This is a genomic window from Mesorhizobium sp. Root554, from assembly GCF_001427025.1.
GTDB lineage: Bacteria > Pseudomonadota > Alphaproteobacteria > Rhizobiales > Rhizobiaceae > Mesorhizobium.
The window spans coordinates 2374722-2431265 of record NZ_LMGA01000001.1; the positions used below are offsets into that span (position 1 = coordinate 2374722).

General features: G+C 63.3%; 54 protein-coding genes, 1 tRNA gene and 1 pseudogene (1 of these 56 cut by a window edge). 17 read left to right on the plus strand and 39 right to left on the minus strand.

The window, feature by feature from the left end:
• Positions 1-43 precede the first annotated feature (43 nt).
• Positions 44-2002 (plus strand): M23 family metallopeptidase, encoded by a 1959-nt coding sequence (locus ASD44_RS11585; RefSeq protein WP_056111926.1) that lies wholly within the window; start codon positions 44-46, stop codon positions 2000-2002.
• 13 nt (positions 2003-2015) lie between these two features.
• Here the strand turns inward: ASD44_RS11585 and ASD44_RS11590 are convergent, their stop codons facing one another.
• From ASD44_RS11590 to ASD44_RS11630, 9 genes and pseudogenes are all read right to left on the minus strand, one after another.
• Positions 2016-3560, minus strand: coding sequence for an MFS transporter (locus ASD44_RS11590; RefSeq protein ID WP_056111929.1), 1545 nt, complete (start codon positions 3558-3560; stop codon positions 2016-2018).
• A 47-nt stretch (positions 3561-3607) separates the two neighbouring features.
• Positions 3608-3934, minus strand: a complete 327-nt coding sequence (locus tag ASD44_RS11595) for a hypothetical protein (RefSeq protein ID WP_056111932.1) — start codon at positions 3932-3934, stop codon at positions 3608-3610.
• A 3-nt stretch (positions 3935-3937) separates the two neighbouring features.
• A complete protein-coding gene (locus tag ASD44_RS11600; protein ID WP_056111936.1) occupies positions 3938-5410 on the minus strand; it encodes a L,D-transpeptidase in 1473 nt (490 codons plus the stop codon).
• Positions 5411-5697: 287 nt separating this feature from the next.
• Positions 5698-8304 (minus strand): ATP-dependent chaperone ClpB, encoded by a 2607-nt coding sequence (gene clpB / locus ASD44_RS11605; protein WP_056111939.1) that lies wholly within the window; start codon positions 8302-8304, stop codon positions 5698-5700.
• A 303-nt stretch (positions 8305-8607) separates the two neighbouring features.
• Positions 8608-9375, minus strand: a pseudogene (locus ASD44_RS11610) (DUF4167 domain-containing protein); the annotation flags it as partial.
• Between the two features lie 310 nt (positions 9376-9685).
• The gene (gene prmC, locus ASD44_RS11615) at positions 9686-10552 is read right to left on the minus strand and encodes a peptide chain release factor N(5)-glutamine methyltransferase (RefSeq protein WP_056111941.1); all 867 of its coding nucleotides are present in this window, start codon (positions 10550-10552) and stop codon (positions 9686-9688) included.
• 4 nt (positions 10553-10556) lie between these two features.
• A complete protein-coding gene (gene prfA / locus ASD44_RS11620; protein WP_056111944.1) occupies positions 10557-11633 on the minus strand; it encodes a peptide chain release factor 1 in 1077 nt (358 codons plus the stop codon).
• A gap of 43 nt (positions 11634-11676) precedes the next feature.
• Positions 11677-13947, minus strand: a complete 2271-nt coding sequence (gene ptsP, locus ASD44_RS11625) for a phosphoenolpyruvate--protein phosphotransferase (RefSeq protein ID WP_056115973.1) — start codon at positions 13945-13947, stop codon at positions 11677-11679.
• A gap of 78 nt (positions 13948-14025) precedes the next feature.
• Positions 14026-15279, minus strand: a complete 1254-nt coding sequence (locus ASD44_RS11630; RefSeq protein WP_056111947.1) for an aspartate kinase — start codon at positions 15277-15279, stop codon at positions 14026-14028.
• Positions 15280-15555: 276 nt separating this feature from the next.
• Here ASD44_RS11630 and ubiG point away from each other — a divergent pair, with 276 nt between their 5' ends.
• The gene (ubiG, locus tag ASD44_RS11635; protein ID WP_200946462.1) at positions 15556-16302 is read left to right on the plus strand and encodes a bifunctional 2-polyprenyl-6-hydroxyphenol methylase/3-demethylubiquinol 3-O-methyltransferase UbiG; all 747 of its coding nucleotides are present in this window, start codon (positions 15556-15558) and stop codon (positions 16300-16302) included.
• Positions 16303-16360: 58 nt separating this feature from the next.
• Here ubiG and ASD44_RS11640 read toward each other — a convergent pair whose 3' ends face one another.
• The 6 genes from ASD44_RS11640 to ASD44_RS11665 all read right to left on the minus strand — a co-directional run bounded on the left by ASD44_RS11640 (position 16361) and on the right by ASD44_RS11665 (position 20738).
• A complete protein-coding gene (locus tag ASD44_RS11640; RefSeq protein WP_056115975.1) occupies positions 16361-17299 on the minus strand; it encodes a DUF6454 family protein in 939 nt (312 codons plus the stop codon).
• A 97-nt stretch (positions 17300-17396) separates the two neighbouring features.
• Entirely contained in the window at positions 17397-18281 is an 885-nt protein-coding gene (locus ASD44_RS11645) for a DMT family transporter (RefSeq protein WP_056111955.1), read from the minus strand.
• An 80-nt stretch (positions 18282-18361) separates the two neighbouring features.
• Complete coding sequence (locus ASD44_RS11650) at positions 18362-18787, minus strand: DUF1178 family protein (RefSeq protein ID WP_056111958.1); 426 nt, start codon at positions 18785-18787, stop codon at positions 18362-18364.
• Positions 18784-19653 (minus strand): carbon-nitrogen hydrolase family protein, encoded by an 870-nt coding sequence (locus ASD44_RS11655; RefSeq protein WP_056111961.1) that lies wholly within the window; start codon positions 19651-19653, stop codon positions 18784-18786. Before ASD44_RS11655 ends, ASD44_RS11650 begins: the two co-directional genes overlap by 4 nt.
• Positions 19654-19664: 11 nt before the next feature.
• A complete protein-coding gene (gene grxC, locus ASD44_RS11660; protein WP_056111963.1) occupies positions 19665-19934 on the minus strand; it encodes a glutaredoxin 3 in 270 nt (89 codons plus the stop codon).
• Between the two features lie 30 nt (positions 19935-19964).
• Positions 19965-20738, minus strand: coding sequence for a ComF family protein (locus ASD44_RS11665; protein ID WP_244478765.1), 774 nt, complete (start codon positions 20736-20738; stop codon positions 19965-19967).
• Between the two features lie 77 nt (positions 20739-20815).
• Between ASD44_RS11665 and ASD44_RS11670 the strand changes: the two genes are divergently transcribed.
• Positions 20816-21691 carry a methyltransferase domain-containing protein gene (locus tag ASD44_RS11670; RefSeq protein ID WP_056111965.1) on the plus strand — a complete coding sequence of 292 codons (876 nt, stop codon included), beginning with the start codon at positions 20816-20818 and terminating at the stop codon, positions 21689-21691.
• A gap of 10 nt (positions 21692-21701) precedes the next feature.
• On the opposite strand, the gene ASD44_RS18185 is transcribed toward ASD44_RS11670, so the two are convergent.
• The 6 genes from ASD44_RS18185 to ASD44_RS11695 all read right to left on the minus strand — a co-directional run bounded on the left by ASD44_RS18185 (position 21702) and on the right by ASD44_RS11695 (position 25883).
• On the minus strand, positions 21702-21878 hold the full coding sequence (locus ASD44_RS18185) for a Flp family type IVb pilin (protein WP_082542457.1): 177 nt from the start codon (positions 21876-21878) through the stop codon (positions 21702-21704).
• 84 nt (positions 21879-21962) lie between these two features.
• Complete coding sequence (locus tag ASD44_RS11675; RefSeq protein ID WP_056111968.1) at positions 21963-22265, minus strand: hypothetical protein; 303 nt, start codon at positions 22263-22265, stop codon at positions 21963-21965.
• 95 nt (positions 22266-22360) lie between these two features.
• A complete protein-coding gene (mutT, locus tag ASD44_RS11680; RefSeq protein ID WP_156459835.1) occupies positions 22361-22783 on the minus strand; it encodes an 8-oxo-dGTP diphosphatase MutT in 423 nt (140 codons plus the stop codon).
• Entirely contained in the window at positions 22780-23559 is a 780-nt protein-coding gene (locus ASD44_RS11685) for a GNAT family N-acetyltransferase (RefSeq protein WP_056111970.1), read from the minus strand. Before ASD44_RS11685 ends, mutT begins: the two co-directional genes overlap by 4 nt.
• The gene (argJ, locus tag ASD44_RS11690; RefSeq protein WP_056111974.1) at positions 23559-24800 is read right to left on the minus strand and encodes a bifunctional glutamate N-acetyltransferase/amino-acid acetyltransferase ArgJ; all 1242 of its coding nucleotides are present in this window, start codon (positions 24798-24800) and stop codon (positions 23559-23561) included. Before argJ ends, ASD44_RS11685 begins: the two co-directional genes overlap by 1 nt.
• A gap of 165 nt (positions 24801-24965) precedes the next feature.
• Positions 24966-25883, minus strand: a complete 918-nt coding sequence (locus tag ASD44_RS11695) for a peptidylprolyl isomerase (protein ID WP_056111976.1) — start codon at positions 25881-25883, stop codon at positions 24966-24968.
• Positions 25884-26126: 243 nt separating this feature from the next.
• On the opposite strand from ASD44_RS11695, the gene secA reads away from it, so the two are divergent.
• From secA to ASD44_RS11710, 3 genes are all read left to right on the plus strand, one after another.
• The gene (secA, locus tag ASD44_RS11700; RefSeq protein ID WP_056111979.1) at positions 26127-28853 is read left to right on the plus strand and encodes a preprotein translocase subunit SecA; all 2727 of its coding nucleotides are present in this window, start codon (positions 26127-26129) and stop codon (positions 28851-28853) included.
• A 250-nt stretch (positions 28854-29103) separates the two neighbouring features.
• On the plus strand, positions 29104-30504 hold the full coding sequence (locus ASD44_RS11705; RefSeq protein WP_056111982.1) for a lipopolysaccharide biosynthesis protein: 1401 nt from the start codon (positions 29104-29106) through the stop codon (positions 30502-30504).
• Positions 30504-31784, plus strand: a complete 1281-nt coding sequence (locus tag ASD44_RS11710; protein WP_056111985.1) for a GNAT family N-acetyltransferase — start codon at positions 30504-30506, stop codon at positions 31782-31784. The genes ASD44_RS11705 and ASD44_RS11710 overlap by 1 nt, the downstream gene beginning before the upstream one ends.
• Before the next feature lie 30 nt (positions 31785-31814).
• Here the strand turns inward: ASD44_RS11710 and ASD44_RS11715 are convergent.
• Positions 31815-31899, minus strand: a tRNA-Leu gene (locus ASD44_RS11715).
• Between the two features lie 192 nt (positions 31900-32091).
• Here ASD44_RS11715 and ASD44_RS11720 point away from each other — a divergent pair.
• Together ASD44_RS11720 and ASD44_RS11725 are read left to right on the plus strand one after the other, a co-directional pair.
• On the plus strand, positions 32092-32679 hold the full coding sequence (locus ASD44_RS11720; protein ID WP_056111988.1) for a YqaA family protein: 588 nt from the start codon (positions 32092-32094) through the stop codon (positions 32677-32679).
• Between the two features lie 28 nt (positions 32680-32707).
• Positions 32708-33229, plus strand: coding sequence for a disulfide bond formation protein B (locus ASD44_RS11725; RefSeq protein ID WP_056111991.1), 522 nt, complete (start codon positions 32708-32710; stop codon positions 33227-33229).
• Positions 33230-33385: 156 nt separating this feature from the next.
• Here ASD44_RS11725 and ASD44_RS11730 read toward each other — a convergent pair whose 3' ends face one another.
• Together ASD44_RS11730 and ASD44_RS11735 are read right to left on the minus strand one after the other, a co-directional pair.
• Positions 33386-33943 carry an HNH endonuclease gene (locus ASD44_RS11730; protein ID WP_056111994.1) on the minus strand — a complete coding sequence of 186 codons (558 nt, stop codon included), beginning with the start codon at positions 33941-33943 and terminating at the stop codon, positions 33386-33388.
• A gap of 128 nt (positions 33944-34071) precedes the next feature.
• Positions 34072-34713 carry a DNA-3-methyladenine glycosylase gene (locus tag ASD44_RS11735; protein WP_056111996.1) on the minus strand — a complete coding sequence of 214 codons (642 nt, stop codon included), beginning with the start codon at positions 34711-34713 and terminating at the stop codon, positions 34072-34074.
• A gap of 73 nt (positions 34714-34786) precedes the next feature.
• On the opposite strand from ASD44_RS11735, the gene gluQRS reads away from it, so the two are divergent.
• Together gluQRS and ASD44_RS11745 are read left to right on the plus strand one after the other, a co-directional pair.
• Positions 34787-35668: a tRNA glutamyl-Q(34) synthetase GluQRS gene (gluQRS, locus tag ASD44_RS11740; RefSeq protein WP_056112000.1), complete on the plus strand. Its 882-nt coding sequence runs from the start codon at positions 34787-34789 to the stop codon at positions 35666-35668.
• Between the two features lie 87 nt (positions 35669-35755).
• A complete protein-coding gene (locus ASD44_RS11745; RefSeq protein WP_056115985.1) occupies positions 35756-36646 on the plus strand; it encodes a DMT family transporter in 891 nt (296 codons plus the stop codon).
• Here the strand turns inward: ASD44_RS11745 and ASD44_RS11750 are convergent.
• Positions 36613-37467, minus strand: a complete 855-nt coding sequence (locus ASD44_RS11750) for a YihY/virulence factor BrkB family protein (RefSeq protein WP_056112003.1) — start codon at positions 37465-37467, stop codon at positions 36613-36615. The genes ASD44_RS11745 and ASD44_RS11750 overlap by 34 nt on opposite strands.
• Before the next feature lie 54 nt (positions 37468-37521).
• Here ASD44_RS11750 and ASD44_RS11755 point away from each other — a divergent pair, with 54 nt between their 5' ends.
• The 7 genes from ASD44_RS11755 to ASD44_RS11785 all read left to right on the plus strand — a co-directional run bounded on the left by ASD44_RS11755 (position 37522) and on the right by ASD44_RS11785 (position 42892).
• Positions 37522-38388, plus strand: coding sequence for an SDR family oxidoreductase (locus ASD44_RS11755; protein WP_082542458.1), 867 nt, complete (start codon positions 37522-37524; stop codon positions 38386-38388).
• Between the two features lie 23 nt (positions 38389-38411).
• The gene (locus ASD44_RS11760) at positions 38412-38603 is read left to right on the plus strand and encodes a twin transmembrane helix small protein (protein WP_056112008.1); all 192 of its coding nucleotides are present in this window, start codon (positions 38412-38414) and stop codon (positions 38601-38603) included.
• 12 nt (positions 38604-38615) lie between these two features.
• Positions 38616-39197, plus strand: coding sequence for a cob(I)yrinic acid a,c-diamide adenosyltransferase (locus tag ASD44_RS11765; protein WP_056112012.1), 582 nt, complete (start codon positions 38616-38618; stop codon positions 39195-39197).
• Positions 39198-39235: 38 nt separating this feature from the next.
• On the plus strand, positions 39236-40006 hold the full coding sequence (locus ASD44_RS11770) for a rhomboid family intramembrane serine protease (protein ID WP_056112016.1): 771 nt from the start codon (positions 39236-39238) through the stop codon (positions 40004-40006).
• Between the two features lie 197 nt (positions 40007-40203).
• Complete coding sequence (locus tag ASD44_RS11775) at positions 40204-40950, plus strand: electron transfer flavoprotein subunit beta/FixA family protein (protein ID WP_056112019.1); 747 nt, start codon at positions 40204-40206, stop codon at positions 40948-40950.
• Positions 40951-40972: 22 nt separating this feature from the next.
• Positions 40973-41902 (plus strand): electron transfer flavoprotein subunit alpha/FixB family protein, encoded by a 930-nt coding sequence (locus tag ASD44_RS11780; RefSeq protein ID WP_056112023.1) that lies wholly within the window; start codon positions 40973-40975, stop codon positions 41900-41902.
• Positions 41903-42013: 111 nt separating this feature from the next.
• A complete protein-coding gene (locus tag ASD44_RS11785; RefSeq protein ID WP_056112027.1) occupies positions 42014-42892 on the plus strand; it encodes a 3-hydroxybutyryl-CoA dehydrogenase in 879 nt (292 codons plus the stop codon).
• Between the two features lie 29 nt (positions 42893-42921).
• Here ASD44_RS11785 and ASD44_RS11790 read toward each other — a convergent pair whose 3' ends face one another.
• The 14 genes from ASD44_RS11790 to ASD44_RS11855 all read right to left on the minus strand — a co-directional run.
• Entirely contained in the window at positions 42922-43560 is a 639-nt protein-coding gene (locus ASD44_RS11790; protein WP_056112029.1) for an NrsF family protein, read from the minus strand.
• Positions 43557-44099: a sigma-70 family RNA polymerase sigma factor gene (locus ASD44_RS11795; protein WP_056115988.1), complete on the minus strand. Its 543-nt coding sequence runs from the start codon at positions 44097-44099 to the stop codon at positions 43557-43559. Before ASD44_RS11795 ends, ASD44_RS11790 begins: the two co-directional genes overlap by 4 nt.
• Before the next feature lie 123 nt (positions 44100-44222).
• Positions 44223-46160 (minus strand): ATP-dependent zinc metalloprotease FtsH, encoded by a 1938-nt coding sequence (gene ftsH / locus ASD44_RS11800; RefSeq protein WP_056112032.1) that lies wholly within the window; start codon positions 46158-46160, stop codon positions 44223-44225.
• Between the two features lie 113 nt (positions 46161-46273).
• Complete coding sequence (tilS, locus tag ASD44_RS11805; protein ID WP_056112035.1) at positions 46274-47668, minus strand: tRNA lysidine(34) synthetase TilS; 1395 nt, start codon at positions 47666-47668, stop codon at positions 46274-46276.
• A gap of 25 nt (positions 47669-47693) precedes the next feature.
• The gene (gene ybgF / locus ASD44_RS11810) at positions 47694-48776 is read right to left on the minus strand and encodes a tol-pal system protein YbgF (protein WP_056112037.1); all 1083 of its coding nucleotides are present in this window, start codon (positions 48774-48776) and stop codon (positions 47694-47696) included.
• A gap of 198 nt (positions 48777-48974) precedes the next feature.
• Positions 48975-49484, minus strand: a complete 510-nt coding sequence (gene pal, locus ASD44_RS11815; protein ID WP_056112041.1) for a peptidoglycan-associated lipoprotein Pal — start codon at positions 49482-49484, stop codon at positions 48975-48977.
• Positions 49485-49718: 234 nt separating this feature from the next.
• Positions 49719-51035: a Tol-Pal system beta propeller repeat protein TolB gene (gene tolB, locus ASD44_RS11820; RefSeq protein WP_056112044.1), complete on the minus strand. Its 1317-nt coding sequence runs from the start codon at positions 51033-51035 to the stop codon at positions 49719-49721.
• Positions 51036-51083: 48 nt separating this feature from the next.
• Positions 51084-52247 (minus strand): cell envelope integrity protein TolA, encoded by a 1164-nt coding sequence (locus tag ASD44_RS11825; RefSeq protein WP_056112047.1) that lies wholly within the window; start codon positions 52245-52247, stop codon positions 51084-51086.
• 4 nt (positions 52248-52251) lie between these two features.
• On the minus strand, positions 52252-52710 hold the full coding sequence (gene tolR, locus ASD44_RS11830; RefSeq protein WP_056112050.1) for a protein TolR: 459 nt from the start codon (positions 52708-52710) through the stop codon (positions 52252-52254).
• A 22-nt stretch (positions 52711-52732) separates the two neighbouring features.
• Positions 52733-53443 carry a protein TolQ gene (gene tolQ, locus ASD44_RS11835; protein ID WP_056112052.1) on the minus strand — a complete coding sequence of 237 codons (711 nt, stop codon included), beginning with the start codon at positions 53441-53443 and terminating at the stop codon, positions 52733-52735.
• A gap of 266 nt (positions 53444-53709) precedes the next feature.
• Positions 53710-54180, minus strand: a complete 471-nt coding sequence (ybgC, locus tag ASD44_RS11840) for a tol-pal system-associated acyl-CoA thioesterase (RefSeq protein WP_056115992.1) — start codon at positions 54178-54180, stop codon at positions 53710-53712.
• Positions 54181-54353: 173 nt separating this feature from the next.
• Positions 54354-55364: a tripartite tricarboxylate transporter substrate-binding protein gene (locus tag ASD44_RS11845; protein WP_056112054.1), complete on the minus strand. Its 1011-nt coding sequence runs from the start codon at positions 55362-55364 to the stop codon at positions 54354-54356.
• Between the two features lie 23 nt (positions 55365-55387).
• Positions 55388-56242 carry an amidohydrolase family protein gene (locus ASD44_RS11850; protein WP_056112057.1) on the minus strand — a complete coding sequence of 285 codons (855 nt, stop codon included), beginning with the start codon at positions 56240-56242 and terminating at the stop codon, positions 55388-55390.
• Positions 56239-56544: the final stretch of a TetR/AcrR family transcriptional regulator gene (locus tag ASD44_RS11855; protein ID WP_056112060.1), read on the minus strand. It continues 372 nt past the right edge of the window; only the last 306 of its 678 coding nucleotides appear in the window; the start codon falls outside the window, past its right edge; the stop codon is at positions 56239-56241. Before ASD44_RS11855 ends, ASD44_RS11850 begins: the two co-directional genes overlap by 4 nt.

Sequence of the window (56544 nt, forward strand, 5' to 3'; positions counted from 1 at the left end):
TATAGAGTAGAAGAGCCCGCCGAGGGAAAAGCAGCCGCTCTGGATGCACGATACCGAAGAGCTCATAGCCGAACTCGGCAACGAGCCGCCGCTGATCGCGGACGGCCGCAGTGGACCGCCGGATCGCCGTGAGGTTTCTGCACGCTGGCTTTCCGGCACCTTTCTCACCGGCATCACCTCCTCCGTCCTGATGGGCGTGGCTTTGTTCGTCGCGCTCGACGGACGCCAGCAATTGGCGACGCCGCCGGAGATCGCCGAACTCGCCAGCCTCGCAGGCAGCGGGGAATCGGGCGAAAAGGCCAAGACCACCCGACTGATCCCGCCCCGTCAGATCGCCAAGGCGAAGGATCGCCGACGCATGGAAGTGTCGATGGTCACCAAGGTTGGTGATCGCGACGTTATCCACACCATGCCGTTCGTGCAGATCAAGATGGCGTTGGCGGCAGGCCACACCACGACGCGGGCCTATCCGGCATTCGACCCGATGAAGGTCTTCGGCGACGACAATGCCGACGAGGCGAAGCCGCCGCAGGCGGCAGGCCAGATCTACGGCGCCAAGGTGGAGAGCGAGATGTCGCTCAAGACCATCGATTTCCCGATCGGGACCGCCGCCTTCGACGAAAAGAGCGACCTCTCCGCCGACGAAGTCGAAAAGGTGGTGCGGGAAGCCGGCGCCGGCCTGAGCGAAGGCGCCATCCAGGTCGCAGCCCTTCACTATGTCGACCCCCAACGCTTCGGTGATCAGCTGGCGCAGTCGCTGGCGGGGTCCTACGGCGTCAAGATCGTTCCTGAAAACGTTTCCGTTGCGTCGCGCCAGGAACCTGACGGCGACGATGCTCCCTCCTTCGCCGAAGAGATCATTCCCTTCATGAAGGACCGCGTCATCACCGACGCCTATGCCGATTCCGGCTATACGGGTGAAGATGCTGTCGGCATGGCCGATGCGATCGGGCGGCTTCTCAACGCTTCGGCGCTGAAGGCCGGCACTGTGCTGCGCGTCGGACTGGAAGTGCGCGGCGATACGGCCAGGGTCGTGCGCACCAGCGTCTACAACAAGGCCCAGCACATTGTGACCATCGCGCTGGACGACCGCGGCCAATATGTCCCGGCACAGGAGCCGGAACCCAATCCGGAACTGCTCACCGCCTTCGACGATTCGCCCCGACCACAAGTCCGCGGCAATCTGCCGAACATATATGACGGCATCTACCGGGCCGCCTATTCCTACGGCATGTCGAAGAAGATGACGCAGCAGCTGGTGAAGCTTCTGGCCTCCGATGTCGACTTCCAGTCCCGTCTCAACCCGTCCGACCGCCTGGAAGTGCTCTTCTCGCAGCCTGACGGCGACGACGAGGCGTCCGACGATTCGGAACTGCTTTACGTGTCGTCCACCTTCGGCGGCAACATGCGCACGCTCTATCGGTTCCAGATGCAGGACGGCACCACTGACTACTTCGATCAGGATGGCCGCAGCGCCGAACAGTTCCTGCTGCGCAATCCGCTTCCGGCCGGCAAGTTCCGCTCCGGATTCGGCGCCCGCAGGCATCCGATCCTCGGCTATGTTCGCATGCACACTGGCGTCGACTGGGCCGCCCCGATCGGCACGCCGATCATCGCAGCCGGCAACGGCACCATAGAAAAGGCCGGCTGGGCCGGCGGCTATGGCAAGCAGATCATGATCCGCCACGCCAATGGCTATGAAACGTCCTACAATCACCAGAGTGCCTTCGCCCAAGGCATCAAGGCCGGCATGAAGGTGCGGCAGGGGCAGGTGATCGGCTTCCTCGGCCAGACCGGCCTCGCGACCGGACCGCATCTTCATTACGAGCTGATCGTCAACGGCACCAAGGTCGACCCCATGCGCGTGCGCCTGCCGACCGGCAAGGTTTTGAAGGGCGACGATCTTGTCGCGTTTCAGCGCGAACGCGAGCGCATCGACGATCTGCTCAAGCAGGAAGACGCCGATCCGCTGAAAGTCGCCAGCGCCAAGATCGACGACTAGGACCAATCCCTCTCTAGGATTGTTCCGGCCGCCTGTTTAGCAAACCGGAAAGACCATCTCCCGGCACCGTTGTCCAAGCCGTTACTGCCGAAGCCGCGCATAAAGCCGCCGTTATCCAGGCAACTGCCGCGAAAGCAGCATCGCTGGCCGCCTTGCGCAGCATTTCGACATTGTCGGCAAGCGCGACGGTAGGCAACTCGCCGAATCCCGGAAGCGCACCCTCCCCGCCCAGCGTCCTGGAATAGACCACGGCGGCAACCGCGCCCATGGCAGCGACGGCGATCAGGCCGGCAATGCGCGAAACCGCGTTGTTGATGCCGGATGCCGCGCCAGTGTCCTCGTCTTCCACGGTTGTCATGATCGCGGTCGATAGGGGCGACACCACAAGCGCCATGCCAAGTCCCATCAGGACCGACAAAGCAAAAGCCCCTGACCAGAACGCATGAATGCCAGCCCCGGTCATCGCCGCCAGTCCGGCGAAGGAGATCGCCACAAGCAGGCTGCCGGCAGCAATAGGCAGGCGGGGACCGATCCTATCCGAAAGATTGCCGACCGGGCCGGACAGCAGAGCGATCGCTCCGGACAGCGGCAGAAAGATGAACCCGACCTCCGCCGTGCTCAGCCCCCAGCCCGCCACCATTAGCATCGGCAGGTAGAAGAGATTCGCCGACAGGGCGAAATAGAGGAAGAAGGTCGCGATGTTGGCGCCCGCGAAGGCGCCGCTGCGAAACAGCGCCAAGTCGATCATCGGCTGGCGCTGCCGCCATTCCCACGCCAGGAATCCCGCCAGAAGCAGTACCCCGGCGATCATGGCGGCATAACTCCTGGCCGCGTTGGAGCCGGCGTTCTCAGCGCTCATCAATGTCAGGCCGTAGGCGAGTGCACCGAAGGAAAGCGTCGCCAGCGCAGCGCCGCCAAGATCGAGCGCTCGCGGCTCGGAAGGTGTATCCGCTGGTACTTTTGTCAGCAGCAGGTAAAGCGCGATGGCGCCGAGCGGCAGATTGATGGCGAAGATGGCGCGCCAGATGGAAGCGTCGAAGCTGGATAGCGCGAAGCCGCCGAGCACCGGTCCCAACGCCGTCGTCAGAGCCGAGGCGGCGGCCCAGATGCCGATGGCCTTGCCCCGTTCCTTCTTGGGATAGGCCTTGGCGATGATGGCCAGACTGCCGGGTATCATGATCGCCGCGCCAATGCCCTGGATGGCGCGGAAGGCGATCAGCCATGTCGGATCCGGGGCCAGCGCACAGGCAAGCGACGCCGCCAGGAAAAGCGCGATGCCGGCAATGAAGGTGCGGCGCAGGCCGAATCGGTCACCGGCGGCGCCGCCGGCAAGGATCAGCGCCGAAAGCATCAGCGCGTAGGAATTGGATATCCATTGCGCCTCGACGAAACTTGCACCGAGATCGAGGCGAATGACCGGCATGGCTATTGCGAGAATGGAGCCGTCGATGAAACCCAGCGCCGATGCCAGGATCGCTGCGATCAGCACATAGCGCCGCCGTGTCTGCGGGCAAAAGGTGGTGGATTTTTCAGGAGCAGCTTCGGCGGTGTTCGTCATCGCCACACCGTAACGCCATTTTCTCGCCTATGGGAGACAGCGCTTGATCAGCCGGTGACGCCGTCGCTGGTCAGCAGATGCAAAATCTGAACGTGCTCCGGCAATTCGATCAGGAATTCGGCATCGCGAGGCAGATGATGGATCCGGTCTGGATCGCCGCCGGTAAAGCGCGCCATCGCCTCGAAATTCTCCCAGTAGGAGATGGTCATGAATTCGCTTTCGCCGTCGCGATCTTCGCGGAAGGTCTGCACGCCAAGCGCTTTCTCGATCAGCGGCTTTATCCCGACCTCATAATTGTAGGCCTGATAGGAATCGGCCACTTCGGGTCGGGTGCGGCCCCGCCATATCCGGGCAATCGTCGGGCGCTTCTTCATCGCCTATTCCGAGAACTCGACCATCACGCCCGGTTTCACCAGCTTGGCGAGTTCGCGCGCATCCCAGTTGGTCAGGCGCACGCAGCCATGGCTTTCCGTCTTGCCGATCTTCGACGGTTCGGGCGTTCCGTGAATGCCATAGGTCGGCTTGTCGAGAGCGATCCAGACCGACCCCACCGGCCCGTTCGGGCCGGGCGGAATGGTCAGCACCTTGTCATTGTTGCCCTGCTTGAAATTCAGATTCGGATTGTAGGTGTAGTTCGGATCGAGCGCGACGCGCGACACGGCGTGCGATCCGGTCGGCGACGGCGTATCGGTCGAGCCGATGGTCGCCGGGTAGGCCGCGACCAGTTTGCCTGATGCATCGTAGGCGCGCACCTGCTTCAGGCGCTTGTCGGCAATGATCCGCTCCACCGGTGTGCTTGCCAGCCTGCCGAAATTGGCCACCTTGATGATCGTACCGGGCCGGTTGAAATTCGCCTCCGGATTCAGCGCCTTCAGATAGGCCTCGTCCATGTGGAACCGCTCGGCCAGCGCCTCCGGCACCGAGGTATAGGCCATGCGGTCGAGCTTGGCCTTCTCGCTATAGTCTTCGGGCACCGACGCCACATAGGGACCAGCCGCATCCTCGGACGTGATCGTGTAGGACGCAAAGGCATCACCGCCCGATTTCGCCAGCGCTTCCTTTATGGAGGCCGTATCGGTTGACCGCAGATGCACGCCGGTCAGCTCGCGATAAGCCTCCAGCGCTTTGTCGACATTCGAGCCGAAGCGACCGTCGATGACGCCGGGCGAAGCACCGCCCCGGTCGAGCAGGATTTGCAGCGCGGCGATGTCGTCACGCGCGCCGAGCGACAGTCGCGGATTCACCGCAGTATTGTTGTCGATCCGCGGCGCTTGCGGAACCGATTCCTGATCCGAAGGAATCGCGGGATCAAGAGGCTCGGTCGGCGCAATCGACGCTTCGTCCTGCGATCCGTCCAGCGGACGCCGCTCGATCGGTTGGTTGGTGACTACATCGGGCTGATCCGGAACCGGATAGGTTTCGACCCCACCCGGCGCAGGAGGAAACGCATCCGTTGAACCGTCGTCAGGTCCGAGAAGGCGGCCCTCCTCTTCTGCCTGCCGGCGCCTGAACCGCGCCATGTCCTCGGGGTCGTCAAGATAGTAACGATCGTCGCCCGCGGGCGGGCTGTCGAATTGCCGCGCACGTTCGGCGCGACGGAGGGCGCGGCGGTCGAAACGCGTTTGCGGCGGCTGCACCGCTATGACCTTGCCGGTATAGGCGTCGATGATGACGCGGTTGCCGCGCCCGTCATAGAAGATTTCATAGTCGCCGTTCTGGGCAACCAGTATCTCCTCGGACATCGGCTTTTGCCGATTGTCACGCGCCAAATCAGGTCCCGACGCGGCCCATGCGCTCGAAGACATCAACGCCGCGGACAGCGCCGAAAAAACAAAAACGGTGCGCAACATCGTGCGAGAATCTCCGGTCGTCCCTGCCGCCACCCACCTGGTCCCGAAGGCAGACACCTTGCCCCGCAAACCGGTTAACCTTCTAAAGGTTCCAATATGAACCCGGCATGAAGATGGCGAAATGCCGGCCCAAAGCCGCCAAGCATCAATAAAAGCGAGGTTTTCAGGCTGATCGCAGCCGACAGCCGATTGTCGAAATAGACCCGATCAAAGGATAATGCAGGCCGTATTGCCTGGTTTTTGTGTGTCGAAAAGCCCTCTCCCTGAGCGGGAGAGGGCAATCCTGTTCAGGCAGCCGCCTCGGCGGCGACCACCGTCGGCTTCGAGCGAAAATTCAGCCTGTCCGAGCCGGATGTGACCTTGACGGTCGAGCCGTCCAGTATGTCGCCCGTCAGGATTTTTTCCGCCAAGGGGTCCTGCAGTTCCTTCTGCATGACCCGCTTCAGCGGCCGAGCGCCATAGGCAGGATCGTAGCCCTTCGCCGCCAGCCATTCGACGGCGTCGGCATCGAGGTCGAGCGTGATCTTGCGGTCGGCAAGCAGCTTCTCCAGCCGGTTGAGCTGGATTTCGACGATCTGGCCCATGTCCTGCCGCCGGAGGCGGTGGAACAGGATCACCTCGTCGATGCGGTTCAGGAACTCTGGCCGGAACGACGCTCGCACCACATTCATAACGTCCTCGCGCACCAGATCGACATCCTGGTCCTCTGTGAGATTGACGAGGTATTCCGAGCCGAGGTTCGAGGTCATGATGATCAACGTATTGCGGAAGTCGACCGTACGGCCCTGTCCGTCCGTCAGGCGTCCGTCGTCCAGCACCTGGAGAAGGACATTGAAGACATCCGGGTGCGCTTTCTCGATCTCGTCGAACAGAACGACCTGGTAAGGCCGGCGCCGAACCGCTTCCGTCAGCGCGCCGCCTTCCTCGTAGCCGACATAGCCGGGAGGTGCGCCGATCAGCCGCGCCACGGAATGTTTCTCCATGAATTCCGACATGTCGATGCGCACCATCGCGCTCTCGTCGTCGAACAGGAAGCTGGCCAGCGCCTTGGTCAGCTCAGTCTTGCCGACACCGGTCGGGCCGAGGAACATGAACGAGCCGATCGGCCGGTTCGGGTCCTGCAGACCAGCTCGGGCGCGCCGCACCGCTTTCGAAACGGCCTGCACCGCTTCGCCCTGGCCGACGACGCGTTTGGCGATCTCGTCCTCCATGCGAAGCAGCTTGTCACGCTCGCCTTCCAGCATCTTGTCGACCGGAATGCCGGTCCAGCGGGATACGATGTGGGCGACGTGGTCGGGCGTCACCACCTCTTCGACCATGCCGGCCTTGCCATCCTGCGCCTCGGCGTCCTTCAGTTTTCTTTCAAGTTCCGGGATGCTGCCATAGGCAAGCTCCCCGGCGCGCTGGAACTCGCCCTTGCGCTGGGCGATCGCCAGTTCGTTACGGGCCTCGTCCAGCTGCTTCTTAAGATCCGCCGCCAGGCCCAGCTTCTGCTTTTCGGCCTGCCATTTCGACGTAAGTTCGGTCGATTCCTCGTCGAGGCCGGCTAGTTCCTTCTCGAGCCGCACCAACCTGTCCCTGGAAGCCTCGTCCTTTTCGACCTTCAAGGCCTCACGCTCGATCTTGAGCTGCATGATGCGCCGGTCAATCTCATCCAGCGCTTCAGGCTTCGAATCGACCTGCATGCGCAGCCGCGACGCCGCCTCGTCGACAAGGTCAATGGCCTTGTCAGGCAGGAAGCGGTCAGCGATGTAGCGGTTCGACAGCGTCGCAGCCGACACCAGCGCCGAGTCGGAAATGCGCACCTTGTGGTGCTGTTCGTATTTCTCCTTCAGCCCGCGCAGGATCGAAACGGTGTCTTCCACCGTTGGCTCATCCACAAACACCGGCTGGAACCGGCGAGCGAGCGCGGCGTCTTTCTCGACATGCTTGCGGTATTCGTCGAGCGTGGTCGCGCCGACGCAATGCAGCTCGCCGCGCGCCAGCGCGGGCTTCAACAGGTTGGACGCATCCATCGCGCCCTCCCCCTTGCCGGCGCCGACCAGCGTGTGCATCTCGTCGATGAACAGGATGATGCCGCCGGCTGCCGAAGTGACTTCGTTGAGCACGGCCTTCAGTCGCTCCTCGAACTCACCGCGATATTTCGCGCCAGCGATCAACGCGCCCATGTCGAGCGCCATCAATTGCTTGTCCTTGAGCGATTCCGGCACATCGCCATTGACGATGCGCAACGCCAGGCCCTCGGCGATTGCCGTCTTGCCGACGCCCGGTTCGCCGATCAGGACCGGATTGTTCTTGGTGCGCCGAGACAACACCTGGATGGTGCGGCGGATTTCATCGTCACGGCCGATCACCGGGTCGAGCTTGCCGGCGCGGGCATCGGCGGTCAGGTCGCGCGCATATTTCTTCAGCGCATCATAGCCCTGCTCGGCACTTGCCGAATCCGCCGTGCGTCCCTTGCGGACATCGTTGATGACCTGGTTGAGCGCCTGCGGCTTCACCCCGGCCTTGGCAAGGATGTCGGCGGTTTTGGCTGAGGTTTCCATGGCGAGCGCCTGCAACAGCCGCTCGACTGTAACGAACGAATCGCCGGCCTTCTTCGCCAGTTCCTCGGCGGTTGAAAACACCTTGGCCAGCGGCTGCGCCAGATAAAGCTGCCCGTTGCCGCCCTCTACTTTCGGCATCGCCTCGAGCGCTGTTTCAACGCCAAGCTTCACGTCGCGCACATTGCCACCGGCGCGTTCGATCAGCGACGCGGCCAGGCCCTCGTCGTCATCGACAAGCACTTTCAGCATGTGTTCGGGGGTAAACTGCTGATGGTTTCTCGACAGCGCCATCGTCTGCGCGGACTGGATGAAGCCGCGCACGCGCTCGGAATATTTTTCAAGATTCATATGTCGTCTCCTTGCCGGTCCGGCCCGCTTTGCGGCACCGGAACAGATTGCGGTGACAGACCCGCCAGGAAGGCCGGGTCCCGATTCGGAAATGATATGGTGCCGACGGTGCCCTGCCTCAAGGCTGTGCAGCGCACAGTACCGCAACAATTTTCAGACGCCAGCGTCCAGGCGGAAACGAAAACGGCGGAGATTTCTCTCCGCCGTTTTAAACCGATCCCTGTTGCCTCAGCTTTCGGCCGAAGCGACCTCCGCGCCGCTTTCGCCCGGCGCGGCCGCTTCCGCGGCCGGCTCGGTTTCCTGCCGCGGCCGGCGCGGACGCCGTGCCCGGCGAGGCGCGCCGTTCTCGGCGGCATTTTCATTGGCCTCGGCCTGCGCCGCGAGACCGGCGGGGCTCAAAATTTCCATCCGCGGCTGCGCTTCTTTTTCGACGGCCGGCTGGGCGTTGTTGTTCTGCGAAGACCTCTCATCGCCGGCGTCGGCATCATTGCGGTCGGCCTGATCGCCGCGCGCGCCATAGTCATTGCGCTGGCCATTCTGATAGTTGCCATTCTGGCGGCGATCGCGATCGCGATTACGGCCATTACCGTTGCGATTGTCGGAATTCAGCGCGACTTCGGCCGGCAGTTCGTCGATCATCGGCTGCGGCCCGCCACCATGCGGGACGGAAGAACCCTGGCCTTCGCCCCCGGCGGCGCCATTGTCGAAATCGTCCCGGTCTTCCTCGCCGTCATCGTCGAAGTCGTCACGGTTTTGCTGGACGTTCTGGATCGGGATCTGCGCCTGGGCTGCCGCGATGATACGGTTATAGTGCTCGGCATGCTGCAAGTAGTTTTCGGCCATCACACGATCGCCTGAACTCGTCGCATCGCGGGCGAGCGTGGCGTATTTCTCGGCGATCTGTTGAGCGGAACCGCGAATTTTCACGTCCGGGCCGTTGCTCTCATAATTGCGGTTCAGGGGATTTGGTCCCTTGCGGTTGTTGTTGTTATTGTTGTTGTTGTTATTACCGCTGCCGCTTCCGCCATTGTTGCGACCGCGCATGCGCCTGTTCTGCTGTTGTGGCCTCATCAGACTCTCTTCAGTTCAAAGCTTGAAAAATCGTTCGCGAACGGCGGCGATCATGCGCTCTGCCGTCTAGCTGTTTCACCAGTGCTCGCCCGCATGGATTGCGTTGGCGTCACGTGCCATCCTGTTCCGGTTACATCACTTGCCGGACGATTCCCGCACGAAGCTTGGGCATCGTTTGCGCAAGAAGGCAGCTATTTTTAAGGAAACCGAATCGCTTAAGAGCACTGCCTGCTTCGTTCATCCGGTTGCGAGGGACCCTAGCTGCATTCCCAAGCCTTGCCAAGCGGTTTTTTGCCCTCTGTTGCGGCTATCAGCCGGCTATGAAAACCAGCACCCGGTCGTTGCCGGACAGGTCTTTTTCTGCCTTTGAAAGCTGCCACCCTTCCTTGCTAAACAGCTGAGCAACATCCGCATTTTGCGTGCTGCCTATCTCGACTGCGACGATTCCGCCATGGTTGAGAAAAGCGTCGGCGCCGTCTGCAATGATTCGATAGGGGTCCAGACCATCCTCGCCGCCATCCAGGGCCCGGCGCGGGTCAAAATCCCTGACTTCTCGTTGCAGGAATTCGATGTCTCTGGACGGTATATAAGGCGGATTGGAGACGATTACATCGTATCGCCCTGAAATTTCCGCGAACCAGCTGGATTCGCTGGCGGAAAAACGCGATTCCAGCCCGAGCGAAACGGCATTTTTTTTCGCCGTCGCCAAGGCGGCCGCGGAAATATCCGTCCCGTTGGCCGTCGCTTCCGGCACTTCGGCGAGCAGCGCCAGCGCAATCGCGCCGGTGCCGGTGCCCAGATCGAGAATGCGGCAGCTTCCCTGCCGCGAAACCACCGCTCTGGCGAAGGGCAGCACCGCGTCAACCAGCGTCTCCGTGTCGGGCCGCGGCTCCAGCGTATCGGGCGACAGTGCAAGCTTGAGCCCGTAGAATTCGCGGCAGCCGAGGATGCGATGCACCGGTTCGCCCGCCAGCCTTCGGTCGAGCGCGGCCTCGACGGCGGCTGATATGTCCCGCGCAATCGGGAGATCAGGCCGGACGATGGCGTCGGTACGCGACGTTCGCGAAAAATGCTCGACGATGAGGCGCGCATCAAGCGCGGCGCTGTCCATGCCGGCGTCATCCAGTTGCTTGCGGGCGATCTGCAGCAAGCTGGCTAGCGTAAATGCCGCCTGCACCGCATCATCCTTCCGCCATGTCCGCCAGCAGCTTCGACTGATGGTCGGCAATCAGCGCATCGACGATTTCGTCCAGCTCGCCCATCATCACGCGGTCGAGCTTGTAGAGTGTAAGGTTGATCCGGTGGTCGGTCACGCGCCCCTGGGGAAAATTGTAGGTGCGGATGCGTTCCGATCGGTCGCCCGATCCAACCTGCGATTTACGCGACGAGGAGCGCTCCTCGTCGGCGCGGCTACGCTCCAGATCGTAGAGACGAGCCCGCAGGATCTGCATGGCGCGCGCCCTGTTCTGGTGCTGCGATTTTTCCGCCTGCACCACCATGATGCCGGTCGGCAGATGGGTGATGCGTACCGCCGAATCCGTCGTGTTGACGTGCTGGCCGCCCGAGCCGGAAGCACGCATCGTGTCGATGCGGATGTCCTCGGAGCGGATTTCGATGTCGACCTCCTCCGCCTCGGGCAAAACCGCGACGGTGGCGGCGGACGTGTGGATGCGCCCTTGCGCCTCGGTCGCCGGCACGCGTTGCACCCGGTGCACGCCGGACTCGAACTTGAGATGCGCGAACACGCCCCTGCCTGACACGGTAGCGATGACTTCCTTGAAACCGCCGGCATCGCCATCGCTGGCTGAAGCAGCTTCGAAACGCCAGCCACGAGCGGCGGCATAGCGCTCATACATGCGGAACAGATCGCCGGCGAAAAGCGCCGCCTCGTCGCCGCCTGTGCCGGCCCGGATTTCCAGGATGGCGTTGCGTTCGTCGGCGGCATCCTTCGGCAGCAGAAGTATCTGGATGTCGCGCCGCAGCGACTCGATGCGCTCTTCGACTTCCGGCAGCTCGGCCTCGGCCAATGCGCGCATTTCGGCATCGATGCCGCGGTCTTGCAGCATCATCTCCAGATCCGCCTGTTCCGCTTCAGCGGCGCGCAGAGCCCTGATCTTGCCGACCAGATCCTGAATGTCAGCGTACTCCGACGACATTTTTACATAAGCGTCCGGCGCCGGCCCGGCCGCCATCTGCGCCTCGAGCATGTCGAAGCGCTTGACGACCTGGTCCATTCGATCGCGGGGAAGAGAAATCATATTTCCTGATCCGGGAGCCGATTCGCCCCGCCCTCACGTGAATTCAAAGCGGAATGCCACGATCGTCGGCGAATGCCTGCAGCAGCGCCCGCATCGGCATGCCAGTGGCGGGAGCGTTCAGATTGTCGTCGAAGAACGCCTTCAGGTCCTCCACCGGCAGTTCGGTCAGCATCGCCTTCACCGGTCCGATCGAGGCCGGCGACATGGAAATGGAGCGGTAGCCGAGACCGATCAAGGCCATGGCCGAGATCGGCTTGCCCGCCAGTTCCCCGCACAGCGTCACCGGCGTATTGTTGCGGTGGCCGGCATCCGCCACCTGCTTGAGCACCCGCAGGAACGGTACGGAAAGCGGATCGAACCGATCGGAAAGCTGGGTGTTGCCGCGATCGACCGCCATGACGAACTGGAACAGATCGTTCGATCCGACCGAAACGAAATCCACCGCCTTCATCAACTCGTCGAGCTGGAAAAGCAGCGACGGAACCTCCAGCATCGCGCCGACTTTCAGGCTGTTCGGCAAATGATGGGCGAACCGTGACAGATGCCGGACTTCGCGTTCGATGATCTCGCGAGCCTGCGCCACTTCTCCCAGTTCCGTTACCATCGGCAGCATCAGCTTGAGGTCACGGCCACCGGCAGCCTTGAGCAGCGCGCGGATCTGGGTGCGCAGCAGGCCCGGCCTGTCCAGCGTCAGTCTTATCGCGCGCCAGCCGAGCGCCGGGTTTTCCTCTTGCGTCGAGTTCTTGAAGTAAGGCAGCACCTTGTCGCCGCCGATGTCGATGGTGCGGAAGGTCACCGGCTTGCCGTTCGCCGCGTCCAGCACGTCGCGGTAAAGCCGCTCCTGCGCCTCCGCGCGCGGGAACGTCGAGGCGACCATGAACTGAAGCTCGGTGCGAAACAGGCCGATGCCGGCTGCCCCCGCCTCGGCCAGCTGCGGCAGGTCGACGGCAAGGCCGGCATTCATCAGAAGATCGACCTGCACGCCGTCCCTGGTCAGCGACGGCTTCTTGCGCAACTCGCGGTAGAGTTCCTGACGCCGCGCCCGGAAACGGACCTTTTCGGCATAGGCGGCCTCGAGATCGGGCTGCGGCCGCAGATGGATCGTGCCTTCTTCGCCATCGACGATAACCGGATCGCCATTTTCCGCCATCGAGACGGCGCCCTTCACCTGGCCGGCGACCGGGATGCCCATGGCGCGGGCGACGATGACGACGTGGCTCGTCGCGGCGCCGTCTTCCAGCACCAGGCCACGCAGCTTGTCACGCGGATAGTCGAGCAGTTCGGCCGCGCCCATCGAACGGGCGACGATGATCGCATCCTTGGGCAGCGAAGCCGCGACGTCTTCCGGACCACGCCCAAGAAGTTGCCGCAACAGCCGGTTGGCGAGATCGTCGAAATCGCTCATCCGCTCGCGCAGGTAAGGATCGGTCATGTGGATCATGCGCGCGCGCATGTCGCTCTGGACCTTCTCAACGGCGGCTTCGGCGGTAAGGCCATTGCGAACGGCTTCTTCCAGCCGCCTTACCCAACCTCGGTCGTTGGCGAACATGCGGTAGGCTTCCAGCACCTCGCGGTGCTCGCCCTCGAAATTGACGTCGCGACGCGAGAGCATATCGTCGATCGAAAGCCTGAGTGAACCCAGCGACGTCTCCAGCCGCCGGATTTCCTCCTCGCTGTCCTCGTTGAACAGATTGGTGACGACGATACGCGGCTCGTGCAGCACGACATGGCCGAGCCCGACGCCGTCGTTGAACGACAGGCCGGTGAAGCTCGCCGGACGCTTCAGATCCAGTTCCAGGCCTGGCCGGGTGAGCCGCGCCAGGTCGCCCGAAGCGATCATCTCGGCGATCACCATGGCGGTGGTTTCGAGCGCTTCGACCTCGTCGTCGCGGTAGTGGCGCATGGTCTTGTTCTGCACCACGAGAACGCCCAGCGTGCGCCCTGCCCGCAGCACCGGCACACCGAGAAAGGAATTGTAGATCTCTTCGCCTGTCTCCGGCAGGTAGGCGAAAGCCGGATGCTCCTGCGCGTTCGACAGATTGAGCGGCCGGGCGCTGGCCGCGATGGTGCCGACCAGGCCCTGGCCGAGCCGCAGCTGCGCCAGGTGGACGGCGTTCTTGTTCAGGCCCTCGGTGGCGTAGAGCTCCAGCACCGAATCGGCGCGCAGCACATAGAGCGAGCACACCTCGGCCACCATGTTGGAGGCGATGTCGTGGACGATGCGGTCGAGCCTGTCCTGCGGCTCCAGCGGCTCCTGCATGAGCTCGCGTAGCCGTCTCAGCAGAACGCGCGGGCCGCTGGCCATGTCACGCATCGCGGACTTCTTCTCCAATGGCGATTTCCCCGGCCCAGTCTCCTGCGGCCGGCGTCAACGCAAAAAACCGACTCTATGCTACTGCTTATCCAGACCGTAGACGGAATGCAAAGTGCGAACGGCAAGTTCCGTATAGGGACCGTCGATCAGGATCGAAATCTTGATTTCCGACGTGGTGATGGCGCGAATGTTGATCGAACGGTCGGCCAGCGCCTGGAACGCCGTGGCGGCGACGCCGGCATGGCTTCTCATGCCGATGCCGATCACCGACACTTTCGACATGCCCTCGTCATGCTGGACGACGTCGAAGCCGACCGTCTCCTTGACCTTGTTCAGCACCGCCAGCGTCTTGTCCACGTCGCCCTGCGGCACGGTGAAGGTCATGTCGGTCGACTTGCCGTCTTCCGAGATGTTCTGGACGATCATGTCGACATTGATGTTGGCCTCGGCCAGCGGCGCGAAGATGCCGGCGGCGACGCCCGGCCTGTCGGCGACCCGGCGCAGCGAAACCTGCGCTTCGTCCTTGGCGTAGGCAATTCCGGTGACGACCTGCTGTTCCACGATTTCTTCCTCGTCGCAAATAAGCGTTCCGGGCGGGTTCAGAAGATCGCCCATGCCCGGTGCATCCGGATCATCGAAGGACGACCGCACGAAGGTGCGCACCCGATGCACCATGGCAAGCTCGACCGACCGGACCTGCAATACCTTTGCCCCAAGAGACGCCATTTCAAGCATTTCTTCGAACGAAATCTTGGCCAGCCGCCGCGCCTTGGGCTCGACGCGGGGGTCGGTGGTGTAGACGCCATCGACGTCCGTATAGATATCGCAGCGGTCGGCCTTCACCGCCGCCGCGATCGCCACCGCGCTGGTGTCCGAGCCGCCACGGCCAAGCGTCGCGATGCGGTTGTCCGGGCCGATGCCCTGGAAGCCGGCGATCACCGCCACCTGGCCTTCGCCGAAGCGTTTGATCAGGAAAGCGCCGTCAATGTCGAGAATGCGCGCCGCGCCATGCGCGTTGTCGGTCTTGATGGGAATTTGCCAGCCCTGCCAGGACCGCGCATGGACGCCCATGTTCTGCAGCGTGATGGCAAGCAGCCCGGCGGTCACCTGTTCGCCCGAGGCGACGACGGCGTCGTATTCACGCGCGTCATGCATGGGCGAGGCTTCCCGTGTCCAACCGACCAGTTCGTTGGTCTTGCCGGCCATGGCCGAGACCACGACGGCGACCTCGTGGCCAGCGTCCACCTCGCGTTTGACATGCCGCGCCACGTTGCGGATGCGGGCGATGTCGGCGACCGAAGTCCCGCCGAATTTCATCACGATGCGCGCCATGGGACGAAAATGCCTTTGGTGAAACGGTGGAAAGAGCGGCCTCCTTTGCAGGAGCGCTGAATGCGCGCTCCATAGCCAAACGGAAAATGTTTCGCAAGGCGTCGCCATGCCGCGCCGGGGTCAATCTGCAAAAGGCCAGCTAGGAAATACCCCGGTCGAGAATGAACTGGCGGCTCGACAGCTCATGTCAGCAAGCCGAATTTGCCGCCTTGACAATCAGGGTGGCAAACCCGACTTCCTAGGGCCTTCGAGGAGATTGGCATGGCTGAACCCAGGTTGTCACAAACAGGGCGATCGACAATCGATGCCGCGGAAGTCGAGCGGTTTTCGGCGCTCGCCGCCGAATGGTGGAACCCGAACGGCAAGTTCCGCCCGCTGCACAAGTTCAATCCGGTCCGCCTCGCCTACATCCGCGACCAGGTCGCAGCCCGCTTCGGGCGCGACCCGCGCGCCGCCCAGCCGTTCAAGGGCCTGCGCTTCCTCGACATCGGCTGTGGTGGCGGCCTCCTTTGCGAACCGATGGCGCGTCTGGGCGCCGAGATCGTCGGCGCAGACGCGTCCACCACCAACATCGAAGTGGCGAAGCTCCACGCCGCCGAAGCCGGTGTGACCATCGACTATCGCGCGACCACCGCCGAGGACCTCGCCGAGGCCGGGGAAAAGTTCGACGTCATCCTGAACATGGAAGTGGTCGAGCACGTCGCCGACATCGGCCTGTTCATCGACAAATGCGCCCAGATGGTGAAACCAGGCGGCATCATGTTCGTTGCCACCATCAACCGCACGCTGAAGGCGCTGGGGCTGGCGATCGTCGGCGCCGAATACGTGCTGCGCTGGCTGCCGCGCGGCACGCATCAGTTCGGCAAGCTGGTGCGCCCGGAAGAACTTGAGCGGGCGCTGACCGCGTCCGGCCTGACCATGATCGACCGCACCGGCGTCGTCTACAATCTGCTTGGCGACCGCTGGCAAATCTCGAAGGACATGGACGTCAACTACATGGTGCTGGCCGAGAAAGCCGGATGAGGCGTTCGAACTGGCCGCCAACCAGGCGGCCAGTTCCTGGCTTCGGTTCCGGAAGCCTCTACTTGCCCTTCAGATCCACATCGAAGGTGAACAGCGTCGACTTTTCGTCGTCAGGCATGAAATGGGCGCGAAGACCCGCATCCGTGGTCTCCACGAAGAACGGGTTCTGCGTCATCGGCAGGCCGGACGGCGCCCATTGCTCCACCGGAACCTGCCAGAGCGGACGATTGTCCTTCAGGCTGACCAGTTCCATGCCGCCGAGGCGGAACGGCTCGGCGTCAGGCTTGATCTTGTAGGCATTGAGGCCGGAGCACAGCATTCGGCTGGCGCCGGCATAATGGCAGTCCTGGAAGTCGATATATTGCGACGGGTTGGCGACCCGTAGGTCTTCCGGTTTGGCGTCGGCATTGGTGATCTTGCCGTCGTCGCCGAGCGGCCATTGATAGAGCCGCCGCGAGCCCCAGCTGACGCCATGCAGCGCCTTGCCCTCGGTGTCGTGCACGATGCCGCCGACATGGTCCTTGAAACGAAAGACCTCCTCCGCCTTCATCGTGTGCGGATCGACGCGATAGACGATCGACTGGCTGTTCGGACGATATTCGGCGACCGGCACCCAAATGTATTTGCCGTCATAGTCGATGCCGCCGGGATGATAGACCGTGCCTTCGCCGAGCGGCAGGTCGGCCAGCAGCTTGCCATCCTTCGATATCCTGAACAGATGGCCTTTGCCTTCCCCGGTATCCCGGTCGTAGCCATCCTTCGGCTTCGAGTATTTTGTCGTCGGCTTCAGGATTTCGACCGACGAGACGAAGAATTCGTCGCCGATCTTCACCATGCCTTGCGGATGAAACGTTGGAAACTGGATGGCGAGCTCGCCGGCAGGCTTCCATTTCGTGCCGCGCGTCAGCTGCATGACCGCGTCGCCCACATCGGCCGCATGAGCGGCGTAGCTGCCAAACATGGCCGCGGCGGCAACAAGAAGAATCTTCGCTTTCATCGTCATCGACCTCCTCTACAGACCGGCGAAGCCTAGGAGCAGTCCTTGTCGGCAAGATGACGGTGCGCCCGTTTGCGTGCCGGCGTAAAGACGCGTCCTATCTCGACTGCGCCTTGGTGGTGATGACCACCCCGACGACGATGATCGCGGCGCCGAGCCATGTCAGCAGCCGGTAATGCTCACCCAGCGCCAGCGTACCGGCGATCAGGCCCACGGCTGCGCCGACATAGCCGATCTGGCTGAGATAGACCGGGCCGCCGGCCGCCTGCAGGCGAAAGAAGAAAACGAACATCAGCGCCGCCGAGGCGACCTGTCCGGCCGTCACCGCCGGAACGTCGGCCAGATGGTGGAAACCGTTCGGGCCGAGCAGAAGCAATATGCCCGCAAGCAGCATCGCCGCCGAAGCGAGATGGCTGCCGACGGCAAGCTCGATCGGCCCCGTGCCTTCAGGCCAATCCACCGTGCGGTAGATGTTGCCAGCCGCCAGGCTGACCGGAATGAGCAGCCCCATCGCCACCCAGAAAAAGTGGGCGGGCTCCCCGGCCTCGCCTCGGGTGAGCGTCACCATGACCGCGCCGGCGAAACCGACCGCAATGCCGATGACGCCGAGCAGGTTCGGCCGGCGCACCTGCAGCAGGATCGAAAACACCAGGGTGATCACTGGCGAAAGCGTGAACATGATGCCGGTATAGCCGGCGCCGAGATGCGGGATGGCCGAGAACATCAGCAGATTGGGGATGGCATAGGATACCGCCGCCGTGACGAAGAAATAACGCAGCCGGTGCGGCGTCAGGCGCATTCTCTCGCGGCGCGCCAGCATGGCCAGAAGCAGCACGCCGCCGGCGCCGAAGGAGATGACGAAGGCCCAGACCATCGCCGGCACTCCCGCCATGGTAGCAAGCTTGCCGAACGGCAGCGTCAAGCCGAGCAGCGTGCCGGTGATGATGAGAAGGGCGGGCGCCGAGCCCCAGATCAGATTCATGCCGGGTGATTAGCGCGCAACGGCAGGGGAAGAAAGCCGGGGCGATTGTGCCAGAGCTGCTGCCTTCGAGGCTCGCCCAGTCAGTTCCGGTCGTCCGGGAATATCGGCAGTGGCATGAATTCGACACCGTCCTCCGCCAGGCCCTTGGCCTCGTCGAGCGTCGCTTCGCCATAGATGCCGCGCGCATCCGTTTCGCCGAAATGAATCTTGCGGGCTTCCTCGGCGAATTTTTCGCCGACATATTCGGAGTTTTCCCGCACCTTCTCCGACAGCGCCTTGAGCTGCGCCATCATCTTGCGCTGCTCATCGCCGACGGCAAGCGCAACCTTTTCCTGCTTCCGACTGGTCGAGACCGCCGGAGCCATCAGCGCCTTCTCGACCTTGTGCGACCCGCAGGAAGGACAGTCCACCAGACCGCGCTTCTTCTGCGCATCGAAATCGTCATTGGAGCGGAACCACGCCTCGAACTCGTGCTCCCGTTCGCAGATCAGCGAAAAACGGATCACGATGCGGCTCCCCGCATCGGCGGGGCTTCGCCGCCGATGTCGCTGGTGGCGGAAAAATCGCGCGCGTTCTTCAGGTTTGGAATCTTGCGCCGCGCCGCCGTGGATTGCGACAGGTCGATCTCGGCCACGATCACCGCCGGTTCGTCATGATCGGCCTCGGCGACGATGCGTCCCCATGGATCGACGATCAGAGAGTGGCCATACGTTTCGCGGCCGTCTTCATGCAATCCACCTTGGGCGGCGGCAATCACGAACGCGCCATTTTCGATAGCGCGGGCGCGCAGCAGCACATGCCAGTGCGCCTCGCCGGTCTGGCGCGTGAAGGCGGCGGGAACAGTCAGGATGTCGGCGCCGGACAAGGCTTCGGCCCGGAACAGTTGCGGGAAGCGCAGATCGTAGCAGACGGCGAAGCCAAGCCTGGCCGCGCCGAGCGAAGTCACAACCGCTTGCGTGCCCGGCTCATAGGCTGAGGATTCCCGCCAGCTTTCGCCATTGTCGAGATCGACGTCGAACATGTGGATCTTGTCATAGGTGGCAAGCGTCGACCCGTCCGGCCCGAAGAGGAAGGCCCGGTTCGCCAGCTTGCCGTCTGCGCGCAGGATCGCAGTCGAGCCTATATGCAGGAAAACGCCAAGCTCGCTGGCCAACTGCCGCGCAGTTGTAACAATCACGTCCTGGTCTTCGGACGTGAAGACGGATGCTCTTGCTTCCTTGTCGCGCAACAGGGCGCCAGTCATTTCCGGTGTCTGTATGTAGGTCGCGCCTTTCGCGGCCGCTTCCCGCACCATGCCCGCCATATCGGCGCTGTTGCGCCGCGGGTCCTTGCCGGAGCGCATCTGGATCGCCGCTGCTTTCAGGATGGTCATGCCAACTCCACTCAGCTCAGCTTGCCATTGGCAAGCAGCGCATCCAGCCGGCCCTGCTCTTCGAGCGCATGAAGATCGTCGCAGCCGCCGACATGCACGTCGCCGATGAATATCTGCGGGAAGGTCGAACGCCCATGGGCGCGCTGGATCATTTCCTGGCGCAGCTCCTGTGAAAACGACGCGTCGTTCTCCGTGTAGACGACGCCCTTTCTGTCGAGGAGCCGCTTGGCGGCGGCGCAGTAGCCGCACATCATGCGCGTATAGATCGTCACGTCAGCCATGGGTCAGCAATCCTGTCTCGTCTTGCCCAATTATATAGTGGCGGAGTCGTCAGGCCGGAAGTCCCCTGGAAGCACGCGCGCGAAGGTCAGCACATCGACGGCGCCCGCGCCCGCCTTTCGCAGCGCCTTGCTGGCGGAGCGCGCCGTGGCGCCGGTCGTGTAGACGTCATCCACCAGCAGAACCCGCCGGCCTGCGATCTCGATCTCCATCTCGGGTGGCACCTGGAAGGCCGCACGCACGTTTTCCTCGCGCTCGCGCCGTTCGAGCCCGACCTGCTGGCGGGTGAGCTTGACGCGCCGCAAGGCCGACGGCCTGAACGGCACGGCGGAGAGTTGCGAGAGCGCGCGCCCAAGCTCTGCGGACTGATTGAACTGCCGCTTGAAGAAGCGTCGCCAGTGCAAGGGCACTGGCACGATCACCTCGGCTTCTTCCATCAGCTCCCGCCCGGCGCGCATCATCCATCGCCCCATCCAGGGCGCAAGGTCGGTGCGGTCCTGATACTTCAGGCCCTGGACCATCTGCCGCGCCACGCCGCAGTAGACGACGGCAGCCCGCGCCCGCTCGAACGGCGGCGGATCGGCGATCGCTTCGGCGGAAAGGAAGCCCTCGCCCATGTCGTGGATGAACGGCGTGCCCATCACGGGGCACCACGGCCTTTCCAGCATCCGTAGTTTCGGCCAGCATTCGCCACACAGCACGCCCGGCTGCGAGACATGCCGCCGGCACCCCGCACAGACCGGAGGAAACAGAAGCCGCATTGGCAAACGGAGCGCATTGCCCGCAAGGCTCTTGATCTCAGCCATCCGATCGGCCACCTGATTGTCTTCAGCCACCTTAAAGCCTTTCATGGCCTTGCGAAACAGACGACGGAAACCGCACAGTGCAGCCACTTCTCGACACGCCACTCTGGCTGCAACGCAAGCGCCACGCCCTCGCGCGCATGACGAACGGGGCGGATTTCCTGATGCGGCGCGTCGCCGAGGACCTTGGCGACCGGCTCTCCGCGGTCGAAAGGACCTTCGAAAACGCGGCGACGCTATACTGCCAGACCGCCGACGCCGGCGCGGTGCTCGCTGCAAGCGGCAAAGTGGAAAAGGTAAGGCGAATCGAAGCCGACCCGGCTTTCCTTGCCGGCGCCGAAGGTGATGTCGCGCCCTTCGAGACCGCGCCGTTCCAGCCCGGTGAACTCGATCTGGCGGTTTCGATCCTGTCCTTGCAGTCGATGAACGACATTCCGGGAATGCTGGCGCAAATCCGCCGCGCGCTGAGGCCGGACGGCTTGTTCCTCGGCGCCATGGCGGGGGCCGGCACATTGGCTGAGCTGCGCGAAAGCCTTCTTGCCGCCGAGACGGAACTTGCAGGCGGCGCCAGCCCTCGGGTCATTCCCTTCGCCGACGTCCGCGATGCGGGAGCGCTACTGCAGCGCGCAGGATTTGCCCTGCCTGTCACCGACACCGAAACCGTTACCGTTCGCTACGACACCTTGTTTCACCTGATGGCCGATCTGCGCGCCATGGGGGAAACCAGCGTTCTCGTCGACCGGCCGCGCAAGCCGGCGACGCGACGACTGTTCGCGCGTGCGGCCGAAATCTACGCCGAGCGCTTTTCCGATCCCGACGGGCGTGTGCGCGCCACCTTCTCGATTGTCTGGATGTCCGGCTGGGCGCCCGATCCGTCGCAGCAGAAACCGTTGAAACCCGGCTCGGCCAAAGTTTCGCTCAAGGATATCCTGGAAAACCCGCCTGCTCGGCGTTGAGTGCAAGAGCTTATTTGTTAAAGGCCTTGCGGATTTCGCTGTCGTTGCCGTTCCAGAGCTGGGTGACCTGCTGACCGACAGCGCCAACACCCACGACGATCGCCAATGCAATCAAGGCCGCGATCATACCATATTCTATGGCCGTCGCACCTTTTTCATCCTGCAAAAATCGTTGCAACAAGCTCATCGGAATTTCCTCTGTCCACGACGATAGAAGAAAGCCGTTAAGGAAAGTTAACGGATCAGCCTTAACAGGCGATGAGCGAAACCGTCAGCATTCTCCGCTGCGGCTGCCGTTGTCACGGATGATGCAGACAGAACCCGGCGATGGCTGCAGCACGCTGCGCCGCACGGTGTAGGTGTTGTCACTGCGGATCGAACCGGTCGCCATCATGTCCAGCCCCGCCGGATTCCGCGCGATGACCTGGTCCTTTTTGCCCTCAAGATAGGGAATGGCCATCAGCGCCACCGCAATCGCCGTCGAACCGAAAAGCAGCGCGATACGCAGGACGCCCATGCCAGCCCGGAATGAACGGTCGGGCCGGATCGAATCCCAGTCCTTGTCGAGGCTCATGCAACCACCTTCGCGAAACGGCGCTGCCGACCGGCAAGCCTTTTCGTTCAATTTTTCATAGCAATATAAATCTTCGATTAACGCTGCCGGTCCGATCAAAGCAGGTCGATCAGGAACGGGATCAGCGGCGCGTCCGCCGGCGGCATCGGATAATCCCGCAATTGCTTTGGCCGCACCCATTTCAGCGCCTGCGCTTCCAGAGGCCGTGGGATGCCGCTATAGCGGCGGCAGACATAGAGCGGCATCAGCAGGTGGAAGTCGTCATAGCTGTGGCTGGCGAAGGTCAGCGGTGCCAGGCAGGCTGCCTGGGTCTCGACGCCGATCTCCTCGCGCAACTCGCGGATGAGGCACTCCTCCGGCGTTTCGCCCGGCTCCACCTTGCCGCCGGGAAACTCCCACAGGCCGGCCAGTTGCTTCCCCTCAGGCCGCTGCGCGATCAGCACCCGTCCGTCGGCGTCGATCAGCGCGCATGCGGTTACCAGAAGCAGGCGTCTGCCGCTGGACGACAAGTTGCTCACGCTCCCGCCGGGCGGCGGTAGTGGTAGCGATAGACTTCCTCGAAGCCGAGCGAACGGTAAAGCGCCAAAGCCGGCGCATTGTCGGCCTCGACCTGCAGCCAGGCCTGGCGGGCGCCGCGCAGCCGCGCCCATTTCAACGCCGAAAGGGTGAGCCGGCGGCCATGGCCCCGATTGCGCACCGCCTTGTCCGTGCCGATTTCGAACAGCCCCGCGAGATCGCCGTCATGAACGCAGATCAGCGTCGCTAGCGCCTCGCCATCCTGCTCCAGCGCGAACAGGCCGGCTTCCGGCTGGATCGCTCCGATGATTTCCGAAAGACCAGCCCGCAAGGACCGTTCGAGATCGCGCACCTTGAGCGAGGCACTGACGAAACGGCTGATATCCTTGAGCGGTATCTGGTCGAGCGCATCATCGACTGGCGCATTGCCGAGCGGCATCCGCATGACCAGAGACTCGTCGAAGCGGCTCCAGCCCTCGCTGTCCATAAAGGCGGAAACTTCCGGACCGGCCAGCGGCGACAGACGGAACGTCAGCGGACGGCCATAGGCTTCGAAACGCCGGCTGGCGCGCGCGATGCGGTCGGGCAGATGATGGACGTCGCTCGGATCGAGCGGGTTCACCGAATTGAGGCGCTTGGCCGGATGGCCAGCCGTCAATCGCACCACCCAGGTTCCGTCATAATGCACTGCCGCGGCAGGCCAGGCGCGGAAGCCCGCGGCTTCGTAGCGCCTCACTGTGGCGAGAACGCTGGCAGGATGGGCCGAACTCAAATCCATCAGCTCCTGTAGTCGCCATTGATGGCGACATACTCCTTCGTCAGGTCGCAGGTCCACACCGTGGCCTTGCCACGGCCGATGCCGATATCGGCCACTATGCGTATCTCGTCGCGCTTCATATAGGCCGAGGTCTTTTCCTCGGAATAGGCCGGGTCGCGTTCGCCTTCATGCGCCAGGCGGTTGTCGCCGAACCAGATCGACAGCCGGTCGCGGTCGGCGGGCTCGCCGGCCTTGCCGACTGCCATGACCACGCGGCCCCAATTGGCGTCCTCGCCGGCCACGGCCGTCTTCACCAGCGGCGAATTGGCGATGGAAAGCGCGATGCGCTTGGCCGAGCGCGCCGACTTCGCGCCGGTGACGGTTACTTCGATCTGCTTGCGTGCGCCTTCGCCATCACGCACCACCTGCAGCGCCAGTTGCTTGAGGATTTTTCCGAGCGCCCGCCTGAAAGCGCCAAGTTGCGGATCCTTGGCGTCCTCTATGCGCGGCGCGCCACGCTTCGAAGCCGCCCCGGTGGCGAATAGCAGCAGCGTGTCGCTGGTCGACGTGTCGCTATCGACGGTAACGGCGTTGAAGGTCTTGCCGACGGCTCGCGACAGCAAATCCTGCAGCACCGGCGCCGCGATCGGCGCATCCGTGGCCACGAAGGACAGCATGGTCGCCATGTCGGGTGCGATCATGCCAGCGCCCTTGGCGATGCCGTTGATGGTCACGTCTGTCCCACCGAGCGAGACGGTGGCCGTCGCGACCTTGGGATAGGTGTCCGTCGTCATGATCGCCTTGGCTGCCTCGGTCCATCCACCAGGCTCGGCTCCGGCGAGAAGTCCTTTCAGCAGATGACTGAATTTGCCGGCATCCAGCGGCTCGCCGATCACTCCGGTCGAGGCAAGAAACACGTCGCCCGCCGCGCATCCGGCGGCATTCGCGGCCGCCTTGGCGGTCATGGCGGTGGAGTCACGGCCCTTCTTGCCGGTGAAAGCGTTGGCGTTGCCGGAATTGACGATCAGCACCCGCGCCTTGCCGGCGGTCAGGTTCTGGCGGCAGAAGTCCACCGGCGCCGAAGGACATTTGGAACGGGTAAAGACGCCTGCCACCGTCGTGCCCGGATCGAACACCATCGCCAGCAGGTCGGTGCGGTCGCGGTACTTGATACCTGCCTCGGCGGTGGCCATGCGCACGCCTTCGATGGCCGGCATTTTGGGGTATTTCTTTGGCGCAAGCGGGGAAACGGCAGTGGACATCGGGGCCTCGGCGCGAATTCTTGAAGCAAGCCGGTTTGCCCGATAGCGCGCGCCGGCGCAAGGCGAAAACGCTCGGCTCCGGGGCACTCGCTGGTCATCGGCAAGGGGAATCAAAAAGGGCGGCGCCTGACGGCACCGCCCCTTTGGAATTCCACAAAGAAACGATTATTTCGCGCCTTCGGCCTCATCGACGGCCTTCTTCAACGCCGGATCAGGTATCTCGACCTTGGCGGCGCCGCGCAGTTCCTTGACCAGCGCGAAATACCTGTCGCGGATGACGGCCGAACGCGCCTGGTCCTTCACCTGCTCGAAAGCCGGCGGCTGCTGGGCGCGCTTGTCTTCCACCTTGATCACGTGCCAGCCGAACTGCGTCTGGATCGGCTCCTTGGTGTAGGCGCCGACAGCCAGAGCCTGCGCGGCCTTGTCGAACTCGGGCACCATCTGGCCTGGCGCGAAATAACCGAGGTCGCCGCCATTGGTCTTGCCGCTCGGATCGCTCGTATGCTTGTTGGCGAGATCCTCGAACTTGGCGCCGCCATCCAGTTCCTTGATGATGGCCTGCGCCTCTTCCTTGGTCTTCACGAGAATGTGACGGGCATGGACCTCGTTGACGGGCGGCGTGTCGGCGATTTCCTTGTCGTAGCGGGCGCGGACTTCGGCATCGGTGATCTTGCCGACCACTTCCTTTTCGACCATCTCGCCATGCAGCGCGCGCTCCTGCAGGAACGCGGCGCGGCGCTGGAAGTCCGGCTCCTTGTCGAGACCGTCGGTGACCGCCTTGGCGGCAAGGACCTTGATTTCGATGGCGGCGGAAAGGGCGGCAGCGCGGCGCTGTTCGGCCGGCAACTGCGCGAACTGCTTGGCAAGCTCGCCTTCTGCCAGCGAAAGGTCGGCTTCGGTGACCGGCTTGCCGTTGACGGTCGCAACAACAGTGCCTGGGTCGATGGCGGCCGGGGCTGGCGCGGCTTCGGCTGGTTTCGCTGGAGCGGCGTCCTGAGCCGTTGCCGGCGTCAGCAGCAAAGCCGACAGTCCGGCAGCCAGAAAGAGGCCGACAATCGGCGTGCGGCGGGTGGAAAGGGACATGGATTGGGACTCCGATGGGAATTGTCGGGTTCTGAGATCAGCCCGAATGTGGCGAAATTAGGCGTTTCAGGCCCGGATAACGCAGCGTTGACATCGATTGTGGCCCCTCTTATCTGTCCAACGACTTTGCGTCCAGAACTGTTCCGGGCGCTTTTGGTGTTTCCTCCGTTTCCATGCGGGCTTGACTGGGTGCAGCGTGTGCCTGTCGCCCGACCCCGGGAACGCAATCGAAAGGACCATTTAATGGTCAGTCTTGGCGGCCTCGCCCGTAAAGTGTTCGGATCCTCCAACGATCGTCGCGTCAAGGCGACCAAGCCCCGCATCGAGGCGATCAATGCGATGGAAAGCGAGATGCGGGCCCTGTCGGACGCCGACCTCGTCGCCCGCACCGCCAAATTCCGCGAAGAACTCGCCAACGGCGCTTCCCTCGACGATTTGCTGGTTCCCGCCTTCGCCACCGCCCGCGAGGCCGCGCGCCGGGTGCTGGGCATGCGCCCGTTCGATGTCCAGCTCATCGGCGGCATGGTGCTGCACAATGGCGGCATCGCCGAAATGCGCACCGGCGAGGGCAAGACGCTGGTCGCCACGCTTCCGGTCTATCTCAACGCGCTGGCCGGCAAGGGCGTCCACGTCGTCACCGTCAATGACTACCTGGCGAAGCGTGACGCCGAATGGATGGGCCGCATCTACAAATTCCTCGGCCTCACCGTCGGCATCATCGTCCACGGCCTGTCGGACGAGGAGCGCCGCGACGCCTATGCCTGCGACGTGACCTACGCCACCAACAACGAGCTCGGCTTCGACTATTTGCGCGACAATATGAAGTACGAGCGCGCCCAGATGGTGCAGCGCCCCCACAACTACGCCATCGTCGACGAAGTCGATTCCATTCTGATCGACGAGGCGCGCACGCCGCTGATCATCTCCGGTCCGCTTGAGGACCGGTCGGAAATGTACACCACGATCGACGCGTTCATTCTGCAGTTGGGACCGGAAGATTACGAAGTCGACGAGAAGCAGAAGACCGCCATCTTTACCGAGGACGGCACCGAAAAACTGGAAAACCTGCTTCGCGCCGCTGGCCACCTGAAGGGTGAATCGCTTTACGACGTCGAGAACGTCGCCATTGTTCACCACGTCAACAATGCCTTGAAGGCGCATCGGCTTTTCCAGAAGGATCGCGACTACATCGTCCGCAATGACGAGATCGTCATCATCGACGAGTTCACCGGCCGCATGATGCCGGGCCGCCGCTATTCGGAAGGCCTGCACCAGGCGCTGGAAGCCAAGGAACATGTCTCCATCCAGCCGGAAAACCAGACGCTGGCGTCGGTGACCTTCCAGAATTACTTCCGCATGTACAAGAAGCTCTCCGGCATGACCGGCACGGCGCTGACGGAAGCCGAGGAATTCGGCAACATCTACGGTCTGGAGGTGACGGAAGTCCCCACCAACCTTCCCGTCCAGCGTCTCGACGAGGACGACGAGGTCTACCGGACGGTCGAAGAGAAGTACAAGGCGATCGTCGCCGAGATCAAGGCAGCCCACGCCAAGGGCCAGCCGACGCTGGTCGGCACCACGTCGATCGAGAAGTCCGAGCTGCTGGCCGAACGTCTTCGCAAGGAAGGCCTGAAGAATTTCCAGGTCCTCAACGCCCGCCACCACGAGCAGGAAGCCTCCATCGTCGCCCAGGCCGGCGTTCCCGGCTCCGTCACGATCGCCACCAACATGGCCGGCCGCGGCACCGACATCCAACTCGGCGGCAATGCCGAAATGCGCATAGAGCGGGAACTGGCGGATATGCCGGCGGGTCCTGAGCGCGACGCCCAGGAAGCCGCCATTCGCGCCGATATCCAGAAACTCAAGGAACAGGCGCTGGCCGCCGGCGGTCTCTACGTTCTCGCCACCGAACGCCATGAATCGCGCCGCATCGACAACCAGCTCCGCGGCCGCTCCGGTCGTCAGGGCGATCCCGGCCGCTCGAAATTCTACCTGTCTTTGCAGGACGATTTGATGCGCATCTTCGGCTCCGAGCGCATGGATGGCATGCTGCAGAAGCTCGGCCTGAAAGAAGACGAGGCCATCATCCACCCGTGGATCAACAAGGCGCTCGAAAAAGCGCAGAAGAAGGTCGAGGCCCGCAATTTCGACATCCGCAAGAACCTCCTGAAATATGACGACGTCTCCAACGACCAGCGCAAGGTGGTGTTCGAGCAGCGTATCGAATTGATGGAGGGCGAGAGCCTCACCGAAACGATTACCGGTATGCGCAACGACGTGATCGACGAAATCGTCGCGAAGGCGATTCCCGAAAACGCCTATGCCGAGCAGTGGAACATTGCCGGCCTCAAGAGCGATGTGCAGGAATCGCTCAATCTCGACCTGCCGATCGAGGACTGGGCCAAGGAAGAAGGCATCGCCGAAGACAACATCCACCAGCGCATCACCGAGGCAGCCGACGCCGCCGCCAAGGACCGCGCCGAGCGTTTCGGCCCCGACGTCATGACCTATGTCGAGCGCTCCGTCGTCCTGCAGACGCTGGATCATCTGTGGCGCGAGCACATCGTCAACCTCGACCATCTGCGTTCCGTCGTCGGCTTCCGCGGTTATGCCCAGCGCGACCCGCTGAACGAATACAAGAGCGAGGCCTTCGAGCTGTTCCAGGCCATGCTTGGCAATCTTCGCCATGCGGTCACGGCGCAGCTGATGCGCGTCGAACTGGTGCGCCAGGCCGCCGATGCGCCGCCGCCGGAAGCCCCCGACATGTTCGGCTCCCATATCGACGGAACCACCGGCGAGGATGATTTCGGCGAAGGCGCCGCGATAGCGGTTCTGGAGGACACGCGTGTCGTGCCGGCAGAGCAGCGCGATCCCAACAATCCGTCCACATGGGGCAAGGTCGGCCGAAACGAGGCCTGCCCGTGCGGTTCAGGCAAGAAGTACAAGCACTGCCACGGCACGTTTGCGTAAAGCGCGATCCGACGGGCATCGAATGTCGATGCCCGTCCCTTGCGGCATGTGATCTTGTCCGCATCCCCGAAAGCCATTTTCGCCTCTAAGCTCTCCGGCTTTACAATCCGCACCGCCGAGTTCGAACATGGGGGCGTGGCCCCGTCAGCTGAGCCGCCACAGTGGCAATTGTCAGGGCTTACCCAACCGTTTCTTAAGGTGTTTTCGCTAGATAACGGGCGACACTGAGCGGAAGACGGAGAGTACCGGAGTGCGCTTTTCCGCGGCCACCACAGCCGAGCGGTTCCTGCCGCAGCGCCTTGCGCTGCGCGCCCGGCCGCTGCTGGGCCGCGTCGATGCAATCCTGTTCGCCGCCGATGAACGCGGCGAAGCCGGACGCGTTTCGCTCATTGCCTTTTCCATCCGTATCGTCAGCGCTTTCATCGCTTTCGTCAGCCAGGTGCTGATGGCCCGCTGGCTGGGCTCTTTCGAATACGGCATCTTCGTGCTGGTGTGGACGACCATGGTCATCGTCGGCAGCCTGTCCTGCCTCGGCTTCCACACCTCGGTGATCCGCTTCATTCCCGAATTCCGCGAGCGCGGCATGATCGCCGAACTGCGCGGCATCGTGCTGGCGAGCCGGCTCTTCGTTCTGGGTGCGTCCACGCTGATCGCGCTGATCGGCGCGCTGAGCGTCTGGCTGCTGTCGCCATGGCTCGAGAACTACTATGTGGTGCCGTTTCTGCTCGGCATCTTCTGCCTGCCGATGATCGCCCTGTCGGATCTGATGCAGGGCATCTCGCGGGCCAATTCCTGGGCGATGTTCGCGCTTCTGCCGACCTATATCATGCGCCCGATCCTGATCCTCGCCCTCATGGGCATAGCGCTTGCTTGCGGCTTTGCTCCCGATGCGCGGACCGCCATCCTGGCCACCATCGCAGCCACCTATGCCACGACGATTACACAGCTCGTCGGCGTCACCCAAAGCATGCACGCCCGGACGCCTGCCGGCCCGAGGAAGATCGATTTCGCCAGATGGTTCGTGATCTCGTTGCCGATCTTCCTGGTCGAAAGCTTCTTCTTCCTGCTGACCAATGCCGACGTTCTGATGGTCGGCTTCTATCTCAATCCCGACGACGTCGCCGTCTATTTCGCCACGGTGAAGACGCTGGCGCTGGTCCACTTCGTCTATTTTGCCGTGAAGGCGGGAGTCGCCCAGCGTTACGCCCACTTCACCCATGGCGACTCGTCCAAGCTCGCCGCCTTTGCCCGTGAGACCGTGACGTGGACCTTCTGGCCCTCCGTGCTGATGGGGCTGGTGGTGATTGCCCTCGGCAAGCCGATGCTGATCCTGTTCGGTCCCGAATTCGAGGCCGGCTATCCCCTGTTGTTCATACTGGTGCTCGGTGTCGTCGCGCGTTCCGCCGTTGGGCCTTGTGAGAGCCTGCTGACCATGAGCGGCAACCAGAACATCTGCGCCCTGGTCTTTGCCCTGACGCTGGCGTTGAACATCGGCATGAGCTTTGTGCTGATTCCGCATCTGCATCTATGGGGCGCGGCCATTGCGACGGCGCTTTCGATGGTGTTCGAGGCCGCTGCCCTTTCCTTTACCGTCTGGCGCAGGCTCGGCATCGTCATGGCCATCTTCATGCCCGCCAAAGGAGGTGCCTGATGGCAGCCGTCCCACTGATCGAGGAAAGCAGCGGCGGTCCGGCCGGCGCCATGGTGTCGGGCCTTGCCGGCCTTGCCTATGATGTCGCCGAACTGGCGCATATCGAACGTCTCGCGGGCAACCGGCCGGAGCGGACGCTCGCCATCTATCCGGCCTCCGCGGGATTCGAACTGGTCGAGGAACTCGACTATCTGTGCGCCCGCACGATCGAGCCGAACGTTTTCTTCAACCCGCGCTTCCTTGCCCCGGCCATGCCTCGGCTGGAGGATCGCGAGGTGCGGCTGGCGGTGATCCGGGACGGCGACGAGCACCGCAGCCGGCTGCGGCTGCTGGTGCCCTTCTCGGTGGAAAAGCCGGCCATACCGCTCGGCGTCTCGATCATGCGCACATGGTCAAGCCCGTTCGGTCCGGTCGGAACCCCTCTGATCGACCGCGACGACCCAATCGGCGTCGTCGAGGATTTCTTCTCCATGCTTTCCAGGCCTCATCTGCGGCTGCCGAAGGTGCTGGTGCTTCCCGATGTGCCTCTCGATGGGCCGATGGCCTCGCTGCTCAGGACCGTAGCGGAATCGCGCGGCCTGCCGCTCATCGCGACCGGCGAGGCGCTGCGGCCGATCCTGCAAAGCGAACTGGATGCCGAAACCTATCTGAAACAGTCGCTGCGAGCGCACCACTATCGGGAATTCCGCCGGCTGAAGCGACGGCTGGCCGAACTCGGCGACCTCGAGCACAAGGTGGCGCGCGGCCCGGAGGAAATCCGCCATGCCATCGAAAGCTTCCTGACGCTGGAGGCCGCTGGCTGGAAGGGCCGCGAACGCACCGCCATGGCCATCGACCGCTACCGCGCCGCCTTCGCCCGCGAGGCCGTCCATCGCCTTGCCGAACAGGATCTGTGCCGCATCCACACGCTGACCTTGGCCGGCCGCACCATCGCCAGCCTGATCGTCTTCGTCGAAGCCGGCGTCGCCTACACCTGGAAGACCGCCTACGACGAGACCCTGGCGCCCTATTCGCCGGGCACGCTGCTGATGATTGAGGTAACGAAGCAGCATCTCGAAGATCCGAACATCGACATGACCGATTCCTGCGCTGTGCCCGACCATCCGGTGATGAGTCGCTTGTGGAGCGAGCGCCGGCCGGTCGGCACCTTCGTTGTCGGCCTGTCGCCTGACACAGATCGACTGGCCCGGCAGGCGACGTCGCAGCTCCACCTCTATCGCGAAACCCGCAACATGGCGCGGCTGGTGCGCAACAGGATCCGGAGCCTGCTGCGGCGATAGGAGCGAAGCGAACTGGCGCGGAATAAAGATTGGTGCCCCTAGCCGGGATCGAACCAGCACTCCTTGCGGAACTCGATTTTGAGTCGAGCGCGTCTACCAATTCCGCCATAGGGGCTCGGACCGGGTGGTCCGGATGCGCGCGGACTATACGGTTGCGGGCCTGTTCGTCAACAGCCTGCGTCGCGCCGGCGCAAGGATAGGCTGCGACAATAACGGCGTGCCAAGGCCTCTGTCGGATTCGTGAAACGCTGTGGCATTGTGCGTCGCGAGAAATCTTCCTAGACAGGCGGCATCGAAAGAGGGGCTCATGCTTCGCGGACTGTACGACTGGACCTTGTCGCTGGCGGCGAGGAAATCCGCCGAATGGTGGCTGGCCTTCATCGCTTTTGTCGAAAGCTCGGTTTTTCTCGTTCCTGCCGACGTGCTCTATCTGCCCATGGCCCTGTCCCGGCCGGACCGCGCCTACCGCTATGCGGTCGTCGCCACCATTGCCTCCGTCCTCGGCGGTATCGCCGGCTGGTTCATTGGCCACTACGCCTATGAAGCGGTGGCGAAACCGGTGCTGGAGTTCTACGGCAAATTCGACGAATTCGAAGCGCTGCGCCTGTCTTCCGGCGACGGCATCATCCTCCTCATGCTGGTCACGTCCGGCCTCGCCCACCTGCCGCCGATCAAGGTGGTGACCATCCTCGCCGGCGTGATCGGTTTTCCGCTTCCGTGGTTCATCCTCTCGGCGATCGTGGCGCGCGGCGCGCGTTTCCTCTTTTTGGCCTGGCTCCTGCGCAAATATGGCGAGCCGATACGCGATTTCATCGAGAAGCGGCTGGGCATGATTGCCGGGGTCGCCGCTGCCGTCCTTATTCTGCTCTATCTGGTCGTCCACTATATGCTCTGACGACCGCAGCCCACTGGACTGAAACGCAATGACAGTGATATCGACAGATGCCAATCCGTCCCGCCTGCGGGCCTGGATTTCCGGCTTTCTGGCCATCGCCATGGCGGCGACGGTCGGTTCGGCCCTAGCTTTCCAGTACATCGGCGGCTACATCCCCTGCAAGCTCTGCTACGAGCAACGCATTCCCTACTACGTCGGCATCCCGCTGATGGTGCTCGCCTTCCTTGCCTCGGTGCTTCGCCTGCCGTCCTGGATATCGCGCGGGCTGCTGGCGCTCGGCGGCCTGCTGATGTTGTACGGTCTCTATCTCGGTATTTTTCATTCTGGCGTTGAATGGGGCTGGTGGCCGGGGCCGACCGACTGCACCAATGTCGCCGCTCCCGTCGACACCGGCGGCAACGGCGTGCTGGATTCGCTCGACAAGTTCGTGCCGCCCTCCTGCGACAAGGCGGCGCTGCGCATCCTAGGCCTGTCGCTGGCCGGCTGGCAGGCGATTGCCGCCCTCATCCTCGGCGCCATTGCCTTCAAGGGTGCGTTTGCGCGCGATTGAACCTGAGTACAGCGCAGAGTTCGCCACAGGATTTGCAAGGACGAGTCGGATGGCGTGGTTCGCGAGAACCGGAGCGCAGCGGACATTCGGTCCGTGAGCCCCGGAAAGCGCAGCAAACCGCGTCAGGCGACCGTCCTCGCGAATTCTCGGCGAACTCTACGGTTCGAGCTCGACATCCCAGTAGAGATAATCCATCCAACTCTCATGCAGATGGTTGGGCGGGAACAGCCGGCCATTGTTGTGCAGGTCGTGCACCGTCGGCTGGAACGGCTTCTGCAGCGGCCACATCTTCGCTTGCGCCGGCATCAGGCCGCCCTTGCGCAGATTGCAGGGCGAGCAGGCGGCGACGACATTTTCCCAGGTGGTGGCGCCGCCGCGATGGCGTGGCACGACATGGTCGAAAGTCAGATCCTCCGGCGTGCCGCAATACTGGCACTGGAAGCGGTCGCGCAGGAAGACGTTGAAGCGGGTGAAGGCCGGATGCCGGGACGGCTTTACATAAGCCTTGAGGCTGACGACGCTCGGCAGTCTCATTGAGAAATTGGCCGAGGAAACCGCGTGCTCATATTCGGCGACGATGTTTACCCGCTCGAGAAAAACCGCCTTGATGGCGTCCTGCCAGGACCAGAGCGACAAAGGGTAATAGCTGAGCGGGCGATAGTCCGCATTCAGCACCAGCGCTGGCAGCCCATCCGGAGATACGGCAACCGTCACTTCGCTTACCTCCTTGGTTCTCGAACCGATCGGCCCGGATACTGTAAGCCGGATGTGACATGGATGTGAAGCGCCTTGCGCGCCGCACGCCAGATCAAAAATGCATGATTTCAAAGCTTTTTTGCGGCTCAGGCCGGCGGAACGGCGTCCCTGCCCTTCATTTCACGGTAATAGGCCCAGAAAAGCCTCGCGGCGACGCCCCGCCATGGGCTCCATGATTCGGCCAGCGCGATCAGCGCTTTCTCGGGCGGACGCGGTTCGATCCCCAGCGCATGTCCGACCGCGCTCTGCAGGGCAACGTCGCGCGCCGGGAAAATATCGGGGTGCCCGGCCGCGAACAGCAGGTAGACTTCCGCCGTCCACGTGCCAATACCGGGCACGGCGGTCAGCGCGGCAATGGCGGCCTCGGCGTCGAGCGAGCACAGATGATGCAGGTCGAGCCCATCGGCCACGGCCTGCGCAGCCGCCAGCAGGCCGCGCTGTTTGGGGCGGGACAATCCGGCTTCGCGAAAAACCTCCTCGCCAGCCGTCAGCACGGCTTCCGGCGTCAACGGGTCGAGCAAGATGGTCAACCGCCCGAAAATGGCATCGGCGCTGGCGCGCGACACCTGCTGCGACACGATGATCGAGGCGAGGCTTCGGAAGCCGGGCTCCGACAGCCGCAGCGGCACCTCGCCCGCCCTTCCGCGCACGGCCTCCAGCCGCCGGTCGAGCGCGCACAGTGCATCAAGGCCTTCCAAGACATGTTCCGGTGTGACGATGCGCTGCATGGTTTCCTTGTTCTTCCAGATGGCGCAAGGTAGCAATCCGTGTGAACCCCGCACACCCATTTGTTGCCGGATCATGAGCCTCCTGACATTCCGCTTCGCCCCCAGCCCGAACGGCGAACTACATCTCGGCCACGCCTATTCGGCATTCCTCAACGCAAAGCTGGCGCGGATGTTCGGTGGCAGGTTCCTGCTGCGCATCGAGGATATCGACACGACCCGCTGCACACCGGAATTCGAGGCTGGCATCTACCGCGATCTCGAATGGCTGGGAATCGAATGGGAAATGCCGGTGCGGCGGCAGTCAGCGCATTTCGACCAATACCAATCCGTGCTCGAACGCCTTGTCGATGAAGGTCTGGTCTATCCAGCGTTTATGAGCCGTGGTGACATCCGCGCCTTCATTGCCGATAGCGAAAGACAGGGCCGTTCCTGGCCGCGCGACCCCGATGGCGTGCCGGTCTATCCGGGACTTGATAAATCCATGCCGATGAAGGAACGCAAGGCGCGGATGGCCGAAGGCGAACCCTTCGCCTGGCGGCTCGACATGGAAAAGGCGGTGGAACGGGCTGGCGGCCCGCTGTCATGGACCGAATTCACCGAACAGACATTGACGGAGACCCGGACCGTCGAAACCCGCCCACAGGACTGGGGCGATGTCGTCATCGCCCGCCGCGATATCCCGACAAGCTATCATCTGGCCGTCGTGGTCGACGATGCGCTGCAAGGCGTCACCCATGTCGTGCGGGGCATTGACCTGCAACTGGCCACCGGCGTCCAGCGCCTGCTGCAGTGCCTGCTCGGTCTGCCGGAACCGCGCTATCTCCATCACCCGCTTATCCTCGGCCCGGATGGTCGCAAGCTCTCCAAAAGCCAGCGGGATACGGGGCTGGCGGCGCTGCGCCAGGCCGGCTTTGCGCCGGAAGACATCAGGCGGATGATTGGCCCTGCCCGCTAGGCGGACATGAGTTCCAGCGAAACTGATCGCATCTTCAATGCTTTTGCGTTGTGAATGAACGCGCCAATCCGTACAGACGCCGACATCATGCCGAACCTCAAGACATTCCTTCCCGGCACCTTCGTGATCCTGTGGGCGACCGGCTTCATCGGCGCGCGCTACGCCATGCCATGGGCTGAGCCGTTCGCCTTCCTGGTGGTGCGCTTCATCCTTGCCTTCGTCATTCTCGGCGTGGCGATGTTGGCTTTCGGCTCCAGGGGACTTTCAAGGACCGAAGCGATGCACGCGGCTGGCGCCGGCGTCCTCATGCACGGCGTCTATCTTGGCGGCGTGTTCTGGGCGATCCATCGCGGCCTGCCGGCGGGTTTCGCCGCACTGATCGTCGGACTGCAGCCGCTGATCACCGCCGTGCTGGCGGGCAAGCTGCTGGGCGAAAAGATCCTGCCGCGCCATTGGATCGGCCTTGCCGCCGGCTTTGCCGGAGTGGTGATCGTGCTTTGGCCAAGGCTTGGCGCGCTGGGCAGCGGCGTGACCACGGCGACGTTGGCAGCAACCATCGTCTCGGTTTTCGCAATGAGCCTGGGCACCGTCTGGCAGAAGCGCTTCGCCTCCGGCGGCAATCTCGTCGCCGCCACCTTCTGGCAGTATGTCGGCGGTGCGACGATCATGACGCTGGCGTCACTCGGGTTGGAAACCGGCACTGTCATCATCAATGGCGAACTGATTTTCGCCATGGCTTGGCTGGTGCTCGTCCTGTCGATCGGCGCCGTCTACCTGCTGATGGCGATGATCCGCGACGGCGAGATGTCGAAGGTCGCCTCGCTGTTCTATCTGGTTCCGGCGGCCACCGCGGTCATCGCCTGGGCGCTGTTCGGCGAGACGCTCAACCTTGTCCAGATTGGTGGCATGGCGATCGCCACCCTGGGCGTCGGTCTGGCCACGGCTCAGCCGCCGACACGCGCCCGCGCTTCCAGATAGCGGCTGATGGCGGCGTTGAGTTCTCCGCCAAGGATGAAGATCGCCGAGACAATGTAAAGGAAGACCACCGCGATCATGATCGAGGCGAGGCCCGCATAGGTCGTCACATAGGACGAGAAGTGGTCAAGATAGGTGGCGAAGACGGTCGAGCCGATCAGCCAGGCGATCAGCGTGAAAATGATGCCGGGCACGATCGAGACAAACCGGCGCTTGCCCGCCGGCAGCCAGATATGCACCGCGAACAGGCCGGCAACGATCACCGTCGAGGCGATGATGAACCGCCAAAGCGTGATCGTCCCCATATAAGGCTTGATCCACACGAAATTGGCTTCCGCCAGGCGCGCCAGGATGGGCGCGAAAACCAGCAGGACGCTTATGACCAGGAAGCCCAGCGTGGCGATCATGACGAAAGCGATGCTCTGGACCCGCCTGTAAATGATGCCGCGGGTCTCCGACACGCGGTAGGCGCGGTTGAGCGAGGTTCTAAGCGCTTCGATGCCGTTGGAAGCGAAGAAGGCTGCCAGCAGGACGCCATAGGTCAACAGGTCGGTGCGCTGCACGGTAAGCACATTCAGCACTTCGCGTGCAATCGGATTGGCGATCTGCTCCGGCCAAGTGTCGAACACCAGATGCACCGCTGTGTCGGCGAAGGCCTGCGCGCCGAGGAAACTTGCCAGTGTCGTGGCGAAGATAAGGAACGGAAACAGCGCCATCAGCGCGGTGATCGCCAGATGACTGGCCATCGCCCACCCATCGTCGGTGTTGAAGTGGCCGAGCGCGTCATAGAGCACGCGTTTGAGGGCGACGATGTTGCGCAGCAAGGATCCGTCCTGAGATTGTATCCGGCCCGCGAATATGGGAAGTGATTGCGGCAAATGGCAAGCCTTGAAGGAACTACGGTTCCCCCGCACGAAGAGTTGCGCAGCATTATCGTCACCGGCGCCTCCTCGGGCATCGGCGCTTTCTGCGCGCGGGCGCTCAAGGCCGACGGTTGGCGGGTTTTCGCCACAGCCCGCAAGCCGAAGGATCTGGAGGCTCTTGCAGCCGAGGGCATCGAAGCCTTCTACATGGATTATCGCGAGCCGCAGTCAATCGAAGCGATGTTCGCTTCGGTCATGGAACGCACAGGCGGGCGGCTGGATGCGCTCTACAACAACGGCGCCCACGCGCAGGCCGGCGCGGTCGAAGACCTGCCCGTAGAGGCGCTGCGGGAGCAGTTCGAGGCCAATTTCTTCGGCTGGCACGATCTGACGCGGCGCGCGATTCCCGTCATGCGCAGTCAGGGCGAGGGCCGCATCGTCAACTGTTCCTCCATCCTCGGCCTGCTGCCGGCACGATACCGCGGCGCCTACTGCGCCTCGAAATATGCGCTGGAGGGGCTGATGACGAGCCTGCGCATGGAACTCGGCGGCAGCGGCATCCATGTATCGATGATCGAGCCCGGCTCGGTGGACTCGAAGATCCACGCCAACGGCATGATGTGGTTCCTGCGGAACATCGACTACGGGCATTCGGCACACCGGGCCGGGTACCGGGCGCAGATGGAAGACATGCGAAGCGGCGGCAAGCGCCCCGACCTCAAGGCAGAGCCAGCCATCGTTTATGCCGCGCTTCGCCATGCGCTTCTGTCGCGGCGTCCCCGCCCGCACTATGTGATAACAATGCCGGCGAAAATCGGCGTCCTGCTCAGGCGCATGTTGCCGGCCTCGCTTCTCTATCGCATCCTGGCGCGTCACGCCTGAGCGCAAACCGAACTGGAGCCGCCATGGCAACCGTCTTCAACATTCTCGCCGTCATCGTTATGTTCGCCGTCGTGGTTGTCCTGGCTCGCGGCCTGATCAACATGATGCGCGGCGGCGACGGCGTCACCTCGAACAAGCTCATGCAGGCGCGCGTCCTGCTGCAGTTCGTCGCTCTGGTGCTGATCCTGGCCGCCTTCTATTTCACCCGAAGCTAAGGCTGCACGTCGATGGTGAAGCTGAACAAGATATACACCCGCACCGGCGACGATGGCACGACCGGACTTGGCACCGGCGAGCGCCGCTCAAAGGCCGACCTGCGCATCGAAGCCTGCGGCGTAGTCGATGAAGCCAACGCCTGTATCGGTCTGGCCCGGCTGCATACGGCGGCAGACCATCCGCAGATCGACGCCATGCTCGCCCGCATCCAGAACGATCTCTTCGACCTTGGCGCCGATCTCACCGTGCCGGAGGATGGCAAGCCGTTGGAGTACGAGCCGCTGCGGATCATTGCCGGCCAGGTTGAACGGCTGGAGAAGGACATCGACCTGCTCAACCGCGAACTGCAGCCGCTGAAATCCTTCGTGCTCAATGGCGGCAGACCGGCCGCCGCTGCGCTGCATCTGGCGCGCACCGTCGCAAGGCGCGCCGAAAGGGTCATGGTCGCGCTGGCTGCCAATCCGGCCGAGCACGTCAACCGCGAGGGCATGAAATACATGAACCGCGTCTCGGATTTCCTGTTCGTCGCCGCCCGCGCGGTCAATGACAACGGAAATGCCGATGTGTTATGGGTTCCGGGCAAGAACCGCTGACAATCTCGTCGGGGCGGATGATCGGGGGCGACGCCTGAATGTTCATTCCGCTGCACGACGCCAACAGCCTCCACTACATCAAGCTGCAATACGTCACGATCGGGCTGATCGCCGCGAACGTGCTCATCTACCTGGCCACGACGCTGGGTGGTGAACAATTCTCGATGGCCACGGTCCTCGGGCTGGGCTTCATCCCCTCGGTGGTCCATGACACCGCCGAACTGCCAACACAGCTCGTCGTCATTCCGGAAACCTTCAGCTACGTCACCTATGCCTTCCTGCATGCAGACATCTTTCACCTGGGCGGCAACATGCTGTTCCTGTGGGTGTTCGGCGACAATGTCGAGGACGCGCTCGGCCATGTCCGCTATCTGGTCTTCTACCTGTTATGCGCGGTCGCCGGCGCGTTCGTGCACGGCTTCGTGGCGCCGGATTCGCGCGAACCGCTGATCGGCGCGTCGGGCGCCATTGCCGGCGTCGTCGCGGCCTACCTGATCCTGCATCCGCGGGTCAAAATCTGGATCCTGGCCTTCGGCCGAATTCCGCTGCGCATCCCGGCCTATATCACGCTGGCATTGTGGATTCTGTTGCAATTCGTCATGTTTTTGGCCGGCGGCGAGGACCAGGTGTCGTGGGCCTGCCATGTCGGCGGCATCGTCGCGGGCGCCATTCTGGTGCTGATCCTGCGGCGACGTGACGTTCCCCTGATGGACAAGCAGATCGTCACGCCCCGCTCGGTCAAGGTCGAGCAGAAGAGTGCCGTGGAGCCTGTCGAGGCAGCGCCGGCGCCACGCTGGGGGCGGCAGTAAAGCGACATAATTCAACCGATTTTGGCATTTCGCGCGTATTGACGTGCAGGTTGCCCGCAACTACGGTCCGCCCGCTTTCGGAAGCTGGTTGAGCTGCGCCCGGAAAACGGAATTCGGCCAGGAATGTCGGCATTCGGCAACTCCCAGCAAGCAAGCGCTGCTATCAGCAAGCCGACATCATGAGAGGTGAGGTTGAGATGAAAGTACTGGTCCCGGTCAAACGTGTTGTCGATGCGAATGTGAAGGTTCGCGTCAAGGCCGACGGCTCGGCCGTCGAGCTTGCCAACGTCAAGATGGCGATGAACCCGTTTGACGAGATCGCGGTTGAAGAAGCGATCCGCCTGAAAGAGGCCGGCAAGGTCGAGGAGATCATCGTCGTGTCGATCGGCCCGCAGCAGGCGCAGGAAACGCTGCGCACCGCGCTCGCCATGGGTGCCGACCGGGCGATCCTGGTCAAGGTCGACGAGGCGGTGGAGCCGTTGGGTGTCGCCAAGGTGCTGAAGGGCGTGGTGGACGCCGAGCAGCCCGGTCTGGTGATCCTCGGCAAGCAGGCGATCGATGACGATTCGAACCAGACAGGCCAGATGCTGGCCGCGCTGCTCGGCTGGGCGCAGGGCACCTTCGCCTCCAAGGTGGAGTTGACCGGCGACAAGGCCAAGGTGACGCGCGAGGTCGATGGCGGGCTGCAGACGGTGGAGTTGAAGATGCCGGCGGTCGTGACGGTCGATCTGCGGTTGAACCAGCCGCGCTATGCTTCCCTGCCCAACATCATGAAGGCCAAGAAGAAGCCGCTGGATGAAAAGACCGCCGCCGATTTCGGCGCCGACGTCTCGCCGCGGCTCAAGGTTCTGAAGACCGAGGAGCCGGGCGGCCGCAAGGCCGGCGTCAAGGTCAAGACAGTGGCGGAGCTGGTCTCCAGCCTCAAATCCGCTGGCGTTCTGTAAGCGATCGGGAAAGGACAAAACAATGGCAATTCTCCTCATCGCCGAACACGACAATGCAAGCCTTTCGGACCAGACCGGCAAGGCGCTGTCGGCCGCCCTCAAGATCGGGTCCGACATCGATATCCTGGTCGCCGGCAAGGGCGCGAAACCTGCCGCCGATGACGCCGCCAAGCTGAAAGGCGTGCGCAAGGTGCTTCTGGCGGAAGCCGATGAGCTGGCCGAGCGCCTCGCCGAGCCGCTGGCCGCCTTGGTCGTGTCGCTCGCCGGCGGCTACGACACTCTTGTCGCTCCGGCCACCACCTCGGGCAAGAACGTCGCCCCGCGCGTTGCGGCGCTCCTCGACGTGCAGCAGGTGTCCGAAATCATCGAAGTGGTCTCGCCCGACACGTTCAAGCGGCCCATCTATGCCGGCAACGCCATCCAGACGGTGCAGTCGAGCGACAAGACCAAGGTTATCACCGTGCGCACCGCTTCCTTCCCGGCTGCGGCCGAAGGCGGCTCGGCCACGGTCGAAACGGTCAAGGCAGCCGACAATCCCGGCCTCTCCACCTTTGTCGAGAACAGATTGTCGGACAGCGACCGCCCAGAGCTCACCTCAGCCAAGATCATCATCTCGGGCGGCCGCGCGCTCGGCTCCGCGGAAAAGTTCACCGAGGTCATCCTGCCCGTCGCCGACAAGCTGGGCGCAGCCGTCGGCGCCTCGCGCGCCGCCGTCGATGCCGGCTATGCGCCCAATGACTGGCAGGTCGGCCAGACCGGCAAGGTGGTCGCCCCTGACCTCTACATCGCCGCCGGCATTTCCGGCGCTATCCAGCATCTGGCCGGCATGAAGGATAGCAAGGTCATCGTCGCCATCAACAAGGACGAGGAAGCTCCTATCTTCCAGGTCGCCGACTACGGCATCGTCGGCGACCTCTTTGTCATACTGCCGGAACTCGAAAAGGCGCTTTGACGCTCCTTCGTACCGCATAATAAGATAAGGGTGGCGTAGACGAAGTCACTCCGCCCTTTTAGTTTGCAGTGCACAAAAAGCAGGCTGGAAACGTCGGACGGGATCGGTGTCATGAGCAAGATCGAAACGATCGGCATTATCGGCGCGGGCCAGATGGGCGGCGGCATCGCCCATGTCTCGGCGCTCGCCGGCTACAACGTACTCATTTACGACGTCTCCACCGACCGTATCGAGAAGGGCATCGCCACCGTCAGCGGCAATATGGCCCGGCAGGTGGGGGCCGGCAAGCTCGAGGAAAAGCTGCGCAACGACGCTATGGGGCGTATTTCGGCCGCCCCGACAATGGCGGATCTGGCCGGCGCCGATCTGGTCATCGAAGCGGCGACGGAAGACGAGACGATCAAGCGCAAGATTTACGCCCAGCTCTGTCCGCAGCTCAACCCTGAAGCCATCCTCGCCACCAACACGTCCTCGATCTCGATAACCCGACTGGCTGCTCAGACCGACCGTCCTGAACGCTTCATCGGCATTCATTTCATGAATCCGGTGCCACTGATGAAGCTGGTCGAACTGGTGCGCGGCATCGCCACCGAAGACCAGACTTTCGAGCTCGCCAGGGGCTATGTCGCGACGCTCGACAAGACGGCCACCGTCTCCGAGGACTTCCCCGCCTTCATCGTCAACCGCATCCTGCTGCCGATGATCAACGAGGCGATCTACACGCTCTACGAGGGCGTCGGCACCGTCGATGCTATCGACACCGCCATGCGGCTCGGCGCCAACCATCCGATGGGCCCGCTGCAACTGGCCGATTTCATCGGCCTGGATACCTGCCTGTCGGTCATGCAGGTGCTGCATGACGGCCTGTCGGATTCGAAGTACCGCCCCTGCCCGCTACTGGTCAAATATGTCGAGGCCGGCTGGCTCGGACGCAAGACCGGCCGCGGCTTCTACGATTATCGCGGCGAACATCCCGTCCCGACCCGCTAAGGCCGGCGACAGCCGGGACGTCCTGGCATTCACCAGCGGATGAAAAGCCGCCCGCCAAGCAGCCCCAGCAATGACAGTCCGGCGATCGCGACCGTATACCAGGTGGCGACAAATAACGGCGAGTCGTCGGGGCAATGCGCGGCATAAAACGTCGCCGCCAGCCCTCCGGCAAGAAGGCCTGCCATAGCGCCGGCCAGGCCAGGCCGCGGCGGCGCGCCATACCGCAGCGCTGCGATGAACAGGACAAGCGGACCGATGCCGATCATCGGAATGAACATCAGGCAATATTTCATATTCGTCCCGATCAGCCGTTCCACCCAATCCTGCCGAGGTATCAGGATCATCTCGGCGATGACGGCGGCGGCCATCAGCAACAGCGGCGCAAGCAGCCATGGAAGCCGCCTGCGGACCGACGCGCCGGGATATGACAACGCCCGCACGCAGGCGAACGCGGCAACCGCCAGTGAACCCGCGAAAACGAATTTGAGCAGAAAGCGCACGGTGTGGTCGGCGGCATTGAAATCCGGCCGCGGACCGATGGTTGAAAAAAACACAGCCGCCGCGACGGCAGCCGCCAGCGCTGCCGCCAGCCACCAAGCGGCACCGAGCGGCATGGTCCGGTGAGCGGCATCGGCATTCAGAGCCTTGATCAGGTCGTCCGTCTTCACGCCCGTTCCTCTCCAAACCGCATGGCGATGGCCGCCAGGCCGCGATGCAACGCCACCCGCACGGCGACTTCGCTCATGCCCAGCGTTGTGGCTGTCTCGCTGATCGACCGTCCCTCGACGGAAATGGACGAGACCACCAACCGCTGCCCGGGCGGCAGGCTGTCCAGCACGCGACCGATGTCCCGTTCGCTCACTGTCTCGGCTTGAGGACTGGCATAGGTTTCGGCGATCTCGCCGATCTCGACCTCGATACGACGTCCGCGCCGACGGAACGCGTCGATCAGCTTGAACCGGGCAATCGCGTAGACCCACGGAAGAACCGGCGCATCGCTGCGCCAGGTGTGCCGCTTGGTATGGATGGCCAGCAAGGTTTCCTGCACGATATCCTCTGGGTCGACACCGCCCTGCACGATCTTGCGGCGGGCAAAGCCGCGCACAAGCGCCGCCACCCCGTGCAGGAAATCGGCATAAGCCTTTTCATTTCCGGCGATCGCAGCCCGCATCAGCCGGGAAAGCTCGGCCTCGTCAATGCCGCTCACAAAATACACTCCTGATCTTCGTATCTCGCCGCAGATTTGTTACATCATAAGGAAACGGCCGCCAAATGGCGGCCGTTTCCTAGGTGATACCGTATTCGACCGCCGCTCAGCGACGGAGGCGCCTTAATTCGACGGCTGCGGCTCCATCCCACCTTCCGGCTCCGAACCCTTCTTCTTGCCGCGGGCGGTGCCGCCGGCTTTCGGAACGGCCGAGCCGCGGCTGGTCGGCGTATCGTCGCCGAGGTCGCGCGAGGGCTTCTGCCCGGCGATGAGCTGCTTGATCTCCTCGCCCGACAGGGTCTCGTATTCCAGCAGGCCTTCCGCCAGCGCGATCCAGTCCTTTTTCTTCTTCGTCAGGATCGTCTTGGCGGCGGAATAGGCCTCGTCGATCAACCGGCGCACTTCGGCGTCGATGATCTGCGCGGTTTCTTCCGAGACGTTCTGCGTACGAGCCACCGAATGGCCGAGGAAAACCTCTTCCTGATTGTCGCCATAGGCGACATGGCCGAGCTTGTCGGAAAAGCCCCAGCGCGTCACCATGGCGCGCGCCAGCTTGGTCGCCTGCTCGATGTCGGACGAAGCGCCGGACGTAATGTTTTCCTTGCCGAACTTGAACTCCTCCGCCACGCGCCCACCCATCATGATGGCAAGGCGCGAGATCATGTACTTGTAGCTCATCGAATAGCGGTCGCCTTCCGGCAACTGCATGACCATGCCGAGCGCCCGGCCGCGCGGAATGATCGTCGCCTTGTGCAGCGGGTCGGCGGATGGAACGTTGAGCGCGAGAATGGCATGGCCGGATTCATGGTAGGCCGTGAGTTCCTTCTCGGCCTGGGTCATCGCCGACGAACGCCGCTCTGCGCCCATCATGATCTTGTCCTTGGCGTCCTCGAACTCGGCCATGGTGACGAGCCGCTTGTTGCGGCGGGCCGCCATCAGCGCCGCTTCGTTGACGAGGTTCATCAGATCGGCGCCGGAGAAGCCGGGCGTACCGCGCGCCACAGTCTTCAAATCGACATTCGGGGCCAGCGGCACGTTGCGCACATGAACCTTGAGGATTTTCTCGCGGCCGATGATGTCTGGGTTCGGCACCACGACCTGACGGTCGAAGCGGCCCGGACGCAGCAGCGCCGGGTCCAGCACGTCGGGCCGGTTGGTGGCGGCGATCAGGATGATGGATTCGTTCGATTCGAAACCGTCCATCTCGACCAGCAACTGGTTCAGCGTCTGTTCGCGCTCGTCATTGCCGCCGCCGAGACCGGCGCCACGATGACGGCCGACGGCGTCGATTTCATCGATGAAGATGATGCAGGGCGCATTCTTCTTGGCCTGGTCGAACATGTCGCGCACGCGGCTCGCGCCGACGCCGACGAACATCTCGACGAAATCCGAGCCGGAAATGGTGAAGAACGGCACATTGGCTTCACCGGCGACCGATCGGGCGAGCAGCGTCTTGCCGGTGCCGGGAGGGCCGACCAGCAGCACGCCGCGCGGAATCTTGCCACCCAGCCGCTGGAACTTCTGCGGATCGCGCAGGAACTCGACGATCTCCTCGAGATCTTCCTTGGCCTCATCGACGCCGGCGACATCCTGGAAGGTGATGCGGCCATGCGCCTCGGTCAGGAGCTTTGCCTTGGATTTGCCGAAGCCCATGGCGCGGCCCGATCCGGACTGCATCTGCCGCATGAAGAATATCCACACGCCGAGAATGAGGATCATCGGCAGCCACGAGACGAGATAGCCGAACAGCGAATTGCTGCCATCGCTTTCCGGCCGCGCATTGATGGTGACGTTCTTCTCCTCAAGCCGGGATACCAGTGCGGTATCGCCGGGCGAATAGGTCTGGAACCCGTTCGAACTATCGGAATAGGTGCCCGATATGCGCTCGCCGGCGATGGTCACCGTCTTGACCCGTCCGGCCGCGACTTCCTGCAGGAATTGCGAGTAGGGAATGTCGGTGGAGGCGCCGCGCGTCTGGGGCGTCTGGAAAAGATTGAACAGGGCGATGAGCAGGACCGCGATGATCGCCCAGAGCGCGAGGTTGCGATAGTTCGGATTCATTTAATGTCCCGTTGGCGCCCACGCCGGATAGTCCGGGTGCGGGTCTTTGAGAGGAGCGTGAGCCTAACATAGGGAGAGCGCATTCCCTTGCCAAGCACAAGCACGGGTCTCGGTTAAGCTTTGCTGGACGATCCAGAGGCAATGTGGCCGCTAAAAGGCGGGTGAGGAACTGAAGGCGCCCCGATCAGCGCCGCCACGGCGGATGCAGGCGCAAGATCGAAGGCCGGCAGAAGCCGCGCCCATGGCGCGGCGATCGGCCATGCGACCACATCCGAAACCCCTGCGAAAACCGGACCGAGGCACAGGTTTTCATGCCAGACAGCCGGTTCAGCCTGATTCGCCTTCCGCACAAGGCTTGCAGGGATACCGTCGCATTTTTCGCAGTCGGGGAATGCGCCTGCCGCCACGCCAAGCGGCGCAATCAAAAATCCGTCATCGGCGTTGCCGAAAGTGATGTGCCGGCGACCATCCCACAGCATGGCGCCTGCGGCCGTCACTGGAGCAGGCAGGCTGCGAGCCTCGCGAAAGATAAAGATGCCGGCGCGCCTGCTATCGATGACCGAGCGCGACAATGTGGCGCGAAGCGGACCAGCCCGCAGGCGGTGCAACAACGCTGCCACTCGTGCTCCATCGGGCAGGAACGGCGAACCGCCGACGGTGGCAAGCAGAATGCGCAGCGCATAGACCACGGCGTCATCGTTGTCGGCCGCGAAAGCCGGATCGAGGCGGAGCAGCCCGGGCGTCGGATGGCTGGCATGACTTTCGATGAGGTGGGCTGCGCGGTGGCCGAGATCGACACGCTCCCGCCCCGCTTGGGCAGCCTGGTCCAGCGCCTGCACAACGGCATTGTCGTTGCCTTCCAGCCTCGAGCGAACCCGAGGTCGCTCAAATCGCAGATCTTCGTTGCTTGGATCGTCGATCCAGCCAATCTGCATGGCGCGCAGCCGCTCCCGCAGCCAATGCCGCCGCACGTCGAGAAAGGGCCGCAGGATCCAGACGTTGCCGTCATAAAGCGCCGCGGGCGCCATGCCGGCCAGCCCGCGGCCGGTGTCAGGGCGGCCGTCACCGCGCGCCTGCCGCATCAGCACCGTCTCGGCCTGGTCGTCGGCGGTATGCCCGGTCAGGATCGAGCCGAGCCCGGCCTCGCGCGCCGCCTGCGCCAGAAGCCGGTAGCGTGCATCGCGCGCCGCCGCTGCCAGGCCGCTGGCGGGTTTGGGGCCGGACCACATCATGATGCGGTGAGCGATGCCATGCTCCGCGCTGAGCCGCGCAACGGCGTTGGCCTCGGCCGCCGAATCGGCGCGCAAGGCGTGGTCAACGGTGACGGCCAAAAGTTTCGGCGTTCGTGAAAGGGAAGCGAGATATCGTTTCAGCAGCAACAGCAGCGCAGTCGAATCGCTGCCGCCGGAAATGGCGACGACCGCGCCGCCGGTGAAATCGATGGTCTGGAAAAGAGCGCGCAAAGCGCTTGTATCGTCCTGCGCTTCGAAATCGGTTCTGACGCTCATCAGCACGGGGCAGGAATTTCGCGTTTCAGCACGAAGCGTTGGCCCGCTCCTGCTTGACGCGTTCTTTCATCGCGCCGGAAATCTCCGGATAGCGCTTGCCGATCTCGCCAAATGTGGCGCAGGCCACGTCGCGCTGCTTCAGGCCGGCCAGCGAAACGCCCAGCTTCAACAGCATGTCCGGCGCTTTCTTTGCCTTCGGGTAGTCCTTGCTGGCGGCAAGGAAGACTTCCGCCGCGTCGCGGTATTTCTGCTGGCCGAGCAGGGATTCGCCCAGCCAGTAGTGCGCGTCCGCCGCGCGCGAATCCTTCGGGAAACGCGAAATGTGATCGCGAAAGCCCTGCTCGGCGGTGCTGTAGTCGCCCGACAGGATGAATTGATAGGAGTTGCGGTAGAGTTCGCCTGGATCGTTCGTCGATGGCAGGGCGGCGACCACGGTGCCGTTCGAGTTGCCGGCGGCAGCGGGCGCCTGCGCGGGGGGCGACGCGGACGATTGGTCGCCGGCCCCTGCATCCACGACATTGCCGTTCTTGTCGACGGTGATCGTGCCGAAGGTCTTTCCCGGGTCGCCCTTGATGACCTGGCCGGGCTCACCGTTACCGGAATCTATGATCACCTCTTCGACCGACTGGCCGGAGGGCTGCGGGACGGCTTGAGCCGTCCCCGTTGTTGCCGGCTGCTGCGCGGTCGCCTGCGGCTGGACGGCGGGTGCGGCCGCCATCCTGCTATTGTCCGTCGTGCCGGCGTCGGACTTCTTCTGTGGCGCGCCGGATCCGCCGCCTTCGATCTGCTGGAAACGGAACTCGTTGTCTTCCTGCTGCTTGCGCATCTGTTCCTGCATCTGCAGGATCTGGAAGTTGAGTTCCTCGAGCTTGCCGTTCATGGCGCGGAGCTGTTCCTGCAAGGCGACGCCGCCGGCATCGGATTGCGCCACCTGAGTGTTGTTCTCGCTGTTGCTTTTGCTGCCGAACACGCCCGGCAGACCGATGGAAGGCAGGTGGAAGGAGAACCCGCCCTCTTTCTCGGATTGACCGTTGTTGCCGGCCGCGAAAGCGGCGCCCGACAGAAGCAGCACTGCAAGCGTGCCGCTCAGGATTGTTCTGAAATACATATGCCTCTCGCCTCGGATGGTGAAATCGGTCGACGGCCGCTGCCTTGCGCTGGCATCGGCCGCAATGCGCCTCTTAGCAGGGCCTGAGACTTCGGCCAAATTTTGTTTCTGTACGTTACAACGCGAAAAAGGCGGCCATAAAGCCGCCTTTCCGAACCACGTGTTGTATTTGTGCGGCCGAAGGTGCCGGCTTGCAGTTTAGCTGCCGGCGCCGCTCAGCGTGGTGACGGCGCGGCGATTCTGCGACCAGCAGGAGATGTCGTCGCAAACGGCGACCGGACGTTCCTTGCCGTAGGAAATCGTCTTCAGCCGGTTTCCGGCAACGCCACGCCCGATCAGGAAGTCACGGGTCGCCGCGGCGCGGCGGGCGCCCAGCGCGATGTTGTACTCGCGCGTGCCGCGTTCGTCCGCATGGCCTTCGACAACGATGGCGTACTGCCGGTACTGGTTGAGCCACTGGGCCTGGCGGCTGAGTGTCTGCTGCGCGTCGGCGCGGATCGACGAGGAATCGGTGTCGAAGAAGATGCGGTCGCCGATGTTGACGGTGAAGTCCTGCGCCGAACCGGGTGATGCAGCGCCGGCGCCTCCGCCAAGGCCAAGGTCGGCGGCGCTGTTGGGGGTTTTCTTGGAGGCGCAGCCGGCGACAGCCAGCACGGCGACCAGAGCGATCATGGCCGGATTTCGGGTAAGTGCTGCGATACGGCGCATGCCGCCTCTCCTTCGCAATTCGAGTGATTTCATTGATCTGCCAGTAACCACGTTTGGGTTAACCGACGTTCAAGAAACACGGTTAAATTTCGGTTATGACCGCCGTCCACGGCCTCTTCAGCAGGGATGACATTGCGCGCGGACCGTAGGCGGAAATACGGCCAAAACGCGGCCACCGCATGAAAAAGGGGCCATTCGGCCCCGATTTCGCATCGTTTCGCTTTTGCGGCAGCCTTATTCGAGCAGCGGCGACCAGGCCGGATCGGAAGCGAAATTGGCCGTCGGGATCGGCTGCTCGTTGCGGCCGGTGAGATCGACGGAAACAAGTTTCGGCCCGCCGGCCCCGGGTGCATCCCGGAAGAACATCAGCACGCGGCCGTTCGGCGCCCAGGTCGGGCCTTCCTGCTGGAAGCCGGAGGAAAGGATGCGCTCACCCGAACCGTCGGTGCGCATCACGCCGATCTGGAATTCGCTACCCGATTGCTTGGTGAAGGCGATCAGGTCGCCGCGCGGCGACCAGACCGGCGTCGAATAGGTGCCGTCGCCGAACGAGATGCGGGTCTGGCCGGACCCGTCGGCATTCATGGAGTAAATCTGCGCGCGGCCGCCACGGTCGGAGGTAAAGACCACCTGCGACCCGTCCGGCGAATAGGAGGGCGAGGTATCGATCGCGTTTGAGTTGGTCAGCCGCGTCGTTGAACGGCTGCGCAGATCCATGGCGAAGATGTTGGAATTGCCGTCGTCGCGCAGCAGGCTCATGATCACTTTCTGGCCATCCGGCGAGAACCGCGGCGCAAAGGTCATGCCGGGGAAATTGCCGACGAGCTCACGCTGCCCGGTCTCGATCTGCAGCAGGTACACGCGCGGCTGTCCGCTCTCATAGGACATATAGGTGATTTCCTGCCGGTTCGGCGAGAAACGCGGCGTCAGCACGATGGACGAGCCATTGGACAGATAGCGCACATTGGCGCCGTCCTGGTCCATGATGGCAAGACGCTTCTTGCGCGCGTTCTTGGCGCCGGATTCGTCGATGAACACGACGCGGGTATCGAAATAGCCCTTCTCGCCGGTCAGCCGCTCATAGATGGCGTCGGCGATGATGTGGGCGATGCGGCGCTTGTTGGCGTCGTTGGCGAAGAACTGCTCGCCCGAAAGCTGCTGGCCGGCAAACGTGTCCCACAGCCGGTATTCGGCGCGGATGCGCCCGTCGGCCTCCTGGCTGACGCGCCCGGTGACCAGCGCCTGCGCATTGATGACCTTCCAGTCCTCGAAGCGCGGCGCCGCATCCGGATTCGCAATCTTCTCGATAAACGCGCTCTTGTCGATCGGGGCGAACAGGCCCGAGCGCTTGAGGTCGGCGGTCACGATGCCTGAGATTTCCGCGCCCAGCGCGTCGCCGGCGGCGAAATCGGTGATGGCGATCGGCAGCGGCTCGATATTGCCCTTGTTGACGTCGATTTCGACCAACGCCCGTGCGGGAAGCGTCGCGAGCGCGCTCAAGCCTGTGGCCATGGCGCCGATCATCATGAGCGTCGTCAGGAACTTCTTCATGCGTTCAGCCTCGTTCTTCTGTCTGGCGGATGTTCATCGGGCGGACGCCTAGAACATGTCGCTTGGATCGAAATTGACCACCACTTCCGACCAGCTGTCGTATTTGTCGGTGGGCAGGTTGAAGGGCGCGCACTTCTGCACCGCGCGCACCGCGGATTCGGCGGCCGTGCGGCCGGGGCCGGAGGAAGCGCCGCCCTTGATGACTTCGGGCCGGTCCTGCAAGGCGCCGGAACGGTCGAGGTGAAAGCGCACCGACACTTTCAGCGTCTCTGCATCGTCGACCCCGGCGGGAATGCTCCAGCATCCGCCGAGTTTCTGGCGCAGCGCGTCCATCTCATTCTGGGAAAGCCGGTTGCCGCTGGTGGTTTTCTCGCCGCCCAGTGAAGCCTGCTGCGACGAACGCTTGGCGCCGCCGCCGGAGGCCTTCTGCTTGTCCAGCAGCGCCGCTATGTCGTCGGCGTTGAATTCCTTCTCATCCGACTTCGGCTTCGAGGCCGCTTCCTTTGCCGGCTTGTCGGCGTCCTTGCGCTCGGGAGCCTTGGCGGTTTCAGCCTGCGCCGGCTGCGGCCGCGGCTTGGCTTGCGGCGCGGGTGCCGCGTCTGGCAACTTGACTGCCTCTTCCACCGGCTTTTCCGAGGCGATCGCCTCGGCCACCGGATCAGGCTTGGAAAGCGCTTCGATCGAGGCGGTATTCTGCTCCGGCGGCTTCGGCGCAGGCTCAGGCTCTTTCACTGGCTGCGGCTTCGGGTCGGGCTCCTTGACCGGGTCCGGCTTCACCTCTTCCTTCGGCTGCGGCTTCGGCGCGACCTCGGTAGCCGGTGTCGGCTTGGCCTCTTCCTTCGGCTTCGGTGCATCTTCCTGCGCCGGTTTTTCGGTCGGTGTCGGCGAAGGCGGCGGCGTGTTGGACTGCTGCACCGGCTTTGGCTTGGCTTCCGGCGTGATCAGCTTGTCGGTGTCGACGCTGTTTTCGCCGGCCTTCTGCGCATCCGCGACGATGTCGGGGCGTTGCGTCGGCGTCGGCGCCGCCTTTTCCTGCATCGTCGCTTTCTTGTCGCCCTGCTGTATCTGCGTGATGTCTTCCATCGGCACGATGTCGACGGGCAGCGCCTCGACATCGGCGACCTCGAAAGCAGACGGGGCCGACAGCGAGAACAGCCCGAAGCCGATCAGCGCCGCATGCATGATCACCGATGTGGTGAAGCCTGCTCTCATGGGATTACTGGTCTTGCTCCTGCAGCGTCACAAGGCCGAGATTCTTGTAGCCGGCTGACGAGATGCGGGCCATGACCTTCATCACCGTGCCATAGTCGGCGACCTTGTCGCCGCGCACATAGATGCGCTCGTCGTAACCGGTCTTGGCGATGGCCTCGAGCTTCGGCACCACTTCGTCGATGGGAATTTCAGTCTCCTGGATAAACACCTTGCCGGCCTGGTCGATGGACACAGTGATTGGCTGCGTATCGGAGTTCATGGCCTTCGCCTGCGTTTCAGGCAGGTCGATCGGCACACCGACGGTCAACATCGGTGCCGCGACCATGAAGATGATGAGCAACACCAGCATGACGTCCACCATCGGCGTGACGTTGATTTCGGAGATCAGCCCGTGATGACGGCCGCGACGCCTGTGGCCGCGCCCACCGCGCCCCGAGCCGCCCGAGCTTACTGACATACCCATGTTGTGCTCCTAGGCCCGGTTCTCAGACCCGCTGGGCCACTTTTTCATCGATTTGGCGCGAGAGTATGGCGGAGAACTCGTCGGCGAAGCCTTCCATCCGCACGCCCAGCTTGCCGGCGTCGGATGACAGCTTGTTGTAGGCGATGACCGCCGGAATGGCTGCCAGCAGGCCGATTGCGGTCGCCAGCAGCGCCTCGGCGATACCGGGGGCGACCACGGAGAGGTTGGTGTTCTTCGACGCCGCAATCGCCTGGAACGATGTCATGATGCCGACCACGGTGCCGAAAAGGCCGATGAACGGCGCCGCCGAACCGATCGTCGCCAGGAAGCCGAGCCGGCCTTCCAGCCGTTCCATTTCGCGCGTCAGCGCCAGGTCCATCGCCTTGTCGATGCGGTTCTGCAGGCCGAGCGGCGATTTGGCGCCCTTCTCGAAGCTTTTCTTCCACTCGCGCATGGCGGCCACGAAGATGGCGCTCATGCCGGTCGTCTTGCGGTCGGCCAGCGTGCGGTAAAGCTCTTCCAGCGATTGGCCGGACCAGAACACCTGCTCGAACCGGTTCAACGTCAGCTTCATGCGGCCATAGGCGACGAGCTTGTCGACGATGATCGCCCAGGTCCAGATCGACGCGCCGAGCAGGCCCAGCATCACCAGCTTGACCACCCAGCCGGCCTGCATGAACAAGGCCCAGATTGACAATTGCGCCGCCGGTTCGGCGAGTGCGATATTTTCCATCTTCACATTCCTTAAGAATTTCCGGGCCTGGCTTGCGGCTAGCCCCTTGGCGCTTACCCCTTGTGGCCCGTCGGCGCGAAGCTTCCGGAATGCCCCAAAATGCGCTCCTCGCGGCCTTTTTAGGGCAAATGTTGGTGAAACGAAGGCGCTCGGATTCCTGCGATTTTCACTGATCCCTTCATGAACCGTTATGGTTAAGGATCAGTTAGGGTCCATGCTGCGCTGCAAAATGGCGCGCCTTCCCGTTAAGGCAATGGCGGGCACGATCAGAAATCTGCCTTTGGCACGAAGGCTGCGACCCATTCCTTGGGGAACCGGCGTGGCCGCCCGCCCTCTCCGACGATGGCGGCTTCCACCTGCGCTTCGACGAGCAGGTCGTCACCGCGTTTCAGCCGCTGCGCCATGAAGATGCGCGCGCCGGATATATCCCTGGTCCGGGTTTCTATGGTGAGGATGTCGTCCATGCGGGCTGGACTCTTGAAGTCGATCTCCATGCGCCGCACCACCCAGGCGATGCGCTCGCCATGCTTTCCCTGCGCCAGTTCCGTGTGGTCCACTCCGGCGAGCCGCAGGAAATCCGAACGGCCACGTTCGAGGAATTCGAGATAGCGGGCGTGATAGACGACGCCGGAGAAATCGGTGTCGGCATAATAGACCCGCGCCATCAGGCGATGGCCGAACGGCGTCAATGCGCCCGAAAGGCCGCCAAGCAGGTCTGCCTCGCCTTGATCGTCCATTACGCTTTCCTTCGCCACGGGACCGTATCGATCCGTTGAGACCGGCTTGGCATCGTTGCCGGCGAGGATCAAGGGCTATCCGTGTCCCGTTAGCGAGCCAGATGCAACGGGCGGCGGTCCTTCAACCGCCGCCCGCCATAGGCTGTCAAATTATCTGCCGAAAGCCGGCAGGACTATTGTTGCGGAATGCCTGCCTTCTTGATCACGTCCGACCACTTCTTGATGTCGTCGGCCAGACGCTTTCCGATCTCTTCCGGCGTGCTCGAGCGGGCTTCGACGCCAAGGTCGGCGAACCGCTTCTTCAGCGCCGGATCGGCCAGAACCTCCACAAGCGCCGCATTGAGCTTGCTCACCACTTCCGGCGGCGTGCCCTTCGGCGCGAAGATAGCGTTCCAGGAGGTCACGTCGAAGCCCGTAACGCCCTGTTCCTGTGCCGTCGCCACGTCGGGCAACAGGCTGGAACGGACGGGGCCGGACGAGGCAAGCGCAATCGCCTTGTCCTGTTGCAACACGGCGTTCAACGCCGTCTGGCTGTCGATGATCATGTCCAGCTGTTCGCCGAGCAGTGCGACCTGCAGATCAGGTGTCGCCTTGTACGGCACGATGGTGAAATCCACCCCCGCCGTCGACTTGAACAGCTCCGCCGCAAGGTTCTGGCTGGAGCCGACATTGATGGTGCCGACATTGAGTGCGCCGGGATTGGCCTTGGCCGCGTCGAGAATATCCTTCAGCGTCTTGAACTTGCCGCTGGCCTTGGTGACGAAGACGAAGTCGAAATAGGCAAGGCTCGATACCGGCACGAAATCCGTAATCGGGTCGAACGGCAGGTTCTTGAACAGCGGCACGCTGATCGCCGTGCCGTTCGAAAGCAGGGCCAACGTATAACCGTCCGCGGGCGCATCCAGCACGGCCCTCGCCGCCGTGGCGCCACCCGCGCCGGGCTGGTTCAGGATGACGATCTGCCGTCCGAGCTTTTTACCGAGGTCCTCCGCGACGACGCGTGCGGTGATGTCGGCGATGCCGCCGGGACCGAACGGCAACACCAGCGTGATCTCGCGGGACGGATAAGCATCCTGGGCATGTGTCGCGCTCGGCAGGCCGAGTGCGGCCGCCATCGCCAGCACCGCCCACGCGGCAGCGCGGCGCAGGACGCCTGCTGGGCCTTGAACTTTGTTCTGTTGCATTTCATTCCTCCCCATGAAGCCGCTCAGGCGGCGAAACCGTAAAGACGCGCCGGGTTGTCGACGAGCAGCCGCTTCTGGCTGGCGGCGTCGATGGCGAAGCGCGGGACCAGATCGACGAGATCGGCTTCATCCACCTCTCCCTCCAGATTGGGATGCGGGAAATCGCTGCCCCACAGCGTCCGCTCGGGGCTGACCTCCACCAGCGCCCGCGCGAACGGGACAGCAGCATCGAATGGAAAGCGCGAGATGCGCTCGGAACCGGAAACCTTGACCCAGCAATTCTCCTGCCGAGCCAGTTCCAGCAGGGCCTGGAAAGCGGGCTGCCCGATGCCGGGCGCTGTGTCGATCCGGCCCATATGGTCGATGACGAACGGCACGGCGAGGCGGCGGATCATCCCGGCAAGCGGCACGATGTCGGTACCGTCCAGATGCAGGACGACATGCCAGCCGGTGCCCTTGATCCTGTCGATGACGCGATCGAAGACCGCCATGTCCGGCGCGCCGCCCAGATGGCGGACGAAGTTGAACCGCACCCCGCGTACGCCGCCGTCGTCAAGGTCCCGGAACGCGCTGTCGTCGAAACTGCCGTCGACGATCGCCACGCCGCGATAGCGGTCCGGACGCCAGGCGATCGCATCGAGCATGGCGCTGTTGTCGGTCCCGTGGCAACTCGCCTGCACGATCACCGCGCGCTCGATGCCGAGCCGGGCGTGCAACGCAGCCAGAGCCTCTTTCGGTGCGTCATCGGGCGTGTATCTGCGATTGGGCGCATAGGGGAAAACGGCGCCGGGACCGAAGACGTGGCAATGGGCATCGCAACTGCCGGACGGCAAGGCGTAGACCGGCTTGCGGCCGGCCTGTGCTGGAAGATCGTTCATGCTGACTGTTCCTGGAGAATGCTTTCGGCTGCTGTTTCCCTCGGATCGACAGCCAGGTCCCTGAAGCTCGCATAGCTCGCCGCCACGATCTGCTCGACGGCTGCCTCACGGTCGTTGCCGTCGACTTCGCCCTGCGAAAGACGGGTCACCCGCTCGGGATTGATGAGCGCGTAATAAAGCGCGCCGAGCAGGAACTGGCTGCGCCATACCAACCCTTCCCGGGAAGCGCCCGGCACGCATTCGGCGACAGCGTCGATGAAAGCGCGGCTGGTTTCGTCGAAGGCGTCCGCGATGATCGCCCG

Bases quoted from the DNA above. Each gene is read 5' to 3' on its own strand.
- ASD44_RS11665 (WP_244478765.1), bottom strand. From the start codon at position 20,738: ATGGCTGAGATCAAGAGCCTTGCGGGCAATGCGCTCCGTTTGCCAATG.
- ASD44_RS11640 (WP_056115975.1), bottom strand. From the start codon at position 17,299: ATGAAAGCGAAGATTCTTCTTGTTGCCGCCGCGGCCATGTTTGGCAGC.
- ASD44_RS11645 (WP_056111955.1), bottom strand. From the start codon at position 18,281: ATGAATCTGATCTGGGGCTCGGCGCCCGCCCTTCTCATCATCACCGGC.
- grxC (WP_056111963.1), bottom strand. From the start codon at position 19,934: ATGGCTGACGTGACGATCTATACGCGCATGATGTGCGGCTACTGCGCC.
- ASD44_RS11675 (WP_056111968.1), bottom strand. From the start codon at position 22,265: ATGAGCCTCGACAAGGACTGGGATTCGATCCGGCCCGACCGTTCATTC.
- tolQ (WP_056112052.1), bottom strand. From the start codon at position 53,443: ATGGAAAATATCGCACTCGCCGAACCGGCGGCGCAATTGTCAATCTGG.
- clpB (WP_056111939.1), bottom strand. From the start codon at position 8,304: ATGAATCTTGAAAAATATTCCGAGCGCGTGCGCGGCTTCATCCAGTCC.
- ASD44_RS11595 (WP_056111932.1), bottom strand. From the start codon at position 3,934: ATGAAGAAGCGCCCGACGATTGCCCGGATATGGCGGGGCCGCACCCGA.
- ASD44_RS11735 (WP_056111996.1), bottom strand. From the start codon at position 34,713: ATGCAGCGCATCGTCACACCGGAACATGTCTTGGAAGGCCTTGATGCA.
- tilS (WP_056112035.1), bottom strand. From the start codon at position 47,668: ATGAGCGTCAGAACCGATTTCGAAGCGCAGGACGATACAAGCGCTTTG.
- tolB (WP_056112044.1), bottom strand. From the start codon at position 51,035: ATGAAGAAGTTCCTGACGACGCTCATGATGATCGGCGCCATGGCCACA.
- ASD44_RS11725 (WP_056111991.1), top strand. From the start codon at position 32,708: ATGACAGTGATATCGACAGATGCCAATCCGTCCCGCCTGCGGGCCTGG.
- ASD44_RS11590 (WP_056111929.1), bottom strand. From the start codon at position 3,560: ATGACGAACACCGCCGAAGCTGCTCCTGAAAAATCCACCACCTTTTGC.
- ASD44_RS18185 (WP_082542457.1), bottom strand. From the start codon at position 21,878: ATGAGCTTGTTGCAACGATTTTTGCAGGATGAAAAAGGTGCGACGGCC.
- ASD44_RS11775 (WP_056112019.1), top strand. From the start codon at position 40,204: ATGAAAGTACTGGTCCCGGTCAAACGTGTTGTCGATGCGAATGTGAAG.
- ASD44_RS11755 (WP_082542458.1), top strand. From the start codon at position 37,522: ATGGCAAGCCTTGAAGGAACTACGGTTCCCCCGCACGAAGAGTTGCGC.
- ASD44_RS11710 (WP_056111985.1), top strand. From the start codon at position 30,504: ATGGCAGCCGTCCCACTGATCGAGGAAAGCAGCGGCGGTCCGGCCGGC.
- ASD44_RS11850 (WP_056112057.1), bottom strand. From the start codon at position 56,242: ATGAACGATCTTCCAGCACAGGCCGGCCGCAAGCCGGTCTACGCCTTG.
- ASD44_RS11600 (WP_056111936.1), bottom strand. From the start codon at position 5,410: ATGTTGCGCACCGTTTTTGTTTTTTCGGCGCTGTCCGCGGCGTTGATG.
- ASD44_RS11845 (WP_056112054.1), bottom strand. From the start codon at position 55,364: ATGCAACAGAACAAAGTTCAAGGCCCAGCAGGCGTCCTGCGCCGCGCT.
- ftsH (WP_056112032.1), bottom strand. From the start codon at position 46,160: ATGAATCCGAACTATCGCAACCTCGCGCTCTGGGCGATCATCGCGGTC.
- ASD44_RS11760 (WP_056112008.1), top strand. From the start codon at position 38,412: ATGGCAACCGTCTTCAACATTCTCGCCGTCATCGTTATGTTCGCCGTC.
- ASD44_RS11745 (WP_056115985.1), top strand. From the start codon at position 35,756: ATGCCGAACCTCAAGACATTCCTTCCCGGCACCTTCGTGATCCTGTGG.
- ASD44_RS11780 (WP_056112023.1), top strand. From the start codon at position 40,973: ATGGCAATTCTCCTCATCGCCGAACACGACAATGCAAGCCTTTCGGAC.
- ASD44_RS11825 (WP_056112047.1), bottom strand. From the start codon at position 52,247: ATGAGAGCAGGCTTCACCACATCGGTGATCATGCATGCGGCGCTGATC.
- gluQRS (WP_056112000.1), top strand. From the start codon at position 34,787: ATGAGCCTCCTGACATTCCGCTTCGCCCCCAGCCCGAACGGCGAACTA.
- ASD44_RS11655 (WP_056111961.1), bottom strand. From the start codon at position 19,653: ATGACCATCCTGAAAGCAGCGGCGATCCAGATGCGCTCCGGCAAGGAC.
- ASD44_RS11770 (WP_056112016.1), top strand. From the start codon at position 39,236: ATGTTCATTCCGCTGCACGACGCCAACAGCCTCCACTACATCAAGCTG.
- ASD44_RS11585 (WP_056111926.1), top strand. From the start codon at position 44: ATGCACGATACCGAAGAGCTCATAGCCGAACTCGGCAACGAGCCGCCG.
- ptsP (WP_056115973.1), bottom strand. From the start codon at position 13,947: ATGCGTGACATGGCCAGCGGCCCGCGCGTTCTGCTGAGACGGCTACGC.
- ASD44_RS11695 (WP_056111976.1), bottom strand. From the start codon at position 25,883: ATGTCCCTTTCCACCCGCCGCACGCCGATTGTCGGCCTCTTTCTGGCT.
- ASD44_RS11685 (WP_056111970.1), bottom strand. From the start codon at position 23,559: ATGGATTTGAGTTCGGCCCATCCTGCCAGCGTTCTCGCCACAGTGAGG.
- ASD44_RS11765 (WP_056112012.1), top strand. From the start codon at position 38,616: ATGGTGAAGCTGAACAAGATATACACCCGCACCGGCGACGATGGCACG.
- pal (WP_056112041.1), bottom strand. From the start codon at position 49,484: ATGCGCCGTATCGCAGCACTTACCCGAAATCCGGCCATGATCGCTCTG.
- prfA (WP_056111944.1), bottom strand. From the start codon at position 11,633: ATGATTTCTCTTCCCCGCGATCGAATGGACCAGGTCGTCAAGCGCTTC.
- ASD44_RS11785 (WP_056112027.1), top strand. From the start codon at position 42,014: ATGAGCAAGATCGAAACGATCGGCATTATCGGCGCGGGCCAGATGGGC.
- ybgF (WP_056112037.1), bottom strand. From the start codon at position 48,776: ATGTATTTCAGAACAATCCTGAGCGGCACGCTTGCAGTGCTGCTTCTG.
- tolR (WP_056112050.1), bottom strand. From the start codon at position 52,710: ATGGGTATGTCAGTAAGCTCGGGCGGCTCGGGGCGCGGTGGGCGCGGC.
- secA (WP_056111979.1), top strand. From the start codon at position 26,127: ATGGTCAGTCTTGGCGGCCTCGCCCGTAAAGTGTTCGGATCCTCCAAC.
- ASD44_RS11720 (WP_056111988.1), top strand. From the start codon at position 32,092: ATGCTTCGCGGACTGTACGACTGGACCTTGTCGCTGGCGGCGAGGAAA.
- ASD44_RS11630 (WP_056111947.1), bottom strand. From the start codon at position 15,279: ATGGCGCGCATCGTGATGAAATTCGGCGGGACTTCGGTCGCCGACATC.
- ybgC (WP_056115992.1), bottom strand. From the start codon at position 54,180: ATGGACGATCAAGGCGAGGCAGACCTGCTTGGCGGCCTTTCGGGCGCA.
- argJ (WP_056111974.1), bottom strand. From the start codon at position 24,800: ATGTCCACTGCCGTTTCCCCGCTTGCGCCAAAGAAATACCCCAAAATG.